The organism is Paenibacillus timonensis, from assembly GCF_022427145.1.
Classification (GTDB): Bacteria; Bacillota; Bacilli; order Paenibacillales; family Paenibacillaceae; genus Fontibacillus; species Fontibacillus timonensis.
In genome coordinates, this window is sequence record NZ_JAKSXN010000040.1 from 1 (window position 1) to 52849 (window position 52849).

General features: G+C 55.3%; 45 protein-coding genes, 1 tRNA gene and 2 other annotated features. Of the genes, 1 reads left to right on the forward strand and 45 read right to left on the reverse strand.

Annotated elements, in window-relative coordinates:
• Window positions 1-284: 284 nt before the first annotated feature.
• From MJ257_RS15980 to MJ257_RS16200, 45 genes are all read right to left on the reverse strand, one after another.
• Window positions 285-2405 carry a LysM peptidoglycan-binding domain-containing protein gene (locus MJ257_RS15980; RefSeq protein WP_240270197.1) on the reverse strand — a complete coding sequence of 707 codons (2121 nt, stop codon included), beginning with the start codon at window positions 2403-2405 and terminating at the stop codon, window positions 285-287.
• A gap of 164 nt (window positions 2406-2569) precedes the next feature.
• Window positions 2570-3448: a branched-chain-amino-acid transaminase gene (gene ilvE, locus MJ257_RS15985; protein ID WP_240270198.1), complete on the reverse strand. Its 879-nt coding sequence runs from the start codon at window positions 3446-3448 to the stop codon at window positions 2570-2572.
• The gene (gene pheA, locus MJ257_RS15990; RefSeq protein ID WP_240270199.1) at window positions 3448-4344 is read right to left on the reverse strand and encodes a prephenate dehydratase; all 897 of its coding nucleotides are present in this window, start codon (window positions 4342-4344) and stop codon (window positions 3448-3450) included. The genes ilvE and pheA overlap by 1 nt, the downstream gene beginning before the upstream one ends.
• 78 nt (window positions 4345-4422) lie before the next feature.
• A complete protein-coding gene (gene thrB, locus MJ257_RS15995) occupies window positions 4423-5379 on the reverse strand; it encodes a homoserine kinase (RefSeq protein ID WP_240270200.1) in 957 nt (318 codons plus the stop codon).
• Window positions 5376-6446, reverse strand: coding sequence for a threonine synthase (thrC, locus tag MJ257_RS16000; protein WP_240270201.1), 1071 nt, complete (start codon window positions 6444-6446; stop codon window positions 5376-5378). The genes thrB and thrC overlap by 4 nt, the downstream gene beginning before the upstream one ends.
• 32 nt (window positions 6447-6478) lie before the next feature.
• Window positions 6479-7765, reverse strand: a complete 1287-nt coding sequence (locus MJ257_RS16005) for a homoserine dehydrogenase (protein ID WP_240270202.1) — start codon at window positions 7763-7765, stop codon at window positions 6479-6481.
• Between the two features lie 52 nt (window positions 7766-7817).
• Window positions 7818-8255, reverse strand: coding sequence for an ACT domain-containing protein (locus tag MJ257_RS16010; protein ID WP_240270203.1), 438 nt, complete (start codon window positions 8253-8255; stop codon window positions 7818-7820).
• A gap of 125 nt (window positions 8256-8380) precedes the next feature.
• Window positions 8381-9694, reverse strand: a complete 1314-nt coding sequence (obgE, locus tag MJ257_RS16015) for a GTPase ObgE (RefSeq protein WP_240270204.1) — start codon at window positions 9692-9694, stop codon at window positions 8381-8383.
• Window positions 9685-10449: a Spo0B domain-containing protein gene (locus MJ257_RS16020; protein ID WP_240270205.1), complete on the reverse strand. Its 765-nt coding sequence runs from the start codon at window positions 10447-10449 to the stop codon at window positions 9685-9687. Before MJ257_RS16020 ends, obgE begins: the two co-directional genes overlap by 10 nt.
• Window positions 10450-10604: 155 nt before the next feature.
• Window positions 10605-10916, reverse strand: a complete 312-nt coding sequence (gene rpmA / locus MJ257_RS16025; protein WP_036620517.1) for a 50S ribosomal protein L27 — start codon at window positions 10914-10916, stop codon at window positions 10605-10607.
• An 18-nt stretch (window positions 10917-10934) separates the two neighbouring features.
• Complete coding sequence (locus MJ257_RS16030) at window positions 10935-11267, reverse strand: ribosomal-processing cysteine protease Prp (protein ID WP_240270206.1); 333 nt, start codon at window positions 11265-11267, stop codon at window positions 10935-10937.
• A 14-nt stretch (window positions 11268-11281) separates the two neighbouring features.
• Complete coding sequence (gene rplU / locus MJ257_RS16035) at window positions 11282-11593, reverse strand: 50S ribosomal protein L21 (RefSeq protein WP_059040908.1); 312 nt, start codon at window positions 11591-11593, stop codon at window positions 11282-11284.
• A gap of 13 nt (window positions 11594-11606) precedes the next feature.
• Window positions 11607-11694: a sequence feature (ribosomal protein L21 leader region), on the reverse strand.
• Between the two features lie 55 nt (window positions 11695-11749).
• The gene (locus MJ257_RS16040; protein ID WP_240270207.1) at window positions 11750-12937 is read right to left on the reverse strand and encodes an Rne/Rng family ribonuclease; all 1188 of its coding nucleotides are present in this window, start codon (window positions 12935-12937) and stop codon (window positions 11750-11752) included.
• A 92-nt stretch (window positions 12938-13029) separates the two neighbouring features.
• A complete protein-coding gene (locus tag MJ257_RS16045) occupies window positions 13030-13887 on the reverse strand; it encodes a M50 family metallopeptidase (protein ID WP_240270208.1) in 858 nt (285 codons plus the stop codon).
• A complete protein-coding gene (locus tag MJ257_RS16050) occupies window positions 13880-14797 on the reverse strand; it encodes a M23 family metallopeptidase (RefSeq protein WP_240270209.1) in 918 nt (305 codons plus the stop codon). The genes MJ257_RS16045 and MJ257_RS16050 overlap by 8 nt, the downstream gene beginning before the upstream one ends.
• A 172-nt stretch (window positions 14798-14969) precedes the next feature.
• Entirely contained in the window at window positions 14970-16115 is a 1146-nt protein-coding gene (locus MJ257_RS16055) for an FtsW/RodA/SpoVE family cell cycle protein (protein WP_240270210.1), read from the reverse strand.
• 3 nt (window positions 16116-16118) lie between these two features.
• Complete coding sequence (gene minD / locus MJ257_RS16060; RefSeq protein ID WP_178021201.1) at window positions 16119-16916, reverse strand: septum site-determining protein MinD; 798 nt, start codon at window positions 16914-16916, stop codon at window positions 16119-16121.
• Window positions 16917-16919: 3 nt separating this feature from the next.
• Entirely contained in the window at window positions 16920-17579 is a 660-nt protein-coding gene (gene minC, locus MJ257_RS16065; protein ID WP_240270211.1) for a septum site-determining protein MinC, read from the reverse strand.
• Window positions 17580-17657: 78 nt separating this feature from the next.
• On the reverse strand, window positions 17658-18188 hold the full coding sequence (mreD, locus tag MJ257_RS16070) for a rod shape-determining protein MreD (protein ID WP_240270212.1): 531 nt from the start codon (window positions 18186-18188) through the stop codon (window positions 17658-17660).
• Window positions 18185-19063 carry a rod shape-determining protein MreC gene (gene mreC, locus MJ257_RS16075; RefSeq protein WP_178021195.1) on the reverse strand — a complete coding sequence of 293 codons (879 nt, stop codon included), beginning with the start codon at window positions 19061-19063 and terminating at the stop codon, window positions 18185-18187. Before mreC ends, mreD begins: the two co-directional genes overlap by 4 nt.
• A 95-nt stretch (window positions 19064-19158) precedes the next feature.
• A complete protein-coding gene (locus MJ257_RS16080) occupies window positions 19159-20193 on the reverse strand; it encodes a rod shape-determining protein (protein WP_178021192.1) in 1035 nt (344 codons plus the stop codon).
• 209 nt (window positions 20194-20402) lie between these two features.
• Complete coding sequence (radC, locus tag MJ257_RS16085; protein ID WP_178021190.1) at window positions 20403-21092, reverse strand: RadC family protein; 690 nt, start codon at window positions 21090-21092, stop codon at window positions 20403-20405.
• 126 nt (window positions 21093-21218) lie between these two features.
• Entirely contained in the window at window positions 21219-21824 is a 606-nt protein-coding gene (locus tag MJ257_RS16090; RefSeq protein ID WP_178021188.1) for a Maf family protein, read from the reverse strand.
• A gap of 220 nt (window positions 21825-22044) precedes the next feature.
• Window positions 22045-23247 carry an SPOR domain-containing protein gene (locus MJ257_RS16095; RefSeq protein WP_240270213.1) on the reverse strand — a complete coding sequence of 401 codons (1203 nt, stop codon included), beginning with the start codon at window positions 23245-23247 and terminating at the stop codon, window positions 22045-22047.
• 176 nt (window positions 23248-23423) lie between these two features.
• On the reverse strand, window positions 23424-24800 hold the full coding sequence (gene murC, locus MJ257_RS16100; RefSeq protein ID WP_178021225.1) for a UDP-N-acetylmuramate--L-alanine ligase: 1377 nt from the start codon (window positions 24798-24800) through the stop codon (window positions 23424-23426).
• A 5-nt stretch (window positions 24801-24805) separates the two neighbouring features.
• Window positions 24806-26185, reverse strand: a complete 1380-nt coding sequence (locus MJ257_RS16105; RefSeq protein WP_240270214.1) for a bifunctional folylpolyglutamate synthase/dihydrofolate synthase — start codon at window positions 26183-26185, stop codon at window positions 24806-24808.
• A gap of 110 nt (window positions 26186-26295) precedes the next feature.
• Complete coding sequence (locus MJ257_RS16110) at window positions 26296-28971, reverse strand: valine--tRNA ligase (RefSeq protein WP_240270215.1); 2676 nt, start codon at window positions 28969-28971, stop codon at window positions 26296-26298.
• A gap of 133 nt (window positions 28972-29104) precedes the next feature.
• Window positions 29105-29364 (reverse strand) — a binding site (T-box leader).
• Between the two features lie 85 nt (window positions 29365-29449).
• On the reverse strand, window positions 29450-30871 hold the full coding sequence (locus MJ257_RS16115) for a LysM peptidoglycan-binding domain-containing protein (protein ID WP_240270216.1): 1422 nt from the start codon (window positions 30869-30871) through the stop codon (window positions 29450-29452).
• Window positions 30872-31077: 206 nt separating this feature from the next.
• Window positions 31078-32010 (reverse strand): RluA family pseudouridine synthase, encoded by a 933-nt coding sequence (locus MJ257_RS16120; protein ID WP_240270217.1) that lies wholly within the window; start codon window positions 32008-32010, stop codon window positions 31078-31080.
• Entirely contained in the window at window positions 32007-33311 is a 1305-nt protein-coding gene (hemL, locus tag MJ257_RS16125) for a glutamate-1-semialdehyde 2,1-aminomutase (RefSeq protein WP_240270218.1), read from the reverse strand. Before hemL ends, MJ257_RS16120 begins: the two co-directional genes overlap by 4 nt.
• Window positions 33312-33356: 45 nt before the next feature.
• Complete coding sequence (hemB, locus tag MJ257_RS16130; protein ID WP_240270219.1) at window positions 33357-34361, reverse strand: porphobilinogen synthase; 1005 nt, start codon at window positions 34359-34361, stop codon at window positions 33357-33359.
• A 58-nt stretch (window positions 34362-34419) separates the two neighbouring features.
• Entirely contained in the window at window positions 34420-35967 is a 1548-nt protein-coding gene (gene cobA / locus MJ257_RS16135; RefSeq protein ID WP_240270220.1) for a uroporphyrinogen-III C-methyltransferase, read from the reverse strand.
• A 6-nt stretch (window positions 35968-35973) separates the two neighbouring features.
• Window positions 35974-36936 (reverse strand): hydroxymethylbilane synthase, encoded by a 963-nt coding sequence (gene hemC, locus MJ257_RS16140; RefSeq protein WP_240270221.1) that lies wholly within the window; start codon window positions 36934-36936, stop codon window positions 35974-35976.
• A 2-nt stretch (window positions 36937-36938) separates the two neighbouring features.
• On the reverse strand, window positions 36939-37589 hold the full coding sequence (locus tag MJ257_RS16145; protein ID WP_240270222.1) for a precorrin-2 dehydrogenase/sirohydrochlorin ferrochelatase family protein: 651 nt from the start codon (window positions 37587-37589) through the stop codon (window positions 36939-36941).
• Window positions 37590-37769: 180 nt separating this feature from the next.
• Complete coding sequence (hemA, locus tag MJ257_RS16150) at window positions 37770-39212, reverse strand: glutamyl-tRNA reductase (protein WP_240270223.1); 1443 nt, start codon at window positions 39210-39212, stop codon at window positions 37770-37772.
• Window positions 39213-39418: 206 nt separating this feature from the next.
• Window positions 39419-39817: an adenosylmethionine decarboxylase gene (gene speD, locus MJ257_RS16155; RefSeq protein ID WP_240270224.1), complete on the reverse strand. Its 399-nt coding sequence runs from the start codon at window positions 39815-39817 to the stop codon at window positions 39419-39421.
• Window positions 39818-40137: 320 nt separating this feature from the next.
• Window positions 40138-40722: a non-ribosomal peptide synthetase module gene (locus tag MJ257_RS16160; protein ID WP_240270225.1), complete on the reverse strand. Its 585-nt coding sequence runs from the start codon at window positions 40720-40722 to the stop codon at window positions 40138-40140.
• Window positions 40723-40919: 197 nt separating this feature from the next.
• On the reverse strand, window positions 40920-41564 hold the full coding sequence (yihA, locus tag MJ257_RS16165) for a ribosome biogenesis GTP-binding protein YihA/YsxC (RefSeq protein ID WP_240270226.1): 645 nt from the start codon (window positions 41562-41564) through the stop codon (window positions 40920-40922).
• A gap of 50 nt (window positions 41565-41614) precedes the next feature.
• A complete protein-coding gene (gene lon / locus MJ257_RS16170) occupies window positions 41615-43951 on the reverse strand; it encodes an endopeptidase La (RefSeq protein ID WP_240270227.1) in 2337 nt (778 codons plus the stop codon).
• Between the two features lie 148 nt (window positions 43952-44099).
• The gene (lonB, locus tag MJ257_RS16175; RefSeq protein ID WP_240270228.1) at window positions 44100-45818 is read right to left on the reverse strand and encodes an ATP-dependent protease LonB; all 1719 of its coding nucleotides are present in this window, start codon (window positions 45816-45818) and stop codon (window positions 44100-44102) included.
• A 491-nt stretch (window positions 45819-46309) separates the two neighbouring features.
• The gene (gene ispG, locus MJ257_RS16180) at window positions 46310-47431 is read right to left on the reverse strand and encodes a flavodoxin-dependent (E)-4-hydroxy-3-methylbut-2-enyl-diphosphate synthase (RefSeq protein ID WP_240270229.1); all 1122 of its coding nucleotides are present in this window, start codon (window positions 47429-47431) and stop codon (window positions 46310-46312) included.
• A gap of 124 nt (window positions 47432-47555) precedes the next feature.
• A complete protein-coding gene (gene clpX / locus MJ257_RS16185; protein ID WP_178021152.1) occupies window positions 47556-48812 on the reverse strand; it encodes an ATP-dependent protease ATP-binding subunit ClpX in 1257 nt (418 codons plus the stop codon).
• Between the two features lie 12 nt (window positions 48813-48824).
• Window positions 48825-49415 (reverse strand): ATP-dependent Clp endopeptidase proteolytic subunit ClpP, encoded by a 591-nt coding sequence (gene clpP / locus MJ257_RS16190; protein ID WP_059040934.1) that lies wholly within the window; start codon window positions 49413-49415, stop codon window positions 48825-48827.
• 256 nt (window positions 49416-49671) lie between these two features.
• Complete coding sequence (gene tig / locus MJ257_RS16195; RefSeq protein WP_240270230.1) at window positions 49672-51093, reverse strand: trigger factor; 1422 nt, start codon at window positions 51091-51093, stop codon at window positions 49672-49674.
• 247 nt (window positions 51094-51340) lie between these two features.
• A complete protein-coding gene (locus MJ257_RS16200) occupies window positions 51341-52228 on the reverse strand; it encodes a hypothetical protein (protein ID WP_372489827.1) in 888 nt (295 codons plus the stop codon).
• Window positions 52229-52473: 245 nt separating this feature from the next.
• On the opposite strand from MJ257_RS16200, the gene MJ257_RS16205 reads away from it, so the two are divergent.
• Window positions 52474-52547, forward strand: a tRNA-Arg gene (locus MJ257_RS16205).
• Window positions 52548-52849 lie beyond the last annotated feature (302 nt).

Below are 52849 nucleotides of genomic sequence, written 5' to 3' on the forward strand. Positions count from 1 at the left end.
CTTCGTTCTTTCGTTCATCGCTGTGTTTCAGCGGCGACTTAAATAATATAACATATCGAGAACCGAATATCAAGCACTTTTTATTTAGCATTTTGTTCCAAGTGTCTGGCATTTCGTTTCTCTCTATTGCTCCTCCCTCAAACCAATATTTTTTAGTAGCTTTCGGGGGGACATTTAATATATCACATTCCGCGTGCGGGCTCAAGTCCTAACCCTAAGGAAATGAATGGAGGCATTCCTAAAGAAGAGCAGGGGGAAGGAGATCCCCCTGCTCCGCATTCCCATTATTCATTGATCCATGGATTCCGCCGTCCACTTGCTTTGCTGGTCCGTTGCCGCGTTTTTTTAGAAGCCGTTCCAGCGCTGGATTTACTTTGTTTTTTCGAGGCTGATTGCGAATCAAGGCTGCCTGAAATTTTTGCGCTTTTCTTGGAAGAAGTTTGCGTTTTAGATTTGGTTTCCGTTTTTTTTTGCCCGCTATCCTCCAATTCGTCACTGGAATCCGAGACTTGTGCCTCCCGATCGAAGTGCCCCTTCATATTCTCGATCCCTCCAATTTCACCTTTCAGGGGTTCGTAAGAAATCGGAGCCTGGTTGTTCGCTTCAGGATAGGCCATCGGGTATCCGGGCATGGATGGAGCGGAATAGGCTGCAGGCATTACCGACGTAGGATAACCTGGAACGGGCGGGCCGTAGCAAGGCATATATCCCGGTTGATGTCCCCAATCCATCGCTTGCGGATGAAAGGTGTTTCCATATGATTTCGGGGATACGGCTTCCGGAGAGATCCCGTACGGCTGATAACCCGAATTGGGTGCCTGATTCGTATATGGACTCATCCCTCCCAAATCGGGCATCTGTGAGGCAGGAGCGTGAACGTTCGATATCCCCGGATACTCCCCTTCCATAGGCGACAGCGCTGGCGGAATTGAAGGACTCCCGTAATTGGCCGATACCGGTTCAGCCGCTATCGGATATTGATAAAAGGGAGGATAGGCTTCCGGGGCCGCATACGGGTACGGGGACGTTCCCGAGCATCCGCAAGGCGACGGGGCGTAACCCATGGCCGGAAGAATCATCGGTGATTGTTGCGTTGGATAGAACGGCAGCATATTGGAATTAGGATAGGAAGGATTAGCGTATACGTTTGGTTGCACATTAGGCCCATAAGAGTAAGGACTAACTCCGGTAGGTTCGCCTTTCATCGACTCATACCCATACGGGCTGACTCCCATTGGCTCACCTTTCATCGGCTCATACCCATACGGGCTGATTCCCGTCGGTTCGCCTTTCATCGGCTCATACCCATACGGGCTGACTCCCGTTGGCTCGCCTTTCATCGGCTCATACCCATACGGGCTGACTCCCGTCGGCTCGCCTTTCATCGGTTCGTATCCATACGGGCTGACTCCCGTCGGCTCGCCTTTCATCGGTTCGTATCCATACGGGCTGACTCCCGTTGGCTCGCCTTTCATCGGCTCATATCCATACGGGCTGACTCCCGTTGGCTCGCCTTTCATCGGCTCATATCCATACGGGCTAACTCCCGTTGGTTCACCTTTCATCGGCACATTTGCAGCAGGGCTGACATTCGTTGGTCCATAGTTCACAGGGGCGATGTTCATCGGTCCATAGTTCGCGGGAGCAATGTTCATCGGTCCATAGTGATAGGGTTCGACCTTGACCGGTTCATGCTTTTGAGGTTCATAATGGATCGGCTGGAGTTTGGTGGATTCGTATTGAATTTGCTCCACTTCGATTTTAATCTCCATCGGTACCGCTTTAGGCGGCTCTACATGCACCGGTTGCTGCTTCGGCGGCTCTACCTTGACCGGCTCCACCTTCATCGGTTCTTCCTTCGGTTTCTCCTTTTGAACAGGCTCTATCTTCGGTACCTCTACTTTCGGCGCCTCCACTTTCGGAGGTTTGGGCGCCGTCATTTCCGGCTTGACGCCGGTTGGAACCTTCGTTCCCGCGCCTGCAATGGGAGCCGTGTTTTTCTTTCCGGTTTGCGCCGGCAACATGCCCGTATTCGCTCCTGACGGGTTGTCGGCTCCCCCGGCGGGTGCTCCCGAACCCGTAGGAATGTTCACGATATCCCCTACCTTTAACGGGTTCGGATCGTTAAGCTGAGGATTAGCCGCAATCAGGTTCTGCAAAGGCAAGCCCCAAGCTTTGGACAGTTTCCACAACGTGTCCCCCTGCTTCACGACGTGCTTGTAAATATTGCCCGGTTCACCGCCGATCGGCACGGCCACGGCCGGAATCTTCACTTTGTCGCCGACGTTTAACTGATTCGGATTCGCGATCTGCGGGTTGGCTTCGATCAATTTCTCCAGAGGCACGTTATACTTTTTTGAGAGTTCAAACAAAGTATCGCCTTTTTTCACAATATGGATTTTCACGCGATAAAGACCTCCTAGGTTTCTTCTCCGGTACGTGATGATCGCCCGGGGCCCATTTATTACATCCTATGCAGGAGCCCGGTTTTTGACATCCTGGAAAAGAAAAAATCCTATCTTCCTCTAAGTCAAGGAAAATAGGATTCTTACCCGCGTCTACCGAGGGTCTACCAAACCTTCAATCCGTCCTGATCCACGATCGCGCGGAATTCCTCCAGCAGCTTCAACGTAATCGGGCCGGCATGCCCCTCGCCGATAATACGGCCATCAACTTCGCGAACGGCGATAACTTCGGCAGCCGTCCCCGTCAGGAACACTTCGTCAGCGACATAAACATCGTGAAGCGTAAACGGCTGCTCCTGGATGCTGTAGCCCTTTTTGCGGCAAATCTCGATGATCGCCTGGCGGGTAATTCCGTCCAGCGCGCCCAAATAACAAGGAGGGGTGGTGATCATTCCGTTTTTGACGATGAAAATATTGTCGCCCGAGCCCTCGGTCACGTATCCTTGCGCGTTCAGCATAATTGCTTCGCCCGCACCCGACAGGTTCGACTGGATTTTCACCAAAATGTTGTTCAAATAGTTCAGCGATTTGATTTTCGGATTCAAGGCGTCCGGGATGTTGCGGCGCGTCGATACGGAGACGGTTTTCAACCCCGTTTTGTAGGCTTCTTCCGAATAGATCGCGAGCTGCTCGACGATAATGACGACCGATGCCTTCGGGCAGCGGTTCGGATCCAAACCTAAGTTGCCGGCGCCGCGGGAAACAACCAGACGGATGTAGCCGTTACGCAGCTCGTTGCGGCGAAGCGTCTCGACAAGCGCGTTCTCCATTTCCTGGTACGTCAGCGGAATCTCCAGCATGATGGATTTGGCCGAATCGTAAAGACGGTCCAGATGCTCCTTGCATTTAAAAATATTTCCGTTATAAATGCGGATGCCTTCGAAAATGCCGTCCCCGTACAAAAATCCATGATCATATACGGAAACCTTTGCTTGATCTTTGGTTACGAATTGTCCATCTAAGTAAATCCATTGTTCTGCCATTATTTTGGCACCTCCGCTTTTTGTTCTCCAAACGATAAGCTGGGATAACTCCCCAGCACGCGTACTTGACAGCCCAAGGCTTCGATTTCCCCAATCGCTGAGCTAAGCAGCACGGTATCGAGCGACTCAAGCACATCCATAATAAAATAGTAATTGCCGAGCCTTTTCTTGGTAGGGCGCGACTCAATGCGCGACAAATTCAGTTTACGCCATGCAAACGCGGACAATACCTGATGCAAAGCACCTGGAAAATCCTCCGGCAGCGTTACGAGCAGACTCGTTTTGTTTTGGGCTGCCGGGATCTCCGGCTCCAGCGGCCGAGGGCCGATCAGAACAAACCGGGTATAGTTGTTGTCGTGGTCCGTCACCTGGCTGGCCAGGACATCCAAACCATGACGTTTGGCTCCGAGCGCCGTCCCGATCGCCGTCCAACCTTGTCCCGGATTTTTCTTCACCAATTCCACCGCTTCCGAAGTGCTGCCGGAATGCTCCAACTCCGCCCGGGGCATCCGCGAGCGGATAAATTGCAGGCACTGGGCCATCGCAACCGGATGGGACAACACCTTCGTCACTTTGGCGTAATCGATATCGCCGGGTTGATCGGCCGATTGGAACTCTTCCCGCTTGCCGATCAAATTCTGCACGGAAGGGTACACCCATTCGATCTGCATCGGAATATCCACCTCATGGACAAGCCAATCCATATGAAGGCTAACGGAGCCTTCGATCGTATTCTCCATCGGAATGACGCTGTAATCGCTGTGGCCGCTGGCCGTAGCCAAGAATACGTCGGAAATCTGCTTGAAATGAAGCAGCTCCACCGGCTCGTCGCCGAATAGGTGCAGCGCCGCTTCATGGGATACCGAGCCTTCCGGCAGCAATGCTATTCGTTTCATCTCCGCAACTCACTCCCTAACTTCATCCAACGTTCAGGTGCTCCAAATTTATTGAACGCAGCCGATCCTCCCGCCCACTCAAGCCTGGATGTAATCCAAAAATGAACCTTCACTCTCCATAGTAAGCTCCACGGCCCCCAATGTGCAAGGTTTCAGCCGCATCGTCTGCGCAGCGATGCCTTGTTCGCCGAGCACCTCCAACAGGAACGACTCAAGCTGATCGTCCGTTCCCTGACGGCGATCCGTCAGGCAGAGCAACGTCGGGCCGGCCCCGCTCAAAGCGGCGCCCAAGGCTCCGTGGGCCGTCGCCTCCTCGAGGATCCGGGCCATGCCGGGCACGAGCGAAGCCCGATAGGGCTGATGCAGCCGGTCGCGCATGGCGGCCGGAATCAAGTCTAACCGGCCTGCGGCTAGCGCCGCGGTGAGCAGGGACGTGCGGCTGACGTTGTACACTGCGTCCTGCAGGCTGATCTGCTTGGGCAGCGCCTCGCGCGCCTTGGACGTGGACAGCTGAAAATCAGGGATGGCCACGAGCACCTCCAGATCGGCCGGCGGCTCGATGCGCAGCACATCCGCGTGCGATCCGTCCCAGACGGCGGTGATGATCCCGCCGAACAGGGATGCGCCCACGTTGTCCGGATGCTTCTCCAGAGCCGTGGCCATGTCGAACAGCTTGGCTTGGCTCAAAGGCTCGCCGATCAGCAGGTTGGCGGCAAACAGCGCCCCGACGATCGCCGAAGCGCTGCTGCCAAGCCCGCGGGTCAGCGGAATATCCGATTTCATCGAGATTTCCAGTTCCGGCAAGATCACGCCGGCTTCCGCAAACACCGATTGCGCCACTTGATACACCAGATTGCTTTTATCGGTCGGCAGTCCTTCCAGGTTTCCCCCATGCAGGCGAAAAACCGTGGAAGCGGCCGGTTTCATTTCGATCCAGGAATAAAGGTTAAGCGCCATGCCAAGCGTATCGAAGCCAGGGCCCAAGTTCGCCGTGCTTGCCGGCACCTTGACCCGGACGCCTTCCCGGCGAATCATGCCCGCGCTCCTTGCAGCTTGGCGATCGCATCCAGGACCGCTTCTTCCGTGTCCTGCACGACAAGCGGTTCGCCGCCGATGCTCTTGATGGCGATGTTCGGGTCTTTCAGGCCGTGCCCGGTCAGCACGCAGACGACCGTCTCGCCGCCTTTGAAATAACCTTCCCGATGCAATTTATAAACGCCGGCGATAGAAGCCGCCGAAGCCGGCTCCGCGAAGATCCCTTCCTTAGCGGCGATGGTGCGGTATGCGTCAAGAATTTCATCGTCCGTAACGTAGTTGATTTGCCCGCCGGATTCCTCCGCGGCCGCGACGGCCGTCTTCCAGCTGGCCGGATTGCCGATGCGAATGGCGGTCGCAACCGTCTCCGGCTCCAGAATCGGCTCGCCTTTGACGATGGCCATTGCGCCTTCGGCTTCGAAGCCGACCATCCGCGGCAAGGAAGCCGATTTGCCGCGTTCATGATATTCCTTGAAGCCTTTCCAGTAGGCGGAAATGTTACCGGCGTTGCCGACCGGAATCGCTAGTACGTCAGGTGCTTTCCCCAGTTGATCACAAACCTCGAAAGCCGCCGTCTTCTGACCTTCGATGCGGTACGGGTTCACCGAATTCACCAGCGTGATCGGATGTTTGGCGGTGATGTCGCGCACGATTTCGAGCGCCCGGTCGAAGTTCCCTTCGATCGCGATCACTTTCGCGCCGTAGATCATCGCTTGGGCCAGCTTGCCGAGAGCGATGTTGTTGTTCGGGATCAGTACGATGCAATCGATCCCTGCACGTGCGGCGTATGCCGCTGCGGCTGCCGAAGTATTTCCCGTGGAGGCGCACATGATCGTGCGGCTGCCTTCCTCCACCGCTTTGGCGACGGCCATGACCATGCCGCGGTCCTTAAAGGAGCCGGTAGGATTTAACCCTTCATATTTGAAATAAAGGTCAAGCCCCAGCTCCTTCGACAGGTTCTCCGCGCGAACCAGCGGGGTATTGCCTTCCTGCAGCGTCAGCTTCGGCGTTTTGTCGTTCACCGGCAAATATTCCTTGTACGTTTCCAGCAATCCGAGATATCTCATCCAATAAGAACTCCTTTATCTGATTAATGGTATTATCCCTCTACGCGATACACGCTTTTGATTCGATGAATGACATCCAGCGATTCGAAATGGGCTAGAACCTTATTCATGCTCGCCTTGCTGGCGTTATGCGTCACGATCATGATCTCTGCGCCGCTCAAATTCGTATTCGGCGTTTGCACGACCGACTCCAAGCTAACCTCGTATTCGGCGAATACTTGGGTGATCTGCGCCAGGACGCCGGCTTTATCGTCAACGTGAAGCAACAGGAAGTTTTTGTAGGCGATTTGTGCGTCCGTTTTCAGCTTCTTCGGCTTATACGGAACGATCGCCTTCAAGCCGTTAACGCCAAGCTTCAGGTTTTTGACGACGGCGACCAGGTCCGCGACCACGGAGGTAGCCGTCGGCATTTCTCCCGCCCCCGCGCCGTAGAACATCGTTTCGCCCACCGCTTCCCCGTAGACGTAAACCGCATTATATACGCCGTTTACTGCAGCGATCGGATGTGTCTTCTTGACCATCGTCGGCTGTACCGTAATGCTGAATTCGTCGTCTTGCCGTTCGGCGATGCCAAGGAGCTTCATCTCGTACCCGAGGCGCTTGGCATATAAAATATCTTCCTTCGACACCGAAGAAATCCCCCGGACGTGCACATCGCCAAGCTCCACGTTGGTGCGGAAGCCCAGCGTCCCGAGAATGGCCATCTTGCGGGCCGCGTCCAGCCCTTCCACGTCGGAGGTCGGGTCCGACTCCGCGTATCCAAGTTGCTGCGCTTCCTTCAGGACATCCTCGTAAGAGGCGCCTTCCTGGCTCATTTTGCTCAATATATAATTGGTCGTCCCATTGACGATCCCCATGATTTTCATGATCCGGTCGGAGGAAAAACCTTCAATCAACGTGCGGATGATCGGAATCCCGCCCGCCACGCTCGCTTCGTAAAATACGTCGCATTGATGCTCCATCGCCTTGGCCAGAATCTCCGAGCCGTACAACGCCATCAAATCCTTGTTGGCGGTCACGATATGCTTGCCGCGTTCCAGCGCCTCCAGGATATAAGCTTTCGTCTGATCGACGCCGCCCATCACTTCCACGATGACGTCGATTTCCGGGTCACGGATGACCGACCAGGGATCTTCCGTCAGCTTTCGCGGATCCACGTCGATGCTGCGCGTTTTCTCTAACGTTTTGACGGCGATTTTCTCGATGACGATCGGCGAACCGACCTGACTGCTGAGATCCTCCTGATGTCCTTCCAAGATCCGGACGACGCCGGTCCCCACCGTGCCGAGTCCGAGCAGTCCTACTTTCACAGCCTTCACAGCCGTCCCCTCCCGTTAACCAAATCCGGGTGTTCCCGTTTGGCTTCTTCTCTTATCCTTGCCCAACAATCTGCGTTCTTCTTACGCCCGGGATGCCTTGCAGCGAATTCAGCATCACGTCCAGCTCCTCGGTCAATCGCGAGGTTTCCACGGAGATCACGACATTGGCTTTGCCTTGCAGCGGAATGCTTTGATTAATCGTCAATACGTTGCCGCCGGAACCGGCGATCAGCGAAAGCACCTTCGATAAGATCCCCGACCGATGCTCCAAATCAAAAGAGATGGTTACGATGCTTTCCCGTTCGATTTGATTTAATTGATGAATGCCGTCCTTGTATTTATAAAAAGCGCTGCGGCTCAACCCCACCTGAGCCACGGCCTCGTGCACCGTTTTCGCATCCCCGGAAGCGAGCAGCTGCTTCACCTGCAGAGTCTTGACCACCGCTTCGGGCAAGATATCTTCACGTACCAAATAATAGTGCTCTTTCACGAACGTCCTCTCCTTAGAGACCTTTGTTTTCGTATAGTGGACATTATAACGGAAATACGGCGGAGTGGCAATGCTTTTTATCCCGCCCGATAGTAAAAAAAGCACCCAAAAGGTGCTCTTTTACATCAATAATAGTAGCTGCTGCCTTCGACGAATTCGAACTCAAAATCACCGATGCGAACCAACGTACCGTCCTTAGCTCCCCGCTTACGCAGCTCATCGTCGACCCCCATATGCCGCAGCGTACGTGCCAGCTTCAGGATCGCGTCATGGGAATTCAGCTGCATCCGCTTCATCATCCGCTCGATCTTCGCGCTTTCCACCACAAACGTCTCATTCTCGCGGCGGATCGTAAAGCTGTCGTCTTCCGTTTTATCCAATTTGTAAATTTTGCGTTCCGCCAACTCGGTAACTTCTTCGATGGCCGGAGCTTCCGGAATTTGTTCCAGCAAATCGGATACGCGGTACAACAGCTCCTGAATGCCCTGACGGGTCAGCGAGGAAATCGGCAGGATTTCCAGCTCTCCGCGCACTTTGGCGACTTCCTCGCGGAATTTCGCGAGATGCTCCGCGGCTTCGGGCATATCCATCTTATTGGCGGCAACGATTTGCGGACGTTTCTCCAAATCTGCGTTGTATTGCCGCAGCTCATCGTTGATTTTCTGCCAATCCTCAAACGGGTCGCGCCCTTCCGAACCAGCCATGTCGACGACATGGACGATTAACCGCGTCCGTTCCACATGGCGCAAGAATTCATGACCCAGGCCGACGCCTTCATGAGCGCCTTCGATCAACCCGGGCAAATCCGCCATCACGAAGCTGCGCCCGTCGCCCACCTCGACGACCCCAAGATTTGGAGTAATCGTTGTAAAATGGTAAGCACCGATTTTCGGCTTGGCTGCCGATACGACCGACAACAACGTCGACTTTCCGACGCTCGGGAACCCAACGAGTCCGACATCGGCCATCACCTTCAGCTCCAGCACAACCCAGCGTTCCTGGCCCTCTTCGCCATGTTCTGCCAGCTCGGGCGCCGGGTTGTTTGGCGTAGCGAACCGAATGTTGCCGCGTCCGCCCCGTCCACCGCGGGCGACGACAATCTGCTGTCCGTGGCGCGTCAAATCGGCAAGCACCTCCTGGGTATCATCGTCGATGACGACCGTTCCCGGAGGAACCCGTACGATCATATTCTCCGCATTGGCCCCATGTTGGCTCTTGTTCCGCCCTTTCTCTCCGCGCTGCGCCTTGAAATGCCGCTGATAGCGGAAATCCATCAGCGTTCTCAGGCCCTCGTCGACGCGAAAAATCACGTCGCCGCCTTTGCCACCGTCGCCGCCGGCCGGTCCGCCCTCGGGCACGTATTTCTCCCGGCGAAAAGCCACGAGCCCGTCGCCGCCGTCGCCCCCTTTGACATAAATTTTCGCTTTATCTACAAACATGCGTTCACCTCGTTTATTTTTCCGCAAGGCACCCGAAGCCGCAGCGTACCGCTCTCCGCATCGCCCCGTTCTGCCCGTACCCGCATTCCCGCTATTCCCTCATCAATGTGACGGGCAAGGGCCTCTGGGTTCCCTGCCAGGCCTGCCTGATCAAATCGAACCAACACTTCGCCGCCTTCGCGATACATCGACATCTTTAACTGAAGCGTCTCTCCCCAGGAGGATCGTCCGCTAAACTGAAATGCTCGCACCGTTTCCACGATGGCTTCCGTCAATTCTTCCGCCTCATCCGCGGTAAGCAAGCTGTCCAACTGCAGTTCGTCTTCAATATCAACGTCGAGCTGTACCGACCCGTTCACCTCGCGGAACGATTGCAAATAGAAGACCAAAGCCGGAATGCCAAGCCTGGAGATTTTGCTCTCCACGGCCATTCGTCCTTTTATTCTTTCCACGCAATCGGCCAGTTTATCAATTTTCCGAAGCTGAATATACCCGTACAAAATCTGCAGGTCGTTCATCCAATCGTGACGATGATGACCTAACGTCGCGGAGGCCGTTCGTTGGACCGACTCGAGCAAATGCTTCCGCTCGATTTCGGCCGTTTTCCGAAGATGCCGAACGTAAACCCAAAACAACACGAAAAGAGCCCCGCACAGAAGAACCTGTCCGATCGGCGATTTCAGGAAATAAGCAAGTGTCAGGCTAACGGCCGCCAGCAGCACGAACATCGCCCTCACCATGAACCGATGTTTCATATTTTCCCCGTTCCTCTAACAAATTGGGCGGAATAAAGTTCCCACCCTGGCATCACTACCCAGTATAACATACCTAAACCAAGTTCGCTCCCGTTATGTATGTAAAAAAAAATAAGCCCCGACACCAAGGTGCCAGGGCTCTTGCTTATAGGGTCTTAAGCTTCGACTGTAGCCGCTACAGGAGCGGTTTCCACAGGGTAGACGCTCACTTTTTTGCGATCGCGACCCCAACGTTCGAATTTCACGACGCCGTCGACTTTCGCGAACAGCGTATCGTCCGAACCGATGCCTACGTTCGTGCCCGGGTGAATTTTCGTTCCGCGTTGACGAACGAGAATGCTTCCGCCCGTTACGACTTGACCGTCAGCACGTTTCACGCCAAGGCGTTTCGCGATGCTGTCGCGTCCGTTCTTCGTGGAGCCTACGCCCTTCTTGGAAGCGAATAACTGGAGATCCAATTTCAACATTGTAGTCTACCTCCTTCTTCAAATAATGACGTCCTGTATCTGAATATACTTCCCGTATGATTCTTCGATACTCTTCAGCATAACGACAAGCGAGGCAAGCAGCAATTGCGCTTGTTCTCCGGCTTCCGTTCCATCCGCAGCAGGAAGATTCGCGCTGAGAAAGCCGTTCTTCATCCTGGAGTCCATCACAATGCCCGTCAACGCCTCGATCGAATTGACCGTTCCCACGGTCACGGCCGAAACGCCTGCACAGACGATGTCCTCACCCGCCTTAGCGAAGCCGGCATGGCCTTCCACCTCAAAGCCCGCGATGCCGTTATCTTTCCGGCGCAATATGGAGACGATAATCAAATTACCGCACCTTCTTACGCTTGAATTTTCTCGATCGTTACTTTCGTGTAAGGTTGACGATGACCTTGCTTCTTGTGGTAGTTCTTCTTAGGTTTGTATTTGTAAACGATCACTTTTTGGCCTTTGCCGTGTTTTTCGACTTTCGCCGTAACACTTGCGCCGGATACCAATGGAGCGCCCGTTACCAATCCTTCGCCTTTGGATACTGCCAACACACGGTCGAACGTTACGCTTGCGCCGTCTTCTGCGTTCAATTTCTCGATGTAAAGCACATCGCCTTCTTGAACACGGTATTGTTTACCGCCGGTTTCGATAATTGCGTACATTTGCTTGCACCTCCTCATGTCTCAGACTCGCCTGATTCAGGTGCCGATAGACGCAAGGTCCAGCGGACTTGTCAACCCGATCGGAGCGGTTGCAGCATGTGCACAAGCTAACTCATGACACATACCCTAATATACTATCATGTACCTCGTAAAAAATCAACTGATAACCATATTCTCTTCCCGCATTCGTTTTCGCGTCATTTCTAGCAAACCAAGTTTCGTCCAGCCCAAAATATGATGTTGCGTTCGGTCGCCGGACAGCGCTTGCTCCAGCCGTTCGCACACGGCCGACCGATGCTCGTCGCTGTCCATGTCGATAAAATCGACGATGATGATGCCGCCGGTGTCCCGCAGCCGAATGAGCCGGGCCATTTCCTGCGCGGCTTCCAGATTCGTGCGGAATACCGTGTCCTCCAGGTTGTCTCCCCCGGTGAACTTGCCGGTATTCACATCGATGACGGTTAACGCCTCGGTGGTGTCCCACACCAGATAGCCGCCTCCCGGCAACCAGATTTTCCGCTGAAAATCCTTCTCCAGCTGCGGCTTCACCTCATAATGATCGAATAATGGCGCGGCGCCGTCATAAACAATGACGCGTGGCGTCTCCCCCGGCAGCATCGCCTGCAGGAAGGCAAGCGCCTCCTCGGCCTGCTCCGGACAATCCATGATCAGCTCGTCCGTTTCCGGGCTGTATACGTCGCGCATCAAGCGTTGGATCATGCTTAAATCCTGGTGAAGCACGACCGGCCCCGCCGCATGCTTCGCTTTCTCCAAGATGGCGGCCCACTGCTTGCGCAATTGCGCGAGGTCCTCGCCTATCGCCTCTCCGTCTTCTTCCTCGGCGACCGTACGCAGAATCAGCCCTTCCTCTTCACGACGGAGCTCCTCGCCCAGCAGCTTAAGGCGGTTTTTCTCCTCTTCGCGCCCGATCTTCTTGGAAACGGCAACATAACCGGCCGTCGGCATATAAACGAGCCAACGTCCCGGCAAGGAGTAATGGGTCGTCACCCGCGCGCCTTTATTGCCGATGGCCTCTTTAACTACCTGCACGACCAGCTCTTGGCCTGGCTTCAGAAGCTCGGCGATCGACGGCTTCTGCTTCGGTTGCTTTTCCAAATGAGGGTGCAGCACGTCGTCGATATAGAGAAACGCATTCTTTTTTTGTCCGATATCTACAAAAGCGGCCTGCATGCCCGGAATGACATTAACCACCTTGCCTTTAATGAAACTGCCAACCAGCCCTCTATGCTGAGAACGCTCTGCCGCATATTCCACCAGTTTGCCGTTCTCCAGAAGCGCGATTTCGGTAGAGCCGGGTCCGCAGTGAACAATCATCCTTTTCATGATCTCACCCTTCATACGTTCGTCATCCAATGATCATGAACTCAACATTATCAAGTAACATGCCCGTTCCATTATATCACGACTTTCGCGCTTCAAGCCCCGGAACTCCCCTGTAAGAAAGAGGAAATCACTCGCTGTTCCGGCACGACCGCCACGATGTTCCCTTGGTGGTTCATCACATAAACGAAATGGTATTTTTCTCTTTTAAATAGACGCAAAATATGATCCAAAGGTTTCGTTTTGTCGGCAACGATCGGCTGGGCCAAAGTCCCGGTCAGCAGATGCCTGGAGAAGCTACGGTCCCGGTTCACCAGAAAACGCAAAAAACGATAGGGAATGTTCCGATAATCCGTCAGATTGGAATAGAGCAGAAAAAGGCCGATCATCAAAAGATTCAATTGCATCCCCCCGAGCCCGAGCAACAGCGGAAGGAAGGAATATGCCAGCAGCAAGGCGCTGAACAGCAGGCTGATGCGGTAAGACCAGATCAGCGTGGCGTAGTAAGGCATCGCAAGGCTGCATAACGCCTGCGAGATTTTTCCGCCGTCCAGCGGCAGGATGGGCAGCAGGTTAAATAAGGCGATCAACAGATTGCTTTGGATAAAATAGTTCAAAAACGGCCCGTCCCACATTCCGGCAACATGAAGCAGCAAAGAGGCGCCGATCAGCAAAACGTTCTGCAGCGGTCCCGCCAAAGCGATGACGATCTCCCGGCCGGCCGTGATGTCCCCCGCATCCTCCATGACCGCCACGCCCCCGAACGGAAGCATTTGGACGGATATGACCTTAATGCCGTACATGCGGGCGGCAAACACATGGCCCATTTCATGAACGAACACGATCGCGAATAAGGCAAGCAGTTCCAGGAAGTGACCGGTCAGCACGGACAGCAGCATGATGATGACGAAAAAAGGATGAAAGGAAATCGCGATGCCGCGCCATTTAATCAAACGGAATCACATCCGCCGGATCGATATACCGGTCATCTTTTTTGATCGCGAAATAGAGCGTCGGCAATGGCGACTGCGTCCACGGCGGAAGGCTGCCCAGAACATCGCCCCCTTCCAGCCAGTCCCCTTTTTCGACGGAGATCTGCTCCAAATGTCCATACACCGAGACGTACCCCCCGGCGTGCTGCACCGTCACCGTCTGCCCGGTAACGGCATCGCGGGCTACGCGGAGCACCCGTCCGGTCTCGATGGTTTTGACCTGCGCATTGCCGGTGTCGGGAATGATTTCGACTCCTTTTAAGCTCAAGGCGAAAGGACTGGCCAGGTTGCCGGCGATCGGAGGCGAAAAACCGGCTGCGGCCCCTACCCGAAGTCCGTGATCTTCATTCGTTTTGAATATCGGAATAAACGACGGCGCCCCGCCGAAATAACGCTCGTACCAGGCTTGGGCCGCCTGGAAATCCATCTCCACGGTAAGCGACTTGGCAATAAACGCGCGAATCGGCGTCGACCAGGACGGCTCATATCGGTTTATCCCCCAAATCGCCGCAAACAGGAGCGCGCTGATTACCAGTCGGACGAACATCGCAGACCAAAATGTAGACCGTCTCCCCGGCCCGGGAACTAGCGGTTCCTCGTTCCGGCTTCCGTAGGCGCTCCCGTAGGGATCCTCCCAGCGGCCTTGCCCGCGTTTCCATAACCGTTCGGGATCGGGATCGGGATCGGGACCGGCGATATCCGCACGCTCTACGTTCGCCTTTGGCGGCGATTGATCCCGCCGCGGGATCGCGGCCCGTCCGGGTGCCGTTTCCCATCCTTGTTCCAACGGCAACGGACCGGCGGCATCTTCCATCGTCAACTGGCGAATCCGCTCCGCTCTCCGTTTCTTGACATTTGATTTCACGTCCATGCTCTCATCCCTCCGGTCCAATGCACAGTTCGTGTTTGTCACATCGGTCATCCGTACCTGCCACTGCTTGATCTTCCGGGCAGGCCTGTACATTATACTTATGAGCCGGAGGGAGGGAATATGAACAAGCCCGTTCCGCAAAAAAAACCGATGCCCCCGGCACCGGTTCGTCCTATTCGACCTTATATTTCTCCTGATGCAGCATAATGCTGAACACCAGTCCGATACATAACATATTGATTAAAAGCGAGGTTCCCCCGTAACTGATGAACGGAAGCGTAATCCCGGTAATCGGCATCAGTCCGATCATCATCCCGACGTTCTCGAAGATCTGGAACAGGAACATCGCTACGATTCCGACGATAATGTAGGCTCCCCGTTTATCGATGCAATGCAGGGCGATCAAGATCATCCTATAGATGAACAAGAAGTAGAGCAACAGCAGCACCGAAGCCCCGATGAACCCGAATTCCTCGCCAACGACGACGAAGATAGAGTCCGAATACGGATACGGAACGAATTTTTTGTTCTTCAAGTCGCCTTTCATGTAACCGTCGCCGAGCAATCCCCCGGAGCCGATGGCGATCTTGGCGTAGTTCGATTGATGGCGATCGTCGCTCGACGCTTGGTCCGGGTTGATGAACGTATTGATCCGCTGATACCAGTGGAGCTTCTGATGTTTCTCCAAATAATCCTGAATCTGCGTGTTATAGGCGTTAAACAACGTAACGAACAGAATCAAGGCCGCCACGGCGGCGGTCAACGCGATCAAGACATGGCTGTATCTCGCATTGCCGATCCACAGCATTCCCACCAGCACGACCAAATAGATGATGGCGTTCCCTAAGTCCGGCTGAATCAGCACCAAAAAAAACGGCAGCAGCGTCACCAGCGTGATCGGAATGATGTCGCGCCGGAATTGAAGCGGTTGCCCCATTCTTTTGCCTAGTAAATATCCCGTCGTCAGGATCAGAATAATCTTAACCAATTCGGCCGGCTGAAATTGCAACCCCCCGATCCGGAACCAGCTGCGCGCCCCGTTGATTTCCGGAGCGAACAGATAGACCAGCACCAGCAGCACGCAGCCCGCCCCGTAAACATACCAGCTGTAGCGAAGCAGGGTACGGTAATCCACTAAAGCCATGCCGAATACGACAACAAATCCCAGCAAGTAAAAAATGACCGTTTTGAGATCGTAACCCTGAAATTCCGATTCGTAAGGAGCGATGGCACTGCGCACCAGGAGGGTACTAAACAGCATAAACAAAGCGAGTATCCCCACCATCAGCCAGTCCACTTTTCTTAGTTTAAAAAACAACGGTTATCCACCCATTCCAAAAAACTTCTTGAAGCGCGTAAATACGCCCTTCTTCTGATCCAGCAGCATGAGCGGCACGGTGTCGCCCAAGATCCGCCGCGCAATGTTGCGGTAGGCGATCGCCGCCGAGGAATCCGGATTCATGACCGTCGGTTCCCCGCTGTTGGCCGCTTTAATGACCAGCTCGTCATCCGGTACGATCCCGATTAAATCGATATTCAGCACCTGCAAAATCCCTTCGATATCCAGCATGTCCCCGGCTTTCATCATATTGATCTTGATCCGGTTCACGACCAGCTTCGGCGAAGCGATATGCGAGTTCTCCAACAGACCGATTATGCGGTCCGCATCACGCACCGCGGCGTGCTCCGGCGTCGTGACGACAATCGCCTGGTCCGCGCCGGCAATCGCGTTCTTGAAGCCTTGTTCAATCCCGGCCGGGCAGTCGATAATGACGAACTCGAATTCCTTTTTCAGCTCTAGAATGATATCCTTGACCTGTTCCGGCGAAATGGCGTTTTTGTCCTTCGTTTGCGCAGCCGGAAGCATATAAAGCTCATCGAACCGCTTATCCTTCACCAGCGCTTGATTCAAGCGGCAGCGGCCTTCGGCCACGTCGATCAAATCATAAATGATCCGATTCTCGAGTCCCATAACCACGTCCAAATTCCGCAAACCGATGTCCGTATCCACCAAGCAGACTTTTTTCCCCAGCAGCGCAAGCGCCGTTCCGATATTGGCCGAGGTGGTCGTTTTGCCGACCCCGCCTTTGCCCGACGTAATTACGATAGCTTGTCCCATGATTCACACCCCTTTAAACACGTTAAGGTCCGGTCTCACCCGGGTCATATTGATGATTTTGTCGATCTGCATCTTTCCTTCCCGTAGAAAAGCGAACTCCATGCTCGTTTCCCGGTTCTCCCACTCATCCGGCGGGCGGCTGATCGTCTCCGCGATCCGGAGCTGCGTCGGAGACAGGTACGAAGCCGCGATGACCGAATTCTCGTTGCCCGCGAATCCCGCATGGGCCATGCCCCGCAGCGCGCCAAGGATCAGAATGTCGCCGGTACAGCGAATCGTCCCCCCGGGGTTCACATCGCCGATAAACAGCAGGTGTCCTTCATGATGCAGCACCTGCCCCGAGCGGACGATGCCCGCAATCGTCGTCAAAGCCTCCGGCGCATCCGCACGGACTATTTCCGGCATCTCGAAGGAGCGGACAAGCAGGTTGCCTTTTTGCTTCAATATATCAAGAATCATTTCTTTCTGATCCTCGGTGACGAGTCGCATCCCCAGCTTCACATCGACGTGGATGATCGGCCCGGTCAAAATATGTTGATGGCTAAACTCCAATTTATATTTCAGTTCCTCCAGAAGACTTGAAAAATCGCATTTGTCGTCCAGCAGGAAAACCAGGCCATCTTTTACGCCTTTAATCGTCACGTGGTTGGATTTTACTGTCATTAGCCTGTCCCTCCCCCCTAATCAATTCGCGCCGGAGCGGAAAAGTTCCTGCTTATGGCAAGCAAAATAAGCGGGAAGTCAAGCGTTCTCCTCGGGAGAGCGTCTGCGGGTAATGATTTCGAGTTGCCGCCTGAGCGGCACGTAAATCGCCAGAGCAAACACGAACTGCACGAAGACGTTCGGAACGATGTGGTTTTTCAGGGCCCACGTATACGGCTGGTGGATTAATTCGAACAGTGAATACGTGCCGAACAGGATCGAATCCAGCAGCAGACCGCCCAGCAGCACGACGATCATCATCAGCGGCAGGGGCGCCCGTTGGTTGCGAGACAGGAGTCCGAGCAAATAGCCGGACAACCCCATGGCGAAGGAGTAAGCGCCAATCAGCGCGCCGTAAAAAACGATGTCATGCAGTATCCCGAACACCAGGCCGAGGATCAGCCCCGAATGCCGGTTCTCATAAACGGAAAAATAAAGAATGACCACGTAAACCAAGTGCGGGGCGATCCGCGACTGCCATGCCGACGGGACCAGCCAAGGGACCAAAGTGCCCTCCAGAATGAACAACAGGAACATCAGCAGGTAAAGAATCAGTTTGCGCTTGTTCACTCGCCTTCACCTTCCGGTTCGAACACGATAAACAGTTCCTTCCAGTCGGTAAAGTTAGCGGCAGGTTCCACCGTAGCGGTGTACGTCAATCCGTATTCGCCAACCTGGATGTCCTTCACGGTACCCACGACCATCCCGCGAGGGAACACGCCGCCGATTCCGGAGGAGACGATGACATCCCCTTCCTTCAGCGGAGTAGCGTCCTCAATGCGCGTCATGAGGAACATCCCCTGCTCGCGATCAAACGTTTCGATCATGCCGAACACGTCGTTTTCCTTCCCCTGCGCCGTAACGGCGATCCCGTTGGAGTTCGGGTCCTTGGCATCCATCGAGGTGGCAAGACGGACGGTAGACGTAAAGTTGCTGACATGGCTGATCACGCCGACCAACCCTTTCTCGGAAGAAACGGCCATTCCCTCCTTGACGCCTTCCCGAGCCCCCAGGTTGACGACGATCGTGCGATTAACGGGATCATCGTTGACGCTGATGACTTGGGCTATTTTCCAGGTGTAGTCATACATTCTCTTCTGTGCTTCCGTAAAGTCGAGCTCATCCTTCAATCGCTTGTTCTCTTGCTCGATCCAGTTATAGGTCGCCTTGTCGCGCGTATAGTGCGCCAAAGCGATCTTGAGTTGCTCGTTCTCCTCTTGCAACGCACGGAGATTCGAAATATCTTCAAATAAGCCCGCTACATAGCTAGCGGGCTTGTAAAACACGTATTGCACGAAGCCAACCGTGTCCTTCACGAATTTCTCCGGCCAGGACAAGTTGGTTCTTGGCCCTAACGTAAACCCCATTACCGCAATAAATAAAATAAGTCCCATCAACAAAATAAACAATCTTTTGTTGCCAAGCAGCTTAAACAGTTTTCGCACCCTCCAACCATACATTTTTCTTGGAAAAACGGCATAGGCCGTCCAATTCAGGACGGCGCCGCTTTAATATCAGGGGTGCCTTCTTCCACGCGAAATTATCGTTTGGAACGAAGGGCTGAACTACTTTTCGATTTGAATAGGTGGATATTATCCAAGGCACGGCCCGTGCCGATGGCCACGCAATCGAGCGGATTCTCCGCCACGATGACCGGCATGCCGGTTTCGCTGGCCAGCAGTTTATCCAGGTTGCGCAGCAGCGCGCCGCCGCCGGTCAACACGATTCCACGGTCCATAATGTCCGCGGCCAATTCCGGCGGGCATTTCTCCAAGGTTACTTTCACGGCGTCAACGATCGCGCCAACCGTATCGCTTAACGCATCGGAAATTTCATCGGAAGTGATCGTGATCGTCTTCGGCAAACCCGTCACGAGATCGCGTCCGCGGATTTCCATCGTTTCGACTTTCTCCAACGCAAGCGCGGAGCCGATATCCATTTTAAGCTGCTCGGCGGTTCTTTCGCCGATCATCAGATTGTATTGGCGTTTGATGTATTGGATGATCGCTTCATCCATTTCGTCGCCTGCGACGCGTACGGATTTGCTGGTGACGATCCCGCCAAGGGAAATCACCGCGACTTCCGTCGTCCCGCCGCCGATATCCACGACCATGCTGCCGGTTGGTTCCCACACCGGCAAATCCGCGCCGATCGCCGCGGCGAAAGGCTCCTCGATCGTATAGGCCTCGCGCGCGCCGGCTTGCTTCGTCGCGTCTTCCACGGCCCGCTGCTCAACGGCCGTGATGCCCGACGGAACGCAAACCATCACGTTCGGGTGGCGTTGGAACAGCGAACGCTGCTTCTGTGCCTGGCTGATAAAATATTTAATCATCGTTGCCGTTGTATCGAAATCGGCGATCACACCGTCCTTCATCGGACGGATCGCCCGAATGTTGCCTGGAGTTCTGCCAATCATCTTCTTGGCGGATTCGCCGACGGCCACGATGTTTTTCGTATCGGTATGAATCGCTACCACCGATGGTTCGCGGACGATAATTCCCTTGCCTCTCGTATATACCAGCGTATTTGCCGTCCCCAAATCAATACCCAAGTCTTTCGTAAAGCCACCCAACATGCTGCTTCTTCCTTTCCTTCTGTATCTAACCCATTATATTAGAGGTTGTTCAAAAAGTCATCTTCCGATCACGAAGTTTAATCACTGAAGCGTTTGCGACAGCGAATCTTGAATTCAGCCGGGTCTTCCGTTGCTCACGTAGATTTGTCTACGCTCCGCTACTCAGCCCCTGGCTTCATCTTGCCGGTCATCTATTTGATCACGCGCGGTTACATCAAGCCCCGCTCCTTCAAACTGACGAATTTCCCATCCCCGATCACGATGTGATCGAGCACGTCGATGCCTACGATTTCCCCGGCTTCACACAGTCTGCGCGTCATCCGAATATCCTCCGGACTCGGGCTGGGATCGCCGCTGGGATGATTGTGGGCGCATACGACGGAAGCGCTGCTGCACTTGATCGCGGCGCGGAACACCTCGCGCGGATGCACGATCGAAGCGTTTAGGCTTCCGATGGAAAGCGTCTCCTGAGCAATGATATGATTTTTCGTATTCAAAAAAAGACAAACAAAATGCTCTTTCTGCAAATAGCGCATTTGCTCCATCAGCAGCTCGGCCGCATCCTGCGGGCTGCGGATGGTGCCTTGCTCCGGCAACCGCGTCTTCGCCAAACGCTGCCCCAACTCGATCCCCGCCTTCAGCTGAATCGCTTTGGCCGGACCGATGCCTTTCAGCTTGGTCATTTCCTCCAGGCTGACATCCACCAGACCGCGGAGTCCGCCCACGCCGGTCAGCAGCCGCTGGGCCACATGGACCGCCGATTCCTGGCGCGTGCCCGTGCGCAGCAAGATGGCCAGCAGTTCGGCCTGGCTGAGCGCGCCCGCTCCGTATTTGATCATTCGTTCCCTTGGCCGCTCCTCAGTAGGAAGATCACGCAGCATATAGGGAGGTTGTTCCATCGTTATCCCCCGCTTCCGAATGGTCTCGGGCCCATCCCGGCGTTGCCGGATTGCCCGTCCTAAGTTCGGAAGGATATGCTTTATCACTTCCCGATGTTGCCTTCGCGGCAAGCCTAACTTCCCGGCTTACAACACCTGAATATCGAATTCCTTCAGCATGTCGACAAGCAGCGACAAGGGCAAACCAACGACATTAAAATAACAACCCTCGATTCCGGTCACGATCGTAGCGCCCAAACCCTGGATGGCATACGCCCCCGCCTTATCCAATCCTTCCCCGCTGCGGGCATAAGCCTGGATTTGCGCTTCGGTCAACGCCTTCATCGTGACGGTCGTCGCCCGGCAGTCGACTTGGCGTGTGCCGGTCAAGGCGTCCACGCAAGCCACGCCGGTATACACCGCATGCTCTCGTCCCTGCAGGCTCCTCAGCATGTCCGCGGCTTCTTGCACATCCCGCGGTTTGCCCAAGACGTCGCCGTCGCGAACCACGATCGTATCGCTGCCGACGATCACCGCATTGCGGTCCGCCGTCGGGTCCAGCCCATGGTAAACGGCATCCGCCTTGCGCGCGGCAAGCTCCATCACGATTTGCTCCGGCGATAACGTCTCTTCATAAGATTCGTCCGTATGGCTCGGTACGACCTCGAAAGGGATCGCCAGCGACGCGATTAATTCACGCCTGCGAGGTGAGGTGGAAGCAAGTATGATCCGGCGCAAATGTGCGGTATCCAATGCGGAAACTCTCCTTTGAAAAGACGATTTGATGTCCTAAATGGTTACAAGCATCAGTTAGTAAAAAATGGATAAGAATTCGACAGCGGATTGCTGTCATCCCCGCCATTTTTTGACACTAACCTATTATAAGATTATTTTAGCCCCGGGCGCAAACACAAAAAAGACAGGGGCAACTTTTACCAGTTCCCTGTCTTTTGCTTGCGGTCGCGGTTTCGGTTCAGACTCCGGCATCGACCAAAGACTGCTCAGCCATGATGAAGCGCATCATCTCGTTTTGCACTTCCCAGAGCAGCGTTTTGGCGCCGCTTTTTTGGTATTCGCCCATGGCTTCGACCGCCCCATTGATCGCTTTCTCCATTTCGCCGGCCAAGGGGGCTCCGGCCGCCGACCATTTGCCGCGAATTGCCGAAGCGCTTTCCGTCCAAGCTTGATGCTTGGCGCCTAGCTGCTCTAGCTCCGCATGCCGCTGGGTCTGCGGATCCGCTTCGGTGAGCAGCGCAGCGGACGAGGTGCTGAGCAGGTCAACCAGCTCTGCGCTTTGCGCCATGAACCCTTCCAAGGCCTCGCGTTCTCCGGCAAATTGGACGTTGGCCGCTGCCGGGAATGAGATCTCGTGCAAAATCAGATTCACGCCGGCTGCCTTCAGTTGGCCGCTGAGCAGCTTCGATTGCTCGCGATCCGTCGAGACCCCGGCATACACCCGCTTCTCGTCGACGGTATCCCGGGCGGCGGCAATGCCGGAAGCTTGCAGTTCCTCTTGTGCGAGCTGCACGCCCTGTGCCGTGCTGAACACGCCGTACTGCAAGAAATAGTAGGATTGCTCCGGCAACGCGACGCTGATGAGAGGGACGTTCTCTTCCGGGATCGTCCCCTCTTCAATGTCTCCCATGGCTGGCACGCTTGCAGACTCTCCCGTATCGGCCTGCTTTGGCTCGCCGATTCCCGGTATGGGGAGCTTGATATCCTGATTAAATAAGGAAAGTACGACAAATCCGAACAGCGCGCCCGTCACGATTGCCCCGGTCAAAGAGCCGGCAACCTTCCACCATGAGGTTCGGTGGGGACGAGTATAGGTGGGAGGAGCTTCCTCCTGCCATTCGGCCTGCCAGGGGTCCTTCCCGTACATTTCCTCCCAATCGTCGGAAGCGGGCACGACATCCATACTGTATCCGATTTCCGAGTCAGCCTGAACGGCTTCTCTCGTCTCTTGGCGCAGGTCGCGATCCCGTCCGCCCGGAAATACGGTTAATCCCATTCCCGTATGGTCCGTAAAAGGATCTCCCCATTCCTCCACCGTCTCGACGGCTCGATAACGGGGTCTCGCCTCCCGATTCGGCGTCTCTGCGATCTCCAGCGGCAGCTCCGGCCGGATTTCCCGGCCTTCCCCGTCAAACCGGAATGTCATTTTGGCTTTGTTCACGGTCCGCACGCTCCTTGTCCATTCTTCTACCCTATCCATATGAGCGCGGATCGCCTGATATGCCAAGCCTGCCGGCAAGCAAGCAAAGTTCGCCTTGGCGCAACAGAAAAAACGGCCTTCCCCGGGCATACGAGACCCGGTGAAGACCGTTTTGTACGAGAAAATCGGCGTGAGCTTTAGCTGGACAACCCTTTCGCCAGCTCGTAGCCGACTTTATAAATGTCGCCTGCCCCCATCGTCAGCACGAGATCGCCAGGCTTTAACCGGTTTTGCAAATCGGCAAGCACGTCCTGCTTCGTCGGCAAATACCGGGCGCCGGCGTTGCTGTTCTCCTTGATCAACTCGACCAGCTTGGAGGAATGTACCCCTTCGATCGCTTTTTCCCCGGCCGGCGAGTAAATATCGGTAATGATCACTTCGTCCGCTTCTCCAAACGCCCGGCTGAACGCATCCAGCAGGAAGAAGGTCCGCGTATAACGCTGCGGCTGGAACACGGCGATGATCCGTTTACCGGTCGCTTTGGCGGCTGCGATCGTTGCCTGAATCTCCGTCGGATGGTGAGCGTAGTCGTCGATGATCAGGATGCCGTTTTGTTCCCCCAGCACCTGGAAACGGCGTTTGGCTCCATGGAAGTGGCGCAAAGCCTCTGCAATCTCGGGAAATGGAATGCCGGCTTCCATGCATACGATGACGGTAGCCATGGCATTGTAGACGTTATGCCGCCCGGGCACGGATAGCTCCACCGTACCAAGCTCCCGGTCGCCTTGTTTCATTTTAAAGGTTACGCAGCGGTCCCCCAGCTCAATCTCGTGGGCCGTATAATCGCAGCCGGTTTCGATGCCATACGTTATGGTCTTGCTGTGAACCTGAGGCAGCAGCTCCCGCACGTTGCGGTCGTCGCCGCAAACCACCGCTTTGCCGTCCGGTTTGATCTGGTTCAGGAATTGAACGTAAGCATCTTTCAGCTGGCCGAAATCGCCGCCGTAGTTTTCCAGATGGTCCGCTTCGATGTTGGTCACCACGCCAAGCGAAGGATGGTACTGCAGGAAAGAGCCGTCGCTTTCGTCCGCCTCCGCAACGACGCATTTTCCTTGTCCTGCTTTGGCATTGGTGCCCATGTCCATAATTTCCCCGCCGATAATGTAGGTCGGATCCGTCCCGCAATGCTCCATCACGAGCGCGATCATCGATGAGGTGGTCGTTTTCCCATGGGCGCCGGCCACGGCGACGCCGGTCCGTTCATTCAACAGCCGGGCCAGCATCTGGGAGCGGTGCAGCACCGGTATTCCTTGCTCCTGAGCTTCCAGACGCTCCACGTTATCCTTCGGCAGCGCCGTCGAGTAAACGACCAGGTCCGCCCCATGCACGTGTTCGGCGGTGTGGCCGATGTAAATTTTCGCTCCCTTCGCGGCGAGCTTCTCTGTCAATTCCTGGGAGGCAACGTCCGATCCCGTGACGGTATAACCCATTTCCAGCATCACGCGGGCGATGGCGCTCATGCCATAACCGCCGATGCCGATAAAATGTACATGTTGTTCGGTCGTATTTAACAAAATGGTCACCAGCCTTTTTCAGAATCGGTTTGATGCAAAAGGGCCGCCCGCACGTCCGAGATCAAGTACAACGTGCCGGTTACCACCCCAAGATCTTCCCGTTCCGTCCGTGACTCCAAAAGCGAAAGGGCTTTTCTCCAGTCACGTTCCACGATGATTTCCAAATCCGCTTTCGCTTCCGTCCCCTGAAGTTCGGCCACGAGTTCGTACAACGCATCGGCGTCCATTTTCCGGCGAAAATCGGGCTCGGTCAGAATAAGCGTATCCACTATTGGTAATATATGCTTCAAGTAGCCGTGATGATGCTTATTGGCCAGCATCCCCATCATCAAATGAAGTTTGCGGTAACGGAAGGCTTCCGGCAGGCTTTGCGCAAGCGAAGCGGCGCCTTCCGGATTATGCGCGCCGTCCAGCACCAGACGCGGCTCTTCACGAACCACCTCCAGACGTCCCGCCCAAAAAGTGGTGCGGAAACCGTCCTGCACCTGCTCATCCTCGAGGAGGAAAGCCATATACTGCCGCAACACTTCAAGCACCATCATGGCGCCGGAGGCGTTCTTGCATTGATGTTCCCCCAGCATGCGAATCGTAAAATCCATATCCCGGAATGGACCTTTGAAACGCAACTGCTGCTCTTTCGCATCTACCGCAAACCGCTCGTATCGGAACTTCTCGCCCATCAGATAGAGGGTTGCATGCTTGGCAGCCGCCGTTTCCTTCAGCACGGCGACCGCTTCGGGCTGCTCGACGCAGCTGACCACGGGCACGCCCGCCTTGATAATGCCTGCTTTTTCACGGGCGATTTGTTCAATCGTGTCGCCAAGGACGTCCATATGATCATAGCCGATATTCGTAATCAATGAAACGATCGGCGTCACGATATTGGTCACATCCATCCTTCCCCCAAGCCCGGTCTCCCATACTACCACGTCGGGGTAACACTTTTCCGCAAAATACAAAATCGCGATGGCCGTACTCACTTCGAACATGGTCGGAGAACCTAGCTCGGTATCGGCGATTTCTTCTACTAAAGGAGCAACGCGGTTCGCCAGCTCCAGTAGCGCATTTTCAGGGATATCCTCCTCATCATACTGGAAGCGGTTAGTGAACTTCGTGATGTAAGGGGACGTATACGTCCCCACATGATAACCGCATTCCCGTAACGTCCGGGTCAAAAAAGCGCAGGAGGAGCCTTTCCCGTTCGTTCCTGCCACATGAATGAACTTCAGCCTCCGCTCGGGATGGCCTAGCCTTTCCATCATGAGCTCGATCCGTTCTAAGCCGGGCCGGATGCCGAAAGGCAGCAGCCCGTTGATCCAATCGACCGCTTCAGCATAACTGTTCAGCGGCAACGGACGTATTCCTTCATCTGTTCGATCCCCCATGTCAGTCACCTTCATCAATTAGTGGTTAAACCTTTATTCGAAATGGAAGCATAAGCTTCGGTGCTCCAAACCTAACTTTTTGAACTTTTATTGAAAGCGGTAGTCAAGTTTTAACCCTTCAGCTCTGCAATCCGGGCCAGCACTTTGTCGCGTTTTTCGGAATAATCGGCCATCTTGGCGCGCTCTTCCTCGATCACCTTCGCCGGCGCTTTCGCCACAAAGCCTTCGTTCGCCAGCTTCTTCTCGACACGTTCCACTTCCTTGTTCAGGTTGTCGAGCTCCTTCGTCAGCCGTTCGATTTCCTGGCCGATGTCAATCAGGCCCGACAGCGGCAAGAACAGCTCGGCTCCGGTCACGACGGCGGTCATCGCCTTATCCGGCACGGCCGCGTTCAGCGAAGCTTCGTATTCCGACGTGTTGCAGAAACGGCGAACGTAATGTTCGTTGCGGGCCAGCACTTCCAGCACTTCCGCGCTTCCCGGCTTGATTACCAGCTCGATTTTTTTGCTCATCGGCACGTTCACTTCCGCGCGGATATTCCGTACGGCACGAATGACGTCGATCAGCAGATTCATCTCTTGGACGGCGTCCGGCGCTTCCAACGAAGAGTCGTATTCCGGCCAGGCCGCAAGCATAATCGTTTCGCCATGATGCGGCAAATGCTGCCATATTTCCTCGGAAATAAACGGCATAAACGGATGGATCATACGCAGCGTGCGATCGAGCACGTAGGCCAGCACGGACTGGGTTTTCTTCTTGGCAGCGGCATTTTCCCCGTACAGCGACAGCTTGGCGAACTCAATATACCAGTCGCACAGATCGTCCCAAATGAAGTTGTACAGCAGCCGTCCGGTTTCCCCGAATTCGTAAGCATCGATCAAGCGGGTAATTTCCTTAGCCGTTTCGTTCATCCGGTGCAAAATCCAGCGGTCGGACGTCGACAGATCGCCGCTGATATCGATATCCTCGTAGGCTACGCCTTCCAGATTCATCAAAGCGAAACGGGAAGCGTTCCAGATCTTGTTGGCGAAGTTGCGCGCTTGCTCAACACGCTCCCAACGGAAGCGCAAATCCTGCCCCGGCGTATTGCTGGTAGACAACATATAGCGCATCGCATCGGTGCCGTATTTCTCGATGACTTCCAACGGGTCAACGCCATTGCCAAGCGACTTGGACATTTTGCGTCCTTCACTGTCGCGGACCAGGCCATGCATCAACACATCCTTGAAAGGAACCTCGCCGGTAAATTCGAGAGAAGTGAAGATCATCCGGGCAACCCAGAAATAAATGATGTCATAACCGGTGGAAAGGACCGACGTCGGGAAATAGCGTTTGAGGTCCGCACTGTTCTCATCCGGCCAGCCCAGCGTGGAAAACGGCCAAAGCGCAGAGCTAAACCACGTATCCAGCACGTCCTCATCTTGTCTCAGATCGTCGCGTCCCAGCTTGGCCCTTGCTTCTTCCTCACTGCGGGCTACAACCATTTCACCGGTCTCATCGCAGTACCAGGCCGGAATGCGGTGTCCCCACCACAATTGACGGGAAACGCACCAATCACGCACGTTTTCGATCCAATTCAAATACGTTTTCTCGAATCGATCGGGAACGAAATTAACGCCTTTGCCCGATTTCTGCGCTTCGATGGCCTTATCCGCGAGCGGCTTCATTTTCACGAACCATTGCGTTGACAGATACGGCTCAACTACGACGCCGGTCCGTTCACTATGGCCGACCTGGTGCACGTGGTCCTCGATTTTGATCAGCACGCCCATCTCCTGCAAATCCTTAACGATTTGCTTGCGGCATTCGCTGCGGTCCAACCCTTGATATTTACCGGCTTCGCCGTTCATCGTGCCGGTTTCGTCCATGACGTTAATCTGCGGCAAGTTATGGCGCAAGCCGACTTCGAAGTCATTCGGGTCGTGCGCTGGCGTAATTTTCACGGCGCCGCTGCCAAACTCTTTCTCTACGTATTCATCGGCAATGATCGGAATTTCGCGATTGACGATCGGGAGGCGAAGCGTTTTACCGACCAGATGGCGGTAACGTTCATCCTTCGGATGAACGGCCACGGCGGTATCGCCGAGCATCGTCTCGGGACGCGTCGTCGCTACGGTGATATGGCCGCTTCCATCACTCAACGGATACTGAAGATGGTACAGGTGGCCGTTAACCTCTTTGTATTCCACCTCGATGTCGGAGAGCGCCGTGCGCGCCGCCGGATCCCAGTTAATGATATATTTGCCGCGGTAAATCAATCCCTTCTCATAGAGCTTGACGAACACTTCGCGAACCGCCTGCGACAGCCCCTCGTCCAACGTGAACCGCTCACGCGAATAATCGAGGGAAGCGCCCATTTTGGCCCACTGTTCATGAATCGTTTCCGCATACTGGTCCTTCCAGGCCCATACTTGATCGAGGAACTTCTCGCGCCCGAGGTCGTACCGCGTCACGCCCTGCTCTCTTAGCCGCTGCTCCACTCTCGTTTGGGTGGCAATCCCCGCATGGTCCATCCCAGGCAACCACAAAGCGTCATAACCCTGCATCCGTTTGGTGCGGGTCAAAATATCCTGCAGCGTCAAATCGAGCGCATGCCCGATATGCAGCATCCCGGTTACGTTGGGCGGCGGAATGACGATCGTAAATGGTTTGGCGTCCGGACGTTGTCCGGCTTTAAAGAAGCCGCTCTCTAACCAATAGCGGTACCATTTCTGCTCCGCCGCTTTCGGATCGTATGTCGTCGGCATCTCCGCCGACGAGGCTTGTTGACCTTGATTTTCTGTCATCCTATTCAACCTCCGTTACAAATAAGCATAGCCTTGGCATACCCAAGATAGTCGTCCGGCATCCATGCCCCTTTTTCTGTAAGGGGACCGCCGTTTTCATGCTGCCAAAGAAAAACAAAAAAAGCCTTTCGTCTCAAAGGACGAAAGGCTTTACTTTCGCGGTACCACCTTTGTTTCGCACATCGGCTTCCGGTTCCTTCGGCAACCGGCTCATGATATGCGACACTCATGCAGATAACGGCTGCTACCGGCCCGTTCTAACCCGCTTTCAAGGTGCTCAAACGGACAACTCCCGGGCGACTTCGGCGAGCTACATGTCCTGCGGAATCTCTCAGCCATGGGTTCCGCTCTCTGAAGGGTATGCTGCCTACTCTTCCCGTTCCAAGTCTTTGCCATATATCTTATTGCTTTAATCTATATTATCATAACTTGGAAAGGAACGGGAGTCAACAATCCGCCTTTTTTCGCGGACGTAGGTTTAAGGAATGTACAAAATTTGACCCTCATTGACCTGGTGCTCGGAGAGCCGGTTATAGAGCTGCAGCTCCCGAGAGCTCAAGTGGTAACGCTGGGCAATATCGTCCAGCGTCTCTTCGCGCTGCACGATGACCAACCGCACTTTGCGGAAAGGAGTTTGATCTTCGCTGCTGATAAACAGATTCTTCCACCGCAGTTCTTCGCCTTCCCCTTGTTCTTCGCCTGCGCTCAGGCTGGACAGGTCCGAGGCATTCTCCAACGCTTCCTGGGCCACTCGGGAGGAAGAGGAGATCAGCTTCGTTAATCCGAAGGTCTCCCTGCCGCCTTCATCGCCGCCTTTCTTGGCGCCGAGGGCGATCTTCATTTCCTTCTTCTCTTCCGGCTGGGCATTAGCCCCTTGATCGGCTTCGGCAGCTGCTTCCGGTTCGACGGCTGCTTCGCCCGCCGCCTCGTGGGGCGACTCGCCTGCATCGGGCGAAGGCGTCTCGGCCTCGGCAGTTTCAGATTCCGATTCCACAGCTTCGCTGGCCCGTTCCGTCGACTGGGATTCGGCCGATGGGCGAATTTCATCCTTAAACCATACGTTTGCGTCCGACTCCGCGTTTTCGGCAAATGTCTCCACCGCAGCGCCAAAGTCCGCATCGGATTCCTTGTCCGCCCAAGGATGGGTCTCCTGGAACGCCGAAACGTCCTCGGTCCAAGAGAGGACCTCTTGCGGCTCGTCCGCATTTCGTTTTTGGGCGATCAGCACATCGTCCGGAAACGCCTGCCACGAAGCGAATTGAGGAACTTGAGGAACCTCCGCCTCTTGCAGTTCCGGTTCCGGTTCCATGTCCGCAGCTTCGCGGGTTAGCGAATTCCAGGAGAACGCCGGCTCTTGACGCACTTCTTCCGCAAGCAATGGCGCCGTGGTTACCGGCTCAAGCTCCTCTTCCTGATCGAAGGCACCCAATTCCGCGGCGTCCGATTCCGCATCCGATTCCGGTTCATCGCCGCGGATGGCCGGTACGACATGCGCCGTCGTAAACTCCCGATCCTTCCAGGCCTCTTGTTCGGATAACAAGGAAGAGGTTTCCACTCCTTGAAGCGACAATACGCCCGTAATATTCAAGCTGCGCGAGCTGAGCAGGTCAACGTCAAAATTTTCGATTTCGACCGTGATATCCTCCAACCGGTTCACCCGGCTTAGCGGTATCGTAATTTCTACGGGAATATAGTGCGCCAGCTCCCGCGTTTCTCCTTCTCCCCGGTACAACCCCGACAACAGCAAATGGCCGCGCAACGCGGCATACTCTTCCCCGGGAATCACCTGGATTTTCGGATAAAGCTCGATCTCCTCCAACTCTTCAATGCCGATCACATCTTCAGAAAGATGTATGCGCTCGTAAATATCAAACCTGAGACCATAGGATTGATCAGCCAACACGTTACCTCCTTTCAGCATATCCAAACCTGATTTAAAATCGATGAATCATGATCCAAATCATCCTCGTTTAATCTATATGCTTCAAAAAGGAGTGCATGCCAGCTTTTTGCCCGTACGCCCGACAAGCCTTGACTTCCAAGGGGTTGAGCGATGAACAATTGCGCAATGCGGCCGCCCTGGCCGCCCATCCGCCGGTCGGTTCGTTAACTGAAGAGATCGCGCAAGCGGGTCAAGGCCGGGGGCCATGGATCGTCGACCTCCACCGCTTCTCCGGAGAGCGGATGCGGGAACGACAGCCGTTCCCCGTGCAGCGCCTGATGGGATAGCCATTTCGTACTGCCGCCATATAAAGCATCGCCTACGAGCGGGTGCCCCTCCGCGCTCAGATGGACGCGAATTTGATGCGTTCGGCCGGTTTCCAGGGTCAGCCGGACGAGACTCACGTCGTGCTTCGGGAAAACCTCCAGCAGCTCCACGTGTGTTACCGCCGGTTTGCCGCCGGGAGAAGCCCGGCGCCGCTGGTTATGATGCCGGTCCCGGCCGATCGGCTGGTCGATGACCTTAAGCCTAGGGCTTACGATGCCCTGCACGAACGCGATGTACGTCCGTCCGATTTCCTTGCGGCTCATCGCTTCGTCCAGCTTCAAATGGGCGTATTCATTCTTGGCGAATAATACTGGACCCGACGTAAATTCGTCGAGCCGGTGAATATGCGCCGCAGCGATCGGTTCGCCGCGGCCGGCAAACCATCCGGCGACGCGGTTAGCCAGCGTGTCCGGCGGAGCCGACGTTACGCGGGAAGCGCTCCCCTCGGAGCCGTCCGGATGGACTTTAAGCCCTGCCGGCTTGTGCACGACAAGGCAAAAATCGTCCTCATATAAAAGCGGAAGCTCCGCCTCAAGCGGAGCATATTGCGAAGCCCTTGCCGGAAACGCCAGCAGCCTTAAGCGGTCACCGGCGAGCTTGACGCCGCCTTCGGCACGCAGCCGGCGCAGCAGCTTGGGAGGGGCCTGCAGCCCCTCCTCCAGCCAGGCTGCCGCCGCATCCAAGCGGTCCTGCCCTTCGCGCATAGGCAGCTTGCCGGGCATCAGCTCGAGCCATTCCCCGCGCCGCGTCCAGGTGAACTTGCCGCTCACAACTTTTGCAGCGCCAAGCGATGCGCTTCGATCGTCAATTCGATGTCTTCGTCGGTATGCGCGCCCGAGACGAACATGCCCTCGAACTGCGAAGGCGCCACGTTGATCCCTTGCTCAAGCAGCGCCGCGAAATAGCGGCGGAACAGGTCGAGGTCGCTCGTTTTCGCTGTGTCGTAGTTGATGACCTTCTGCTCGGTGAAAAACGGACAAACCATCGAACCAACGCGGTTAATCGTACATGGAATGCCTCGTTCCTTGGCATTGCGGGTAAAGCCCTCCTCCAGCTTCGCCGATAGACCCTCTAAACGGTCGTACACCTCCGGAGTGAGCAGCGACAGCGTCGTATACCCCGCTACCATCGCCAGCGGATTGCCGCTCAGCGTTCCGGCTTGATAAATCGGTCCGCTCGGCGCGATTTGTTCCATGATCTCGCGCTTCCCGCCATACGCTCCGACGGGCAGACCGCCGCCGATGACTTTGCCGAGGCAGGTCAAATCCGGCGTGATGCCGAAGCGTCCCTGCGCACAATTCAGACCAACGCGGAAGCCTGTCATCACTTCGTCGAAAATCAGCAAGCTGCCGTATTGCTCAGTGATCCGGCGCAGGCCTTCCAGGAATCCCGGCAGCGGCGGCACAACGCCCATATTCCCGGCCACCGGCTCGACGATCAACCCGGCGATCTCTTCGCCGAAGCGCTCAAACGCCAGTTCCACGGAGGCCAAATCGTTATAAGGAACCGCAATCGTATTCGAAGCGACGCCCTCTGGCACGCCGGGACTGTCCGGCAACCCCAGCGTGGCGACGCCGGAGCCCGCTTTGATCAGCAAGCTGTCGGCATGGCCGTGATAGGAACCTTCGAATTTCATGATTTTGCTGCGGCCGGTATACCCCCGTGCCAGGCGGATCGCGCTCATCGTCGCTTCCGTTCCCGAATTCACCATGCGCACCACGTCGATCGACGGTACCCGCTCGGCTACCAGCTTGGCCATTTGCGTTTCCAGCAGCGTCGGCGCACCGAAGCTCGTCCCTTTCGCAGCCGTCTCCTGGAGCGCCCGAACCACCTCCGGATGGGCATGTCCCATAATCAGCGGACCCCAAGAACCCACGTAGTCGATAAAGCTGTTGCCGTCGATATCGTAAATCCGGGAACCGCTCCCGTGTTCGATATACATCGGCGTTAAACCAACGGATTTAAACGCCCGCACCGGGCTGTTGACGCCGCCGGGCAAGACCTGCTTCGCTTCTTCGAAGGCCAGCCGGGACCGTTCCTCGCCCCTCCGGCCTATCGTTTCCTTGCTCATCGATACCCCTCCTTCACTCTTCAAAACCCGATCTTTGGCTGAGGCTTACTGCTTCTCGCGCAGCCAGCGCGCCATATCTTTCGCGAAATACGTGATGATGATATCCGCGCCCGCCCGCTTCATGCCAAGCAGCATTTCGGTGACGATGGCCCGCTCGTTGATCCAGCCTTGCCGTGCAGCCGCCTTAACCATCGAATATTCTCCGCTTACGTTGTAAGCCACCAGCGGAAGATCAAATTGATCGCGCAGCAAGCGCAGGATGTCCATAAAAGCAAGCGCAGGCTTAACCATCAGCATATCCGCGCCTTCCATCACATCGGATTCCGCTTCCCGCAGCGCCTCACGGACGTTCGCCGGGTCCATTTGGTACGTCTTCCGATCGCCGAACTGCGGCGCCGAGTCCGCCGCTTCACGGAACGGTCCGTAAAAGGCGGAAGCGTATTTGACCGAATAAGACATAATCGGTACGTGGCTGAAACCGGCTTCGTCGAGCCCGGAACGGATCGCTTGCACGAAGCCGTCCATCATGTTGGACGGGGCGATGATGTCGGCGCCTGCGCGCGCTTGGGAAACGGCGGTTTTCACCAGCAGCTCCAGCGACTCGTCGTTCATCACGTCGCCGCATACATGCCCGTCGCGTTCAAACGTATGTACCATGCCGCAATGCCCGTGGTCGGTGAATTCGCACAAGCAAGTATCGGCAACGACCAGCAAATCCGGATACCGCGATTTGATGACCCGCGTCGCCTCCTGCACGATCCCGTCTTCCGCGAATGCCGAAGTGCCTACGCTGTCCTTGGTTTCCGGAATTCCGAACAGGAGCACGGCCGGAATCCCCAGATCAACGATCTCCTTGACTTCCTCTTCCAGGGTATCCAGAGAAAAATGAAACACGCCGGGCATCGACGAAATTTCGTTCTTAACGCCGCTCCCGTAGGTCACGAAGATCGGTTGGATAAAATCGTCCACCGTCAGGACGGTTTCACGCACCATCCCCCGGATGGCGGCCGACTGACGCAGCCGGCGATGTCTTACGATCGGAAAATTCATGTTTGATTCCCTCCTAAGTATGCAGCACGAGGTCAAGCCTCCGTGTTAGAAAAAAGATTCAGTCCTCCGAACCCGTTTGTGCTTTCCAGGCGCACAGCGCCTGAAGCAGGCTGTCGATCGTCGCTTCTTCCGCAAGAATCGACACGTTCAGGCCGGCCTCCTCCGCCGTCTTTGCCGTGACCGGCCCGATGCAGGCGATCTCCGCGCCTTGGAGCGCGGCGGCCGGATCGGCTACCCCCATGCCGGCCAGCGCGGCCAACAGGTTCGTCACCGTAGACGAGCTGGTAAAAGTCACGGCATGGATGCGTCCTTTCTCGAGCATCTTCAGCAGCTCGTCGTCCGCTTCCCCGGCCGGCACCGTCCGGTACATGACCGCTTCGGTGACGTTTAGCCCCTGCTCGCGCAAAGCAGCGGGCAGCCAGGCTCGGGCGAGATCACCGCGCGGCAACAGCACTTGCTGCCCCGGCTGAAGCGCGTGTCCGTACGCTTCCATCAGCCCTTCCGCCTGAAACTTGTCCGGCAAGCCTTCCGCCGCGATGCCGCGCTGGCGCAGCGCCGCCTGCGTGGCCGGTCCTACGGCGGCGATTCTCGCCTTGTGCAGCCCCCGCACGTCTTTCCCCAGTCTCTCCAGGTGCGAGAAGAAATACTCCACGCCGTTCACGCTCGTGAAGAACACCCAATCGTACCGTTCCAGCTGCGCCAGCGCTTCGTCGGTGCCGGCCAGATCGCGGCCCTCGGGCATCACGATGTCGATGACGGGGAACTCGTACGGCTCGCCGCCGAGCTCCTCGATGCCGCGTACCAGCTCGCTCGCCTGCGAACGCGAGCGGGTGACGAGAATCCGCTTGCCGAAGAGCGGCAGCGATTCTGCCCACTGGAGCTGCTCGCGTTGGGCAACCACCTCGCCGACCACCGTGACGGCCGGCGGCTTGAAGTCGGCTTCGCGCACCTTCCGCTCGATATCGGCCAGCGTGCCGATCAGCGTCTCCTGTTCCGCCCTCGTGCCCCAGCGGATGAGGGCGACCGGCGTTTCGGGCGGGCGGCCGTAATGCATCAGCTGTTTGCTGATATGCCCGATATTCGCCACGCCCATCATGAACACCAGCGTGCCGGTCGCGTTGGTCACTTTCTCCCAGTTGATCGACAGGTCGAGTTTATCCGGGCTTTCATGTCCCGTGATGATCGACACCGACGATGCCATGTCCCGGTGTGTGACGGGAATGCCGGCATAAGCCGGCACCGAGATCGCAGCCGTGATCCCCGGCACGATTTCATAAGGAATGCCGTGCTTCCGCAGCAGTTCGGCTTCCTCGCCGACCCGCCCAAAAATCGTCGGGTCCCCGCCTTTGAGACGAACCACCGTTTTCCCCGCGAGGGCCAAATCGACGAGCAGCTGATTGATATGCTCCTGCTTCATCGTGTGGCGGTCGGTTCTTTTGCCGACGTAGATCTTCTCCGCTCCGGGTTTCGTCCTCTTCAACAGGCTGGGATTGGCCAGACGATCGTAAACGATGACGTCGCCTTTCTCCAGGCAATCGAGCCCCTTGAGCGTAATCAATCGCGCATCTCCAGGGCCTGCGCCAACCAGATAAACTTTACCGGCCATTCTCGATCACTCCCCGGTTTCTTGTAATAATGCAGCCGCTCCCAAGGAGATCAGCCGGCCGGCAACCTGTTCGCCCAACTCGACCGGATTCGTCCCTTCGGTGCTTTCCTTCAAAATCGTCGCTCCGTCCGCCGAACCGACCATGCCCGTCAATCGCAACCGCGGGCGGCCGCTAGGATCGGAAGCTCCTTCCTCCGGCAGCAACGTCGCGTAAGCCCCGATCGGCACCTGGCAACCGCCGTTCAGCACGCCTAAGAAACGACGTTCCGCCGCCACCGCCACCGCCGTGTCAGGATCGTTGTATAAGGACAAAAGCTGGCGCACCTCGGCGTCGTCCTCGCGGCATTCGATGCCAAGCGCGCCTTGGCCGACCGCCGGCAGACAGACTTCCGCCGATAGAAAAGCCGTAATCCGGTGCTCCCAGCCCATCCGGTATAGTCCGGCCGCCGCCAGAATAATGGCATCAAAGCCCTCCTCCTCCAGCTTGCGCAAGCGGGAATCGATATTTCCGCGGATCGGCTCCAATACGAGATCGGGACGATAAGCGCGCAATTGGCTGGCGCGGCGCAAGCTGCTAGTCCCAACCTTAGCGCCTTGCGGCAGCTCGTCTAGGCTCAGTCCGCTTCTCGAAATCAGCGCATCCCGCGGGTCAACCCGCCGAGGTACTGCGCCGTTCGTTAGTCCGTCCGGCAGCACGGACGGCATATCCTTCATGCTATGTACCGCCAGATCGATTTCCCCGTCCAGCATCGCCTGCTCGATTTCCTTAACGAACAGCCCCTTGCCCCCAACCTTGGATAATGTGACATCCAGGATTCGGTCTCCCTTCGTCACGATCTTGCGAATTTCAAAATCAAACGGCAGGTTATGCGCCCGGCAGAGCGCCTTCAAATCGTCGATGACCTGTCCTGTCTGCGTAAGCGCCAGCTGGCTTTGTCTCGTACCCACCACAATCGTTCGCTTCGTCATGCTTATTCCTCCGTCTGTTCCTCGATCCAGGCGATCGTCGCCGCTTCGCTCCACGGTTGGAAGCTTCCTTCCCGAATCGAGGTCAATATATCGGTCTCGGCCAATCTCCGAAACAGAAGTTTCCGTCTGCCGGGATCGCTGATCCGTTCTTTAATGAAAGTCCGCACGGAACTCAAAAAATCAATATATCGTTCATAATCATCGCCAAAATGTTCGTCCATTTCCCGGATCAGCTCCCGCGCGGCCGTCGGCCCCGCTCCCGAGGTGGAGACGGCGACCACGAGCCCGCCTCGGCGCAGAACGCCGGGCGTTATCATGCTGCCCCGCGCGCCTTCGCCGGCGTCGTTTAACGGAATGCCCTCCGCTTCAGCTTCGGCGGCGACGGCAGCGTTCACCTCCGGCCGATCCGTCGCGGCAAAAGCGAGGAACGCGCCGGCCAGATCCCCTTGCCGGTATTCCCGTTCGATCCATGCGACTTGCCCCTTCTCGTGATGGAGCCGCAGTAGGCCTGCCGTCACGGTTGGACTGATGACCACCGTTTCCGCCCCCGCATCCGCCAGCATCGTCGCCTTCCGTTCGGCCACCGGTCCGCCGCCGATCACGACGCAGCGGCGGCCAGCCAAATTCAATAGGACGGGCACATAATAAGGCATGGCGCATCCCTCCCGACACTTCGCTTCAACTCGTTACTAGCATACCCTACCCTGCCGCATTTTTCCATGTTCATCCCTGCAAAAAAAGCCCTTCCCCCTCCGCTTCAGCGTCGAATCAGCCATCGATTCGGGTGCATCCGGCAGAGGGCTCAGGGCGTTCTCGCGGCCTAGCTTATCAAATTAGACGGACACCTTCGCCAGAGGCAACGAAGGCTCCGACTCAAAAGGGATCCGGCTTGGGACCACACCTTGGAGATCCGTTAACCCTTCGGATTCCTGGGGCGGCAGGGTCTCTTGCGATTCCATAGACGCTGAAGTCTCCTTGCCGGAAGAAGCATCGCTTTGCGATTCCACCAGGCGATCCTCAAGGGCAAAGATTTGCGTAAACAGCTCCAAGGCTTCCGTGCCTTGGCCTTCGCCGGCCAACTCCTTGATCCGGTTGATCGGGTCATGCATCATTTGGTTGAGGATGCTCTTGGTCAGGCGCCGGATCACCTTGCGTTGCCGTTCATCCAGCTCCGGCAGCTTGTTGAAGAGACTGTCCAGCGTGCTCTCGTGGATATCGGAAGCCTTCTCCTGGAGCGCCCGAATGACCGGCTTTACGCCAAGCGTTTGCAGCCAGGTAGCAAAGGCGGCCATTTCCTCCTCGATCATCGCTTCGATCTTGACCGCTTCTGCACGGCGCATCTCCATATTACTCTCGACGATCCCTTCGAGATCGTCGATATCATACAGGAATACTTGTTCCAACTCGCCGATGGCCGGCTCGATGTCCCGCGGCACGGCGATATCAATCACAAACAACGGGCGGTCCTGCCGTCCCTTCATGCTTCGCGCGACCTGTGCCGAAGTGATGACATACCCTTCCGCGCCGGTCGAGCTGATCAGGATATCGACTTCTTCCAGACGCTCCATGGCTTCCTGCATCGTGCAAGGCACGCCTTCGCATTTCGCGGCGAGCTCCTGGGCACGGGCATACGTCCGATTGGCCACCAGCACTTCTTCCGCACCGGCGCCGCTCAAATGCTTGGCCGTCAGCTCGCTCATTTTGCCGGCGCCAAGAATCAGCACGCGTTTTCCTTCAAAGCTGCCGAATATCCGTTTGCCCAGCTCGACGGCCGCATAGCTGACCGAAACGGCGCTTTCGCCGATCGCCGTCTCGGAATGGGCCCGTTTGCCCAGCGTTACCGCTTGCTTGAACAGCATATTAAACCACGTTCCGGTGCCTTTCTCGCTTTGCGACACCAAGAACGCATTTTTGACCTGGCCGAGGATTTGCGTTTCCCCCAGCACCATGGAATCCAAACCGCAAGCGACGCGGAACAGATGGCGAATGGCTTGTTCATCTTCATACATATATAAATGGCGGGTAAATTCTTCGCGCGCAACCCCGAACCAACGTTCCATGAAGCTGCGGATGAATGACCCGCACATCTGCAGACGATCGACCACGACGTAAATTTCCGTACGATTGCAGGTGGCGATAATCACGCCTTCCAATACACTCTTGGTGCGTAAAAGCTCCTGCAGCGCTTGCGGCATGTCCTTATCCGCAAAAGAGAAACGTTCCCTGACTTCCACAGGCGCCGTCCGATAGTTTAACCCAACTACGACGATGTGCATTGCAAGTTCACCTGCCTTGAATAGATGTCGATAACATTCATCGAAAACAAACTATGTTAATTATATCACAGTAGTCCCAGGCACCCCGGCGATTTGTATGAGTTTTTTATGAATTATTTATGAAATTCATACCGCCAAAACAAATAACCATGGAAGCTCCATGGTTATCCTATTTTCCCCAATTTATCAAAAAAACTAACCTCTATTTAGACGAATTCGGCTCGATTCGAACCCGGCTCGGCGATTTCCAGCTCGCCCAACCCCCGAATCAGCTTCTTCGCGTACGTTTTCTCCGGATTCAAGACGGACACCAGGTAATCGATCGCCAGCTGCGGATCTACCATTTCCCCGCAGGTGTAGCAATCAATGGCGGCAAACCCTCTCTCAGGATACGTGTGGATCGAGAGGTGGCTTTCCGACAACATCACAAGCACGGTGGCTCCCTGCGGTTCGAATTGTCTGGACTGAATGGACAGAATGGTGGCGCCGCAAGCTTCCGCCGCTTCCACCAAGTGGGCTTCCAACAACCCTGCGTTGTTCAGCACCTCATAGTCGACTCCCCAAGCATCAACCGCAACGTGTCTTCCGAAAGTTGAATATTCCATCTTCCGGCTCCCCCTTCCTAGGAACAAAATGTTTGAAAAAATTTCATCCGCTAGGACCTACGTCATTCACTTCCCGAGGGAAAAATCTCTCGCAACATCTCCATGTCCTGAGTGAATCCTGGTTCCTATATTCTTTTCAACGAGAATAAAAATAACATCTCTTGGGGACAAATGCAACTTATTTTTTCTGGCGAAAATGCCGCTTTCGCCCGCGATGCTCCAACTAAAAAACCACCCTGATATCAGGGTAGTTTACACTAGTACATTATGTTGGCGCCCTCACCCTGGTGACTTCTCATCAAGGGGGCCAAGTTTATTTTTTAAGCCTCCAGGACGAACAATCTCCGCGAGCAATGCCGCAGTTCATCATCGATACGGTCTACGTCCGCTTCTCCGGCGATAAACCGCTTATCAAGCAGCGCATTAATGTCCTTGCGGATGCGGGCGATTTCCAGCTCGACATCGTTATTCCGATAGATCTGCTGCAATTCTGCAGCCGCATCTTTGTATTCGAACACCAGTTTGTAGGATTCCCGGGAATATTCGACGATTTTGCGAACCCGGCCTTCCTGATAATAATACATCATCATGAATCCGTTATAAATTCGGGTGACCATGCCGGAGCCTTTAAACGCCGCGAACAACAGTCTCATTACGTTCGTTAAATGGGGTTTTTCCAAGCGGAAAGACATTTCGCAGACATAATATCCGTCAACACGTTCAAATGGCAGATGCACTTCTTCTCCGCCGTCATCCTCCAGCACGACCTCCTGCCCGCCGTTATCCAACACCTTGACCCGTTGGCGAACGTGAGGATCGTATACTTTGTGAACAAACTGCGACATCTGGACTTCCGTTAAACGCATACTGGCATTGACATACTCTGTGGCTAACCGCTGAGCCATACAAATCTCCTCAATTCTTAAATCGCTTTATCATAATTATACACTACGATTCCAGCCGTACGCTCAGCAGCCAAAACGTGAATTCTTGCCATTTTCCAGAAAAAACGGCATTAAGCCGTTTTTAACCTCGACAATCCCGCTGCATGCTCACTTTCCTGCTGAAACTGCTCCGAATCCCTTCGGCATCCACTGAATTCTTAACTTTTTCCATTTTCGCCTTCGCCGGCGTCCGGACTGATGGCCTCCGTTTCTTCCGCAAGCTCGGCATAACGCGCGATTTGGGCCCATAGCTCGTCCTTGCCGATCCCCTCTTCCGCGGAAAAAAGGATCAGCGGATCGCCCGCCCGCAGCACCAGCGCTTCTTTGATGATTTTCAGATGCTTCTGCCAGCGCGACTTCGGAATCTTGTCGGCCTTGGTGGCAACGACGCAGACCGGCAGCTCGTAAGCCTTCAGCCAGTCGTACATCAGCTCGTCATCCTTGGTCGGGGGATGCCGGAGATCGATGATCTGCAAAACCAGCTTGAGCGTTTCCCGCTCCAGCAAGTATTTCTCGATCATTTTGCCCCAGACCTCGCGCTGCGACTTGGATACTTTGGCGTACCCGTATCCGGGCACGTCTACGAAATACACCCGGTCATTGATCCGGTAATAGTTGAGATGCTGGGTTTTCCCGGGGGTTGAACTGGTGCGCGCTAAGTTTTTGCGGTTAATCATTCGGTTGATCAGCGACGATTTGCCCACATTGGAACGCCCTGCCAGAGCAATCTCCGGCAAGGCGTCCTCAGGATATTGATTGGGGCCGACGGCGCTGATGATAAATTCAGCCTTGGTTACCTTCATCGTTCAATTCCTCTCTTGGGGCGGCGCCGGTGAGCGCCGCGCCTTTCATGCTAATGCACTTCGGGATGCTCCACGAGCGCATGCTCGAGCACTTGGTCCATGTGGGACACCGGCACGAATTCCAGGTCCTCCTTGACGCTGTCCGGAATGTCGCGCAGATCGCGCTCGTTGTCCTTCGGCATCAAGACTTTGCGGTAGCCCGCCCGATGTGCGGCAAGCGACTTCTCCTTCAGTCCGCCGATCGGCAGCACGCGCCCGCGCAGCGTAATCTCGCCGGTCATGGCGACGTCCTTGGAGACGTGGCGATTCGTCAAAGCCGAGATCAGCGCGGTAGCGATCGTAATGCCCGCCGACGGGCCGTCCTTCGGAATCGCTCCTTCAGGGATGTGGATATGAATATCGTTCTTCTCGTGAAAATCCAGCGGGATCCCGAGCTCCGCCGCTTTGGAGCGGGTATAGCTGAAGGCGGCCTGCGCCGATTCCTTCATGACGTCGCCCAGTTTACCCGTCAGCGTCAGCTTCCCGGCTCCCGGCACTACCGTCACTTCGATCACCAGCGTCTCTCCGCCGACCTCCGTCCAGGCCAGCCCGGTTACCGTACCGATCTGATCCTCCAGCTCAGCCATGCCGTAACGGAATTTCGCTGCGCCGAGATAATCCTTCAGCGAGTCCGGCGTAATGGCGATTTGCTCCTTGTCAGCGGACACGATCTGCTTCGCGGCTTTCCGACATAGCGCAGCGACTTGCTGCTCCAAATTCCGAACGCCGGATTCACGGGTATATTCGCGGATCACTTTCAGCAGCACGTCTTCGCCGATCTCGAGCTGCTCCGGTTCCAGCCCGTGCTCGCGTTTTTGCTTTGGAAGCAAGTAACGGTTAGCGATTTGCAGCTTCTCCAGCTCCGTGTAACCGGGGATAAACAACGTCTCCATCCGGTCTAGCAGCGGCCGCGGAATGTTGTGCACCGCGTTGGCGGTCGTAATAAACATCACGTTCGATAGATCAAACGGAACCTCGATAAAATGATCCGAGAACGTGTTGTTCTGCTCCGGATCCAGCACTTCCAGCAGTGCCGAGGAAGGATCGCCGCGGAAATCCGAAGCCATCTTGTCGATTTCGTCCAGCAGGAACACCGGATTCAGGGTGCCTGCCGTTTTCATGCCTTGAATGACCCGTCCCGGCATGGCTCCGACATAAGTGCGGCGATGTCCCCGAATCTCCGCTTCGTCCCGCACGCCGCCCAGCGAGATGCGAACGAACTCACGCCCCAACGAACGGGCGATCGAGCGGGCCAGCGAGGTCTTTCCGACCCCCGGCGGTCCAACCAGGCAAAGAATCGGCCCTTTCAGTTTTTTGACCAGCTTCTGCACGGCCAAATATTCCAGCACCCGTTCCTTCGGCTTATCCAAGCCGTAGTGGTCTTCGTTCAGCACCTGCTCTGCCTTGGCAAGATCAAGGTCGTCTTCGGTTTTGTTGCTCCACGGCAAGCTCAGCAACCAATCCACGTAATTGCGGATAACGCCGCCTTCCGCCGAGCTGGCCGGCATTTTCTCCAGACGGTCGATTTCCTTCTCGACCTTCTCCCGAACGTTATCCGGCAGCCCCTTCTCTTCGAGCTGGGCCCGCAACTCTTCCGCTTCGCCGGCCCGCCCTTCCTTCTCGCCAAGCTCCTTCTGGATCGCTTTCATTTGCTCGCGCAAATAATATTCCTTCTGCGTCTTCTCCATCTGTTTCTTGACGCGTTGGTTGATTTTGCGTTCCAGTTCCAGCACTTCGCGCTCGTTATTCAAGATGTCGAGCAGCTTCTCCAGCCGCTTGCGAACATCGATCGTCTCCAGGATTTCCTGCTTATCTTTGATTTTTAAAGACAAATGGCTGGTGATCACGTCGGCTAAGCGCCCGGCTTCTTCAATGTCCGATACCGCCGCCAGCGTCTCCGGCGTGACCTTCTTGGATAAATTGATATAATGTTCGAATTGGGTTAACACCGTGCGCATCAGCGCGTCGACTTCCGGATCGACCGTCTCTTCCTCCGGGCGTTCTTTGGCCATAACCTCATAATATTCGTCATTATCCAAATATTCGATAATTTCTGCGCGTTCCATGCCTTCCACTAGCACGCGGATGGTGCCGTTGGGCAATTTCAGCATCTGGCGCACCTTCGCGACGGTGCCGATGCGAAAGATATCTTCCTGGGTCGGTTCTTCTATGTTCACTTCCGATTGAGAACAGAGGAGAATCAGGTTATCTTCGACCATGGCTTTTTCCAGCGCCTTCACGGATTTCTCCCGCCCTACGTCCAAGTGAAGCACCATGCTTGGATAGACGAGAAGACCGCGCAGCGGCAGCAGCGGGAAACGCCGGCCTTTGGATTTATGGGGTCCCATCGCTTATGCACCTCCAAACGTTCTCTGTTGATATCATTGCTATTTTAGCAAAAGTTACATAAAAACACCAACGAGGAGCGGCCGCTTCAGGCAGCCGCCCCCCGCAAAGCAAACGGGCTGGACGTTGGGGGATCCCTTTCTTGCCCGGTTACATCGTCCCCCCCTGCGATGGGGACTCCGCGTGCAGGAAAGGCGCAGGAGCGGTTGCCGGAGCGAACAATTCGCCGCCGGCCGGCAGCTCCAGGTTCTTCTCGGCTTCGGGACCAAAGACGTGGCGGAACACTTCCGCCAAGGTCTCGACGGCAATCACCCGAAGTCCCTCCAAGCCTTCGAACAACGTTTGCCAGTTGTCCTTCGGAATCAGGACCGTCGTCGCGCCTGCCTGGAACGCCGCCTCCACTTTGGCCACGACGCCGCCGACCGGCTTGACTTTGCCGTGGATCCCCAACTCGCCGGTCATGGCGATCTGATGGTTCACCGGTACTTGCTTGATCGCCGACGCGATGGCAGTGGCGATCGCTAACCCGGCGGACGGACCGTCGATCGGGGTTCCGCCCGGGAAGTTGATATGAAGGTGGTAATTCGCCGGATTCAGGCCGATCCGCTGCAGGACGGTCAGGACGTTCTCCACCGATCCTTTAGCCATGCTCTTGCGGCGCAACGTACGGCTGCCTCCGCCGATTTCTTCTTCGTCCACTACGCCGGTAATGTTATAGGATCCTTTGCCTTTCTCGGCTGGAACGGCCGTTGCCTCAATCTCCAGCAACGTGCCCATGTTCGCGCCGTACACGGCCAAGCCGTTGACGAAGCCTACCGCAGGCTGAGCCGGAATTTTGCGGTCCGGGCGCGGCGCAAGCTGGCTGCTTGTCGCCACCCATTCCAGGTCCGACGCCAGCAGATGGTCGCGTTTCTCGGTGAGGGCAAGACCGGCGGCCAATTGCACCATATTGACGGCTTCGCGGCCGTTAGTCGCGTATTTCTTGATGACCTCCACCGCTTCCGGACAAGGCTGGAAGCCGATTCGCTTCACCGCATCCTCGGCGATTTGGGAAATTTCCTCCGGCAGCAGCGGACGGAAATAAATCTCCATGCACCGCGAGCGCAAGGCGGCCGGAATCTCTTGAGGCGACCGGGTTGTCGCCCCAACCAAGCGGAAATCCGCTGGCAGGCCGTTTTGGAAAATGTCGTGGATATACGCTGGCGTATTTGCGTCTTCGGAGTTATAATACGCACTCTCCAGATAAACCTTGCGATCCTCCAAGACCTTCAACAGTTTATTCATTTGGATCGAATGCAATTCGCCGATTTCATCGATAAACAAAATTCCACCATGGGCCTTCGTGACGGCGCCGGGCTTCGGCTGGGGAATGCCGGCAACGCCCATAGCCCCTGCCCCCTGGTAAATCGGATCGTGCACCGAACCGATCAGCGGGTCGGCGATGCCCCGCTCGTCGAAACGGGCGATGGTCGCGTCGATTTCAATGAATTTGGCATCGGTTTTAAACGGGGATACCGGGTTTTTCTTGGCTTCCTCCATTACGACGCGTGCCGCGGCCGTTTTGCCTACGCCCGGCGGCCCGTAAATGATCACGTGCTGCGGGTTGGCGCTGCAAAGCGCTGCTTTGAGCGCACGCAATCCGTCCTTTTGTCCGACGATATCGTTCATCGAGGCCGGACGGGTACGCTCCGCAAGCGGCTTGGTGAGCGAGACGGCCCGCAGCTTGCGCAGCTTCTCCATTTCCTTGCGCGATTCCCGGTCCACCGCCAGACGGTTTCCTTTTTGACTGCGCAGCTGATTCCAGAAATAAAGCCCAATGACCACGGCAAAGAACATTTGGACCGCCATCAGGATAACATTCAAATCCATACGCGTTACGCCTCCCACACTTAGACTACTCTTTGACTGATACTTGGTAGTATAGCCTTTTCGCTCCAACGTAAAACAAAGAGTTTTGAGAGGTAGTTCAAAAAGTCATCTTTTGATCACGAAGCAGGTCATGAAGCGGATTCGACGTCGAATCTTGAATTCAGCCGGGCCTTCCGTTGCTCACGTAGGCTTACCTACGCTGCGCTACTCAGTCCCTAGCTTCATCCAACCTTCTCGGTGCTGAAAAGCCGACTTTTTGAACATATACTTAAAGTACGGCTGTACGGCAACACCGAGAAACGTTTAGGCTTCTGATCTCTGTTGCCGCCAGGTTATTTGATCAGCTCAATTCGGAAAGGTAATAACCCGCCGGCAAGGGGCAACAGCTACCGCTTCATCAGCTCCAAACTTCCTCTCCGTTAAAAAGGGAAACGCCAAAAAAAGCCGCAACCTGCTCTGAAAGGCAGTTTGCGGCTTTGGTTAAAATCTCATTATGCTTTCGCGTGGGCACGGTGTTCCTTGCGTCCCGGAATTTCTCCGGTCGCTTCGTATACCTCCACGATATGGTCAATCTCTTTCTTCAATTCGTTCAGCAGCTCGGCTTCCGGCACTTTGCGAATCATCTCCCCATAACGGAACAGCAGACCTTCCCCGCGGGCACCGGCGATCCCGATGTCGGCTTCGCGCGCTTCCCCGGGGCCGTTGACGGCGCAACCGAGCACAGACACCTTAATCGGCACCTTCAGGTTCGAGATGTAGGCTTCCACCTCGTTGGCGATGGAGAACAGGTCGATATCCAGCCGACCGCAGGTTGGGCAGGAGACAAGGGTCGCTGCGTTGGTGATCAAGCCAAACGTCTTCAACAGCTCGCGCGCCACTTTCACTTCCTCAACCGGATCCGCGCTCAGCGAAATACGAACCGTCGAACCGATGCCCATCGACAAGAGGGCTCCGATGCCGGCCGCGCTCTTGACCGTGCCGGAGAACAAGGTTCCGGCTTCCGTAATTCCCAAATGCAGAGGATATGGAATGACCTCCGCCGCTTTGGTGTAGGCCGCGATCGCCATCGGAACGTCCGATGCCTTCAGCGACACGATGATGTCATGGAAGTCGAGCTCCTCCAAAATGCCGATATGGAACAAGGCGCTTTCCACCATCGCTTCCGGCGTCGGATAACCGTATTTCTCCAGCAAATGATTCTCCAACGATCCGGCGTTCACGCCGATACGAATCGGGATGCCGCGTTCCTTACACGCTTTAACAACCGCTTCAACCTTCTCGCGGCGACCGATATTGCCAGGATTAATCCGGACTTTGTCGATGCCGTTTTCGATCGCGAGCAGCGCCAGCTTGTAATTGAAGTGAATGTCGGCGACCAGCGGGATGTGAATCCGTTTCTTGATTTCCTTGATCGCCGCAGCCGCTTCCTCGTTGTTCACCGTCACGCGTACCAGTTGGCAACCCGCTTCCTCCAACCGGAGGATCTCGGCGACCGTCGCTTCGACGTCTGCCGTTTTCGTCGTACACATGCTTTGGATGATGACTTCGTTGCTTCCGCCGATCGTCAGATTCCCGACTTTGACCGGCCGCGTATCTTGTCTCAAGAATGTCATGTCTGGTCTCTCCCATAACGATCAAAGCTCCACCCCCGCGGGCGCAGCGCCTTTTCCGGGGCACGACAATCGCAAAGGTGGAGAACTTTGACCTTTATTTTAGCGCGAACCAGCAGTTTCCCGCTTACGCGCTTTCTTCTTGTTTTTTGTTAGGCTTGGCGGCCAATTCAGGAACGGTTTTCTCCTGGACGACCTTCTCGGTGATGACGCAATCCGAAATATCGTCGCGGGACGGCACTTCATACATCACGTCAAGCATAATGCCCTCAATGATCGCGCGAAGTCCGCGAGCTCCCGTATTCCGCTTGATGGCTTCCCGGGCGATCGCTTCCAGTGCCTTTGGCTCGAACTGCAGGTTGACATTGTCCAGTTCAAGCAGCTTCTGGTATTGCTTCACCAAAGCATTTTTCGGTTCGGACAAAATGCGGACCAGCGTTTTCTCATCCAGCGGCTCGAGGGTCGAGATGACCGGCAAACGGCCGACGAATTCCGGGATCAACCCGAATTTCAGCAGGTCTTCCGGCAATACCATCGACAGGTATTCACCCGGTTTGAGTTCCTTTTGCCCGTCGCTGCCCGCGTTAAAGCCGATGACTTTCTTGCCGATCCGGCGTTTGATCATTTGCTCCAGACCGTCAAACGCGCCGCCGCAAATGAACAAAATGTTCGTCGTATCGATTTGGATGAATTCCTGATGCGGATGTTTGCGTCCGCCTTGCGGAGGAACGGAAGCGACCGTGCCCTCCAAAATTTTCAGCAGTGCTTGCTGCACGCCTTCGCCGGAGACGTCGCGAGTAATCGAAGGATTCTCCGATTTGCGCGCCACTTTATCGATTTCGTCGATGTAAATGATGCCGCGTTCCGCTTTTTCCACGTCATAATCGGCTGCTTGAATCAGCTTCAGAAGAATGTTCTCCACGTCTTCACCGACGTAGCCGGCTTCCGTCAAGGAAGTCGCATCGGCAATCGCGAACGGGACGTTCAGGATTTTAGCCATCGTTTGCGCGAGGAGCGTTTTCCCCGAACCCGTAGGACCCAGCAGCAAGATATTACTCTTCTGCAGCTCGACATCCTCGATCTTGCTTTGCGTATTTACACGCTTGTAGTGGTTGTAAACCGCAACGGACAGCGATTTCTTCGCTTGTTCCTGACCGATGACGTACTGGTCCAAAATATCGCGGATTTCCTTTGGCTTCGGAATTTCCTTCAGATCCAGCTCTTCCTCGTGGCCAAGTTCCTCTTCCACGATTTCCGTGCACAGCTCAATGCATTCGTCGCATATATAAACGCCGGGTCCGGCAACAAGCTTGCGTACCTGCTCTTGCGATTTGCCGCAGAACGAGCATTTCAGTTGTCCTTTTTCATCGTTAAACTTAAACATGTAAACACCCCTTTATAGATTAGTGGGCTTGGAGATAACCTGGTCGATAATCCCGTAGGCCTTGGCCTCTTCCGCGCTCATGAAGAAGTCGCGGTCCGTATCGCGCTCGATTTTTTCAAGGGGTTGACCCGTACGATCTACGTAGATCTGGTTCAGTTTTTGTCTCGTCTTGATGATCCAGTCGGCATGAATCTTGATATCCGTCGCCTGACCGCGAACGCCGCCAAGCGGCTGGTGAATCATCACTTCGCTGTTTGGAAGCGCGAAACGTTTACCCGGGGCCCCCGCCGTCAGCAGCAGCGATCCCATGCTGGCCGCCATGCCCACGCAGATGGTGGACACATCAGGTTTGATAAACTGCATCGTATCATATATACCCATCCCCGCGGTAACGGAACCACCCGGAGAATTGATGTACAGGTGAATGTCTTTCTCAGGATCTTCGGCCGCTAAAAACAACAGTTGGGCAATCACGAGATTGGCAACTTCATCATCAATAGCGTTGCTGAGAAATATAATGCGATCTTTAAGGAGTCTCGAATAGATGTCGTACGACCGCTCTCCCCGATTCGTTTGTTCTACGACCATAGGTACCAGACTCATGCGACCAACCTCTTTTCCTTTTCAATTTCCCTTGCGCTTACGTAAAACATTCTATCATGTTCGAAGCCCCATGTCATTTTTCGCCCCGTACAGTTTATGTTCGTTTTTACACATTATATAACCTGAGGCTTGTCCCGTGCGTAATGGAAATAAATGTTACGTTCGAAGATGAAAAATTAAGGCACGCATTTTATCATACGTGCCCTAACTTTTATCGTGATGTATTCAAAGAAGCGGGATTCAAGGCTAGAGCAAATTACTCCTCGCCTTGGGCTTCTTCGGCTTCGGTTTTGTCGGCGTCAGCTTTCGATTCGGCTTTCGTCGATTTTTTCGTCGTTTTTTTCGCAGCCGGTTTAGCTTCTTTGGCTTTCGCTTCCGCTTGCTCTGCCGGACCTTCCTTGCTGTTCTCCAGAAGGAATTCGATCGTCTTGCGGATCAGGATTTCCTCGTTCAAGCTGCCCAAAGAACCGTTCGCCGCCAAAATGTTGCGGATTTCTTCCGGCGTGCGCTTGTAAGCTTCCGCCATATCGTTCAATTCTTTGTTGATTTCGTCTTGAGTGACTTCGATCTTCTCGGCTTTGGCGATGGCCTCAAGCACCAGGTTGTTGCGAACGCGTTTCTCCGCGTCTCCCTGCATTTGTCCTCTGAGGTCGTCCACCGTTTGGCCGGAGAAGCCCAGGAACATGTCCAGGTTCATGCCTTGCGAGCGAAGACGGTTATCGAAGTCGCGGACCATGTTTTCCACTTCGCCATTGATCATGGCTTCCGGAATTTCTACTTCCGCATTCTCGCCGATTTTATCAACGAGGGCCCCTTCACGGGCTGCTTTCGCTTCTTGCTCCTTGCGGGAGCCAAGTTGTTTCTTCAAATCTTCCTTGAACTCGGCAAGCGTGTCGAATTCGCTAACGTCTTTGGCGAACTCGTCGTCCAGTTCAGGCAGTTGTTTGCGTTTGATTTCATGCACTTTCACTTTGAACACGGCTTCTTTGCCAGCCAGTTCTTCGGCATGGTACGTATCTGGGAAAGTTACCGTAACGTCCTTGAAGTCGCCGGTAGCCAGACCCACAACTTGATCCTCGAAACCAGGAATAAACGTGTTGCTTCCCAGTTCCAGGGAATACCGCTCCGCTTTGCCGCCTTCGAAAGGCACGCCGTCAACGGAACCGTCAAAGTCGATGACAACCGTATCCCCGTTTTGAGCCGGCTCTTCGTCAACGACGACAAGCTCGGCATGGCGTTGTTGCAGACGCTCCAGTTCAGCGTTCAGTTCTTCTTCGCTAACTTCGGCGCTAACGGCAGGAACTTCTACGCCTTTGTAATCGCCCAGCTTCACTTCAGGTTTAACCGTGATTCTTGCTTTGAACTTGAAAGGTTGTCCCTTGGCAAATTGCTCAACGTCAACTTCAGGGCGATCCACCGGGAAAATATCCGTTTGGTCTACAGCTTCGCTGTACACTTCAGGCAGCAAGATGTCGATCGCATCTTGATACAAGCTTTCCACGCCAAAACGCGCTTCAAAAATCGGCCGAGGCACTTTACCTTTACGGAAACCAGGTACGTTGGCTCTCTTCGCTACTTTTTGAAAAGCTTTATCCAGTGCGGCGGCTACACGTTCCGCCTCCACTTCAACCTCGAGTACGCCGAGGTTCTTCTCTATTTTTTCCCAAGTTGCTTTCATTTTATGCCTTCCCCTCCAAATTTCGCATATACTTTAAATACTGAAACCGAATCGCGACTAAAGCAGCTATTTCGAGGTGTCTTGCACTTGGGTTCCAGTATAGCTGTCTCTATGAACACGATCAGAATAACCATTATATTATAAACAACAAAACACCTTTTTACAAGAGCCGATCCATAGCCAGGTATTGGCGGCACGATTAACATTTGCAAGCTTCATAGAATGCACTATAACCGAGCCCCCTCCGCTACATTCCGCGGACTCGTCCTGAAGCCACGAATTTGCCCAGCGCCCGGCAAATCTGCTCATATCGCAGCCGCAGCCCGTCGGTAATCCCGTACATGGCGCGAATCTCCTCATCGGATTGGCTGCCGGACAAACTATCCGCCACCATCTGATGCAGCGCCGCTGCCCAAATATCGATGACCGCGTCATCCTCGCCTAAGAGCGAGCGATAATCTACCGTCCCGTATAAAGCCATCACGAACTGCGACCATAACTCCTGGGCGAAATAAAAAAGGGTCGGATCATGGACCTGCGTCTGGTCCCCTACGCGGTCCAATACGGCCTGCACGGCCGGAGGAAAATCTTCAGGCTTCAGCGGAACGGCTTCAACCTCCACTTCCACCCGCTCCCCACCGCGAAAAAAGACCAGCGTCCCCGTCGTCCCGCGGCGTCGCAGTGTTTGCAATACCCGGTATTGAAGCAGCGGGTGGAGCTCCTCCCGGGTAATCCATCCGATCAGCGCGTCGTCGATCTCGGGGCGATCCAGGTAAGCGAGCTGTTCGAGGGCCAGGAACGTCTGCTCCGACAGCGGTTTGTTCCTCACGGTATGTAACAATTTATCCGCATAACCCGCATCTTCGGCCAGTTTGGCCTCCGCGAGCCGGCGCGCCAGCATTTCTTCGGTCTCTTCTTCCTCTTCGAAGCCTTGCGGATCCGGCATGCCGTTCTTCAGCGCGGGAAATGCGCCGAGCAGCCAGTCCAGCAAAGCCTGCCATTCCTCGTAATGCCGAGGATCCTCGCCCTGGCACTGAAGCAGGAATTGCAGAAGCTCTACGGCCTCCCCGTATCTTTCCGTCTCCAGCATGCGGGTCAGTTCGATCTGGTAGTAGTCCAGCGTTTTGGGAAACAAGACGATGTTGTCTTTCTCATCGGGTCGTGAACTGCTAATAAGGGCACCTCCTTTCCTCCGAGTAGCAATTAATTGAGATTATAGCATAGTCCCCGGCGAAGGCAAAAACCCTCCTACCCAAATGCCCGACATGCCGCCGAATTGACTCGCTGGTACGCCCCCTGCCAATTTTATATTGCAGGATATTGATCCCTAACATCTCGTGTGGTATAATATTTTTTGCTTGTGTTTTTCATATTTGAGATGTCCCAGTAGCTCAGCTGGATAGAGCAACGGCCTTCTAAGCCGTCGGTCGGGGGTTCGAATCCCTCCTGGGACGTAACAAAAGAGCACCCGTAGGGGTGCTTTTTTATTGCGTTTCCAGGTTGGGATGAGAACCCCCGGCGGGGGGTTCGTCGGAGCAAAGCCGCCCGCGCCAGCGGGGCGGTTAAGCGGAGTCTCGAACGGTGCAGAGACCCATCGTTTTCAGCATACCGGGCGAATTGTATTCGAAATTTCATATATATTGAGGCTTTTACGGCTGATAATGTGAAATCTATTCGATATTTCATATAGATTTCGGACTTTCGACCTCAGTCGGGCCAAATAAGTATGAAATTTCAGATATAATCCACCAAAAGT

Bases quoted from the DNA above. Each gene is read 5' to 3' on its own strand.
- clpX (WP_178021152.1), bottom strand. From the start codon at position 48,812: ATGTTTAAGTTTAACGATGAAAAAGGACAACTGAAATGCTCGTTCTGC.
- ispG (WP_240270229.1), bottom strand. From the start codon at position 47,431: ATGACATTCTTGAGACAAGATACGCGGCCGGTCAAAGTCGGGAATCTG.
- yihA (WP_240270226.1), bottom strand. From the start codon at position 41,564: ATGAAGGTAACCAAGGCTGAATTTATCATCAGCGCCGTCGGCCCCAAT.
- MJ257_RS16080 (WP_178021192.1), bottom strand. From the start codon at position 20,193: ATGTTGGGTGGCTTTACGAAAGACTTGGGTATTGATTTGGGGACGGCA.
- rplU (WP_059040908.1), bottom strand. From the start codon at position 11,593: ATGTACGCAATTATCGAAACCGGCGGTAAACAATACCGTGTTCAAGAA.
- hemL (WP_240270218.1), bottom strand. From the start codon at position 33,311: ATGAGCAAGGAAACGATAGGCCGGAGGGGCGAGGAACGGTCCCGGCTG.
- thrC (WP_240270201.1), bottom strand. From the start codon at position 6,446: ATGAGATATCTCGGATTGCTGGAAACGTACAAGGAATATTTGCCGGTG.
- MJ257_RS16145 (WP_240270222.1), bottom strand. From the start codon at position 37,589: ATGCCTTATTATGTGCCCGTCCTATTGAATTTGGCTGGCCGCCGCTGC.
- speD (WP_240270224.1), bottom strand. From the start codon at position 39,817: ATGGAATATTCAACTTTCGGAAGACACGTTGCGGTTGATGCTTGGGGA.
- hemB (WP_240270219.1), bottom strand. From the start codon at position 34,361: ATGAATTTTCCGATCGTAAGACATCGCCGGCTGCGTCAGTCGGCCGCC.
- pheA (WP_240270199.1), bottom strand. From the start codon at position 4,344: ATGAAACGAATAGCATTGCTGCCGGAAGGCTCGGTATCCCATGAAGCG.
- MJ257_RS16160 (WP_240270225.1), bottom strand. From the start codon at position 40,722: ATGGCTCAGCGGTTAGCCACAGAGTATGTCAATGCCAGTATGCGTTTA.
- thrB (WP_240270200.1), bottom strand. From the start codon at position 5,379: ATGATTCGCCGGGAAGGCGTCCGGGTCAAGGTGCCGGCAAGCACGGCG.
- tig (WP_240270230.1), bottom strand. From the start codon at position 51,093: ATGAAAGCAACTTGGGAAAAAATAGAGAAGAACCTCGGCGTACTCGAG.
- minD (WP_178021201.1), bottom strand. From the start codon at position 16,916: ATGGGACAAGCTATCGTAATTACGTCGGGCAAAGGCGGGGTCGGCAAA.
- rpmA (WP_036620517.1), bottom strand. From the start codon at position 10,916: ATGTTGAAATTGGATCTCCAGTTATTCGCTTCCAAGAAGGGCGTAGGC.
- MJ257_RS16110 (WP_240270215.1), bottom strand. From the start codon at position 28,971: ATGACAGAAAATCAAGGTCAACAAGCCTCGTCGGCGGAGATGCCGACG.
- obgE (WP_240270204.1), bottom strand. From the start codon at position 9,694: ATGTTTGTAGATAAAGCGAAAATTTATGTCAAAGGGGGCGACGGCGGC.
- cobA (WP_240270220.1), bottom strand. From the start codon at position 35,967: ATGGCCGGTAAAGTTTATCTGGTTGGCGCAGGCCCTGGAGATGCGCGA.
- clpP (WP_059040934.1), bottom strand. From the start codon at position 49,415: ATGAGTCTGGTACCTATGGTCGTAGAACAAACGAATCGGGGAGAGCGG.
- hemC (WP_240270221.1), bottom strand. From the start codon at position 36,936: ATGACGAAGCGAACGATTGTGGTGGGTACGAGACAAAGCCAGCTGGCG.
- lon (WP_240270227.1), bottom strand. From the start codon at position 43,951: ATGGGACCCCATAAATCCAAAGGCCGGCGTTTCCCGCTGCTGCCGCTG.
- hemA (WP_240270223.1), bottom strand. From the start codon at position 39,212: ATGCACATCGTCGTAGTTGGGTTAAACTATCGGACGGCGCCTGTGGAA.
- MJ257_RS16105 (WP_240270214.1), bottom strand. From the start codon at position 26,185: ATGGGGGATCGAACAGATGAAGGAATACGTCCGTTGCCGCTGAACAGT.
- MJ257_RS16050 (WP_240270209.1), bottom strand. From the start codon at position 14,797: ATGGACGTGAAATCAAATGTCAAGAAACGGAGAGCGGAGCGGATTCGC.
- lonB (WP_240270228.1), bottom strand. From the start codon at position 45,818: ATGGATTTGAATGTTATCCTGATGGCGGTCCAAATGTTCTTTGCCGTG.
- MJ257_RS16020 (WP_240270205.1), bottom strand. From the start codon at position 10,449: ATGAAACATCGGTTCATGGTGAGGGCGATGTTCGTGCTGCTGGCGGCC.
- minC (WP_240270211.1), bottom strand. From the start codon at position 17,579: ATGACAGTAAAATCCAACCACGTGACGATTAAAGGCGTAAAAGATGGC.
- radC (WP_178021190.1), bottom strand. From the start codon at position 21,092: ATGGAACAACCTCCCTATATGCTGCGTGATCTTCCTACTGAGGAGCGG.
- ilvE (WP_240270198.1), bottom strand. From the start codon at position 3,448: ATGGCAGAACAATGGATTTACTTAGATGGACAATTCGTAACCAAAGAT.
- MJ257_RS16040 (WP_240270207.1), bottom strand. From the start codon at position 12,937: ATGAAAAGGATGATTGTTCACTGCGGACCCGGCTCTACCGAAATCGCG.